Annotated in this window: 55 protein-coding genes and 2 pseudogenes (2 of these 57 cut by a window edge); 24 read left to right on the top strand and 33 right to left on the bottom strand. The window is 68.0% G+C overall.

The window, feature by feature from the left end:
• Both DAT37_RS40235 and DAT37_RS40230 read right to left on the bottom strand, forming a co-directional pair.
• On the bottom strand, nt 1–313 hold the start of the coding sequence (locus DAT37_RS40235) for a dienelactone hydrolase family protein (protein ID WP_109530198.1). It extends 449 nt beyond the left edge of the window; 313 of the gene's 762 nt are visible here — the first part of the coding sequence; the start codon lies at nt 311–313; its stop codon lies off the left edge, out of view.
• A 76-nt stretch (nt 314–389) separates the two neighbouring features.
• The gene (locus tag DAT37_RS40230) at nt 390–1,106 is read right to left on the bottom strand and encodes a GntR family transcriptional regulator (RefSeq protein ID WP_109530197.1); all 717 of its coding nucleotides are present in this window, start codon (nt 1,104–1,106) and stop codon (nt 390–392) included.
• Nucleotides 1,107–1,206: 100 nt separating this feature from the next.
• Here DAT37_RS40230 and DAT37_RS40225 point away from each other — a divergent pair, with 100 nt between their 5' ends.
• From DAT37_RS40225 to DAT37_RS40200, 6 genes are all read left to right on the top strand, one after another.
• Nucleotides 1,207–2,742 carry an ABC transporter ATP-binding protein gene (locus DAT37_RS40225; protein WP_232840290.1) on the top strand — a complete coding sequence of 512 codons (1,536 nt, stop codon included), beginning with the start codon at nt 1,207–1,209 and terminating at the stop codon, nt 2,740–2,742.
• Complete coding sequence (locus DAT37_RS40220; RefSeq protein WP_109530196.1) at nt 2,739–3,836, top strand: ABC transporter permease subunit; 1,098 nt, start codon at nt 2,739–2,741, stop codon at nt 3,834–3,836. The genes DAT37_RS40225 and DAT37_RS40220 overlap by 4 nt, the downstream gene beginning before the upstream one ends.
• A gap of 22 nt (nt 3,837–3,858) precedes the next feature.
• Nucleotides 3,859–4,782: an ABC transporter permease gene (locus DAT37_RS40215; RefSeq protein WP_109530195.1), complete on the top strand. Its 924-nt coding sequence runs from the start codon at nt 3,859–3,861 to the stop codon at nt 4,780–4,782.
• Entirely contained in the window at nt 4,779–5,750 is a 972-nt protein-coding gene (locus DAT37_RS40210) for an ornithine cyclodeaminase family protein (RefSeq protein WP_109530194.1), read from the top strand. Before DAT37_RS40215 ends, DAT37_RS40210 begins: the two co-directional genes overlap by 4 nt.
• Nucleotide 5,751: 1 nt before the next feature.
• Nucleotides 5,752–7,038 (top strand): amidohydrolase, encoded by a 1,287-nt coding sequence (locus DAT37_RS40205; RefSeq protein WP_232840289.1) that lies wholly within the window; start codon nt 5,752–5,754, stop codon nt 7,036–7,038.
• 76 nt (nt 7,039–7,114) lie between these two features.
• Entirely contained in the window at nt 7,115–8,095 is a 981-nt protein-coding gene (locus DAT37_RS40200) for a BMP family ABC transporter substrate-binding protein (protein WP_109530193.1), read from the top strand.
• An 85-nt stretch (nt 8,096–8,180) separates the two neighbouring features.
• Here the strand turns inward: DAT37_RS40200 and nuoN are convergent, their stop codons facing one another.
• The 15 genes and pseudogenes from nuoN to DAT37_RS40130 all read right to left on the bottom strand — a co-directional run bounded on the left by nuoN (nt 8,181) and on the right by DAT37_RS40130 (nt 25,024).
• The gene (gene nuoN, locus DAT37_RS40195; RefSeq protein WP_109530192.1) at nt 8,181–9,818 is read right to left on the bottom strand and encodes an NADH-quinone oxidoreductase subunit NuoN; all 1,638 of its coding nucleotides are present in this window, start codon (nt 9,816–9,818) and stop codon (nt 8,181–8,183) included.
• 77 nt (nt 9,819–9,895) lie between these two features.
• A complete protein-coding gene (locus DAT37_RS40190; protein WP_109530191.1) occupies nt 9,896–11,539 on the bottom strand; it encodes an NADH-quinone oxidoreductase subunit M in 1,644 nt (547 codons plus the stop codon).
• On the bottom strand, nt 11,536–13,422 hold the full coding sequence (gene nuoL / locus DAT37_RS40185; RefSeq protein WP_109530190.1) for an NADH-quinone oxidoreductase subunit L: 1,887 nt from the start codon (nt 13,420–13,422) through the stop codon (nt 11,536–11,538). Before nuoL ends, DAT37_RS40190 begins: the two co-directional genes overlap by 4 nt.
• 1 nt (nt 13,423) lies before the next feature.
• Complete coding sequence (gene nuoK / locus DAT37_RS40180) at nt 13,424–13,723, bottom strand: NADH-quinone oxidoreductase subunit NuoK (RefSeq protein WP_063048808.1); 300 nt, start codon at nt 13,721–13,723, stop codon at nt 13,424–13,426.
• On the bottom strand, nt 13,720–14,550 hold the full coding sequence (locus DAT37_RS40175) for an NADH-quinone oxidoreductase subunit J (RefSeq protein WP_109530189.1): 831 nt from the start codon (nt 14,548–14,550) through the stop codon (nt 13,720–13,722). Before DAT37_RS40175 ends, nuoK begins: the two co-directional genes overlap by 4 nt.
• Complete coding sequence (nuoI, locus tag DAT37_RS46590; RefSeq protein WP_408637494.1) at nt 14,547–15,119, bottom strand: NADH-quinone oxidoreductase subunit NuoI; 573 nt, start codon at nt 15,117–15,119, stop codon at nt 14,547–14,549. Before nuoI ends, DAT37_RS40175 begins: the two co-directional genes overlap by 4 nt.
• A 15-nt stretch (nt 15,120–15,134) precedes the next feature.
• Nucleotides 15,135–16,430: pseudogene (gene nuoH / locus DAT37_RS40170) on the bottom strand (NADH-quinone oxidoreductase subunit NuoH); the annotation flags it as partial.
• Nucleotides 16,423–18,906, bottom strand: a complete 2,484-nt coding sequence (locus tag DAT37_RS40165; RefSeq protein ID WP_109530187.1) for an NADH-quinone oxidoreductase subunit G — start codon at nt 18,904–18,906, stop codon at nt 16,423–16,425. The pseudogene nuoH and the gene DAT37_RS40165, both read right to left, overlap by 8 nt.
• Nucleotides 18,903–20,252 (bottom strand): NADH-quinone oxidoreductase subunit NuoF, encoded by a 1,350-nt coding sequence (gene nuoF / locus DAT37_RS40160; protein ID WP_109530186.1) that lies wholly within the window; start codon nt 20,250–20,252, stop codon nt 18,903–18,905. The genes DAT37_RS40165 and nuoF overlap by 4 nt, the downstream gene beginning before the upstream one ends.
• The gene (nuoE, locus tag DAT37_RS40155) at nt 20,249–20,968 is read right to left on the bottom strand and encodes an NADH-quinone oxidoreductase subunit NuoE (RefSeq protein ID WP_109530185.1); all 720 of its coding nucleotides are present in this window, start codon (nt 20,966–20,968) and stop codon (nt 20,249–20,251) included. The genes nuoF and nuoE overlap by 4 nt, the downstream gene beginning before the upstream one ends.
• Nucleotides 20,965–22,296 carry an NADH dehydrogenase (quinone) subunit D gene (gene nuoD, locus DAT37_RS40150; protein ID WP_408637490.1) on the bottom strand — a complete coding sequence of 444 codons (1,332 nt, stop codon included), beginning with the start codon at nt 22,294–22,296 and terminating at the stop codon, nt 20,965–20,967. The genes nuoE and nuoD overlap by 4 nt, the downstream gene beginning before the upstream one ends.
• Nucleotides 22,296–23,072: an NADH-quinone oxidoreductase subunit C gene (locus DAT37_RS40145; protein ID WP_109530184.1), complete on the bottom strand. Its 777-nt coding sequence runs from the start codon at nt 23,070–23,072 to the stop codon at nt 22,296–22,298. The genes nuoD and DAT37_RS40145 overlap by 1 nt, the downstream gene beginning before the upstream one ends.
• Entirely contained in the window at nt 23,069–23,623 is a 555-nt protein-coding gene (locus DAT37_RS40140; protein ID WP_109530183.1) for a NuoB/complex I 20 kDa subunit family protein, read from the bottom strand. Before DAT37_RS40140 ends, DAT37_RS40145 begins: the two co-directional genes overlap by 4 nt.
• Nucleotides 23,624–23,680: 57 nt before the next feature.
• Nucleotides 23,681–24,055 (bottom strand): NADH-quinone oxidoreductase subunit A, encoded by a 375-nt coding sequence (locus tag DAT37_RS40135; RefSeq protein ID WP_408637493.1) that lies wholly within the window; start codon nt 24,053–24,055, stop codon nt 23,681–23,683.
• A gap of 519 nt (nt 24,056–24,574) precedes the next feature.
• A complete protein-coding gene (locus DAT37_RS40130; protein ID WP_109530361.1) occupies nt 24,575–25,024 on the bottom strand; it encodes an Rv3143 family two-component system response regulator in 450 nt (149 codons plus the stop codon).
• A gap of 88 nt (nt 25,025–25,112) precedes the next feature.
• Between DAT37_RS40130 and DAT37_RS40125 the strand changes: the two genes are divergently transcribed.
• The 3 genes from DAT37_RS40125 to DAT37_RS40115 are packed head-to-tail and all read left to right on the top strand — an operon-like array spanning nt 25,113 to nt 28,397.
• Nucleotides 25,113–26,654 (top strand): hypothetical protein, encoded by a 1,542-nt coding sequence (locus DAT37_RS40125; RefSeq protein ID WP_109530181.1) that lies wholly within the window; start codon nt 25,113–25,115, stop codon nt 26,652–26,654.
• Between the two features lie 3 nt (nt 26,655–26,657).
• Entirely contained in the window at nt 26,658–27,101 is a 444-nt protein-coding gene (locus DAT37_RS40120) for a hypothetical protein (protein WP_109530180.1), read from the top strand.
• Between the two features lie 54 nt (nt 27,102–27,155).
• Nucleotides 27,156–28,397, top strand: a complete 1,242-nt coding sequence (locus DAT37_RS40115; protein WP_157978947.1) for an FHA domain-containing protein — start codon at nt 27,156–27,158, stop codon at nt 28,395–28,397.
• Nucleotides 28,398–28,406: 9 nt separating this feature from the next.
• On the opposite strand, the gene DAT37_RS44620 is transcribed toward DAT37_RS40115, so the two are convergent.
• Entirely contained in the window at nt 28,407–28,790 is a 384-nt protein-coding gene (locus DAT37_RS44620) for an SDR family oxidoreductase (RefSeq protein WP_157978946.1), read from the bottom strand.
• Between DAT37_RS44620 and DAT37_RS44615 the strand changes: the two are divergent.
• Nucleotides 28,789–29,566: pseudogene (locus tag DAT37_RS44615) on the top strand (MmyB family transcriptional regulator). The gene DAT37_RS44620 and the pseudogene DAT37_RS44615 overlap by 2 nt on opposite strands.
• A gap of 48 nt (nt 29,567–29,614) precedes the next feature.
• Here the strand turns inward: DAT37_RS44615 and DAT37_RS40095 are convergent.
• Nucleotides 29,615–30,484, bottom strand: coding sequence for a LysR family transcriptional regulator (locus DAT37_RS40095; RefSeq protein WP_232840288.1), 870 nt, complete (start codon nt 30,482–30,484; stop codon nt 29,615–29,617).
• Nucleotides 30,485–30,624: 140 nt separating this feature from the next.
• Between DAT37_RS40095 and DAT37_RS40090 the strand changes: the two genes are divergently transcribed.
• The 6 genes from DAT37_RS40090 (at nt 30,625) to DAT37_RS40065 (ending at nt 36,770) form a co-directional block, all read left to right on the top strand.
• Nucleotides 30,625–32,067: a form I ribulose bisphosphate carboxylase large subunit gene (locus tag DAT37_RS40090; RefSeq protein WP_109530174.1), complete on the top strand. Its 1,443-nt coding sequence runs from the start codon at nt 30,625–30,627 to the stop codon at nt 32,065–32,067.
• A gap of 11 nt (nt 32,068–32,078) precedes the next feature.
• Entirely contained in the window at nt 32,079–32,501 is a 423-nt protein-coding gene (locus DAT37_RS40085) for a ribulose bisphosphate carboxylase small subunit (protein WP_109530173.1), read from the top strand.
• Complete coding sequence (locus DAT37_RS40080; RefSeq protein ID WP_109530172.1) at nt 32,491–33,513, top strand: AAA family ATPase; 1,023 nt, start codon at nt 32,491–32,493, stop codon at nt 33,511–33,513. Before DAT37_RS40085 ends, DAT37_RS40080 begins: the two co-directional genes overlap by 11 nt.
• A 15-nt stretch (nt 33,514–33,528) precedes the next feature.
• The gene (locus tag DAT37_RS40075) at nt 33,529–34,608 is read left to right on the top strand and encodes a class 1 fructose-bisphosphatase (protein ID WP_109530171.1); all 1,080 of its coding nucleotides are present in this window, start codon (nt 33,529–33,531) and stop codon (nt 34,606–34,608) included.
• A gap of 40 nt (nt 34,609–34,648) precedes the next feature.
• A complete protein-coding gene (locus DAT37_RS40070; protein WP_109530170.1) occupies nt 34,649–35,527 on the top strand; it encodes a phosphoribulokinase in 879 nt (292 codons plus the stop codon).
• Between the two features lie 76 nt (nt 35,528–35,603).
• Entirely contained in the window at nt 35,604–36,770 is a 1,167-nt protein-coding gene (locus tag DAT37_RS40065) for a thiolase family protein (protein ID WP_109530169.1), read from the top strand.
• An 8-nt stretch (nt 36,771–36,778) separates the two neighbouring features.
• Here DAT37_RS40065 and dinB read toward each other — a convergent pair whose 3' ends face one another.
• A complete protein-coding gene (gene dinB, locus DAT37_RS40060) occupies nt 36,779–38,068 on the bottom strand; it encodes a DNA polymerase IV (protein ID WP_109530168.1) in 1,290 nt (429 codons plus the stop codon).
• A gap of 128 nt (nt 38,069–38,196) precedes the next feature.
• Between dinB and DAT37_RS40055 the strand changes: the two genes are divergently transcribed.
• The 4 genes from DAT37_RS40055 to DAT37_RS40040 all read left to right on the top strand — a co-directional run bounded on the left by DAT37_RS40055 (nt 38,197) and on the right by DAT37_RS40040 (nt 42,139).
• Nucleotides 38,197–38,577: a BlaI/MecI/CopY family transcriptional regulator gene (locus DAT37_RS40055; protein WP_109530167.1), complete on the top strand. Its 381-nt coding sequence runs from the start codon at nt 38,197–38,199 to the stop codon at nt 38,575–38,577.
• Nucleotides 38,574–39,524 carry a M56 family metallopeptidase gene (locus tag DAT37_RS40050; RefSeq protein WP_109530166.1) on the top strand — a complete coding sequence of 317 codons (951 nt, stop codon included), beginning with the start codon at nt 38,574–38,576 and terminating at the stop codon, nt 39,522–39,524. The genes DAT37_RS40055 and DAT37_RS40050 overlap by 4 nt, the downstream gene beginning before the upstream one ends.
• 27 nt (nt 39,525–39,551) lie before the next feature.
• Complete coding sequence (locus DAT37_RS40045) at nt 39,552–40,661, top strand: winged helix DNA-binding domain-containing protein (RefSeq protein WP_109530165.1); 1,110 nt, start codon at nt 39,552–39,554, stop codon at nt 40,659–40,661.
• A gap of 125 nt (nt 40,662–40,786) precedes the next feature.
• Entirely contained in the window at nt 40,787–42,139 is a 1,353-nt protein-coding gene (locus DAT37_RS40040; protein ID WP_157978943.1) for an MATE family efflux transporter, read from the top strand.
• A 65-nt stretch (nt 42,140–42,204) separates the two neighbouring features.
• Here DAT37_RS40040 and DAT37_RS40035 read toward each other — a convergent pair whose 3' ends face one another.
• Both DAT37_RS40035 and DAT37_RS40030 read right to left on the bottom strand, forming a co-directional pair.
• Nucleotides 42,205–43,617 carry an MFS transporter gene (locus tag DAT37_RS40035; RefSeq protein ID WP_408637489.1) on the bottom strand — a complete coding sequence of 471 codons (1,413 nt, stop codon included), beginning with the start codon at nt 43,615–43,617 and terminating at the stop codon, nt 42,205–42,207.
• A gap of 14 nt (nt 43,618–43,631) precedes the next feature.
• Nucleotides 43,632–44,435 (bottom strand): acyl-CoA thioesterase, encoded by an 804-nt coding sequence (locus tag DAT37_RS40030; RefSeq protein WP_109530162.1) that lies wholly within the window; start codon nt 44,433–44,435, stop codon nt 43,632–43,634.
• Nucleotides 44,436–44,489: 54 nt separating this feature from the next.
• Here DAT37_RS40030 and DAT37_RS40025 point away from each other — a divergent pair, with 54 nt between their 5' ends.
• Genes DAT37_RS40025 through DAT37_RS40015 form a run of 3 tightly spaced genes read left to right on the top strand, consistent with a single transcriptional unit; the run spans nt 44,490 to nt 45,963 of the window.
• Complete coding sequence (locus DAT37_RS40025; RefSeq protein ID WP_109530161.1) at nt 44,490–44,984, top strand: winged helix-turn-helix transcriptional regulator; 495 nt, start codon at nt 44,490–44,492, stop codon at nt 44,982–44,984.
• A gap of 9 nt (nt 44,985–44,993) precedes the next feature.
• Nucleotides 44,994–45,419 carry an NUDIX hydrolase gene (locus tag DAT37_RS40020; protein WP_109530160.1) on the top strand — a complete coding sequence of 142 codons (426 nt, stop codon included), beginning with the start codon at nt 44,994–44,996 and terminating at the stop codon, nt 45,417–45,419.
• A 46-nt stretch (nt 45,420–45,465) separates the two neighbouring features.
• On the top strand, nt 45,466–45,963 hold the full coding sequence (locus tag DAT37_RS40015) for a hypothetical protein (RefSeq protein ID WP_109530159.1): 498 nt from the start codon (nt 45,466–45,468) through the stop codon (nt 45,961–45,963).
• 85 nt (nt 45,964–46,048) lie between these two features.
• On the opposite strand, the gene DAT37_RS40010 is transcribed toward DAT37_RS40015, so the two are convergent.
• The 11 genes from DAT37_RS40010 to DAT37_RS39960 form a co-directional block, all read right to left on the bottom strand.
• On the bottom strand, nt 46,049–46,663 hold the full coding sequence (locus DAT37_RS40010; RefSeq protein WP_109530158.1) for a GTP-binding protein: 615 nt from the start codon (nt 46,661–46,663) through the stop codon (nt 46,049–46,051).
• Entirely contained in the window at nt 46,644–47,018 is a 375-nt protein-coding gene (locus tag DAT37_RS40005) for a DUF742 domain-containing protein (RefSeq protein WP_109530157.1), read from the bottom strand. Before DAT37_RS40005 ends, DAT37_RS40010 begins: the two co-directional genes overlap by 20 nt.
• Nucleotides 47,015–47,410, bottom strand: coding sequence for a roadblock/LC7 domain-containing protein (locus tag DAT37_RS40000; RefSeq protein WP_109530156.1), 396 nt, complete (start codon nt 47,408–47,410; stop codon nt 47,015–47,017). The genes DAT37_RS40005 and DAT37_RS40000 overlap by 4 nt, the downstream gene beginning before the upstream one ends.
• Nucleotides 47,388–49,811, bottom strand: a complete 2,424-nt coding sequence (locus tag DAT37_RS39995) for a sensor histidine kinase (protein ID WP_232840287.1) — start codon at nt 49,809–49,811, stop codon at nt 47,388–47,390. The genes DAT37_RS40000 and DAT37_RS39995 overlap by 23 nt, the downstream gene beginning before the upstream one ends.
• Before the next feature lie 624 nt (nt 49,812–50,435).
• Nucleotides 50,436–50,840, bottom strand: coding sequence for a DUF779 domain-containing protein (locus DAT37_RS39990; RefSeq protein WP_109530360.1), 405 nt, complete (start codon nt 50,838–50,840; stop codon nt 50,436–50,438).
• 20 nt (nt 50,841–50,860) lie between these two features.
• Nucleotides 50,861–52,378: an acetaldehyde dehydrogenase ExaC gene (exaC, locus tag DAT37_RS39985; RefSeq protein WP_109530154.1), complete on the bottom strand. Its 1,518-nt coding sequence runs from the start codon at nt 52,376–52,378 to the stop codon at nt 50,861–50,863.
• Between the two features lie 84 nt (nt 52,379–52,462).
• Entirely contained in the window at nt 52,463–53,683 is a 1,221-nt protein-coding gene (locus DAT37_RS39980) for a sigma-54-dependent transcriptional regulator family protein (protein ID WP_109530153.1), read from the bottom strand.
• Between the two features lie 198 nt (nt 53,684–53,881).
• The gene (locus DAT37_RS39975; RefSeq protein ID WP_109530152.1) at nt 53,882–54,196 is read right to left on the bottom strand and encodes a hypothetical protein; all 315 of its coding nucleotides are present in this window, start codon (nt 54,194–54,196) and stop codon (nt 53,882–53,884) included.
• Nucleotides 54,197–54,320: 124 nt separating this feature from the next.
• Nucleotides 54,321–55,463 (bottom strand): alkaline phosphatase family protein, encoded by a 1,143-nt coding sequence (locus tag DAT37_RS39970; protein ID WP_109530151.1) that lies wholly within the window; start codon nt 55,461–55,463, stop codon nt 54,321–54,323.
• A 50-nt stretch (nt 55,464–55,513) separates the two neighbouring features.
• Nucleotides 55,514–55,825, bottom strand: coding sequence for a nuclear transport factor 2 family protein (locus DAT37_RS39965; RefSeq protein WP_109530359.1), 312 nt, complete (start codon nt 55,823–55,825; stop codon nt 55,514–55,516).
• A gap of 99 nt (nt 55,826–55,924) precedes the next feature.
• Nucleotides 55,925–56,545, bottom strand: coding sequence for a TetR/AcrR family transcriptional regulator (locus tag DAT37_RS39960; RefSeq protein WP_232840286.1), 621 nt, complete (start codon nt 56,543–56,545; stop codon nt 55,925–55,927).
• A 129-nt stretch (nt 56,546–56,674) separates the two neighbouring features.
• Here DAT37_RS39960 and DAT37_RS39955 point away from each other — a divergent pair, with 129 nt between their 5' ends.
• Nucleotides 56,675–56,965, top strand: the beginning of a protein-coding gene (locus DAT37_RS39955) for an SDR family oxidoreductase (protein WP_109530150.1). The gene runs 783 nt beyond the window's last position; 291 of the gene's 1,074 nt are visible here — the first part of the coding sequence; its start codon is at nt 56,675–56,677; its stop codon lies beyond the right edge, outside the window.

Genomic DNA, 56,965 nt, shown 5'->3' with positions numbered 1-56,965 from the left:
GTTCCGGTGTGAGCTCGCGGATCATCGGGAAGACCCGCTGGAAGATGTCCGGCCGCTGAACCGGGTCGATGAAGTCCGGCAGTTCGATCACCGGCGCGGGCCCGTGCCGGTAGTAGGCGTTCGGCAGCAGGACGGTGTAGCCGTGCGCGGCGAGACGATCGGCCAAGGCCCGCAGGCTCTCCCGCACGCCGAAACCGTCCTGGACGACCAGCACTCCCGGATGGGCGACGCCATCGTCGGGATAGGTGACATACGCGTCGGCGACACCGTCGGGTGTCGGTATGGCGATCGATTCACCGTGGGTGAGGGGCATTGTCGAATCCTTCTGTCGTGAGCGATGTCTCGTGATCGACACGAAGCAGGCGGCGCCCGCGCGATCGTGCGCGGGGTCAGGATTCCACCCGCCTGCGGCGGCGGCCGCGGGCGATGAGTTCGGGGTCGAAATCGGGGTCGGACCATTTCTCGGCGAGGGTGATGCTGAGTTCGCGGCCCGCCGCGATGTGGGCGAAGGCGGAGGTGGCCGCCTCGTCGGCGGCGCCGGAGGAGATATGGCCGTAGAGCTCTTCGTGTTCGGAGCACTGTTCGACCGGGTCGCGGGACGCGGTGAGGCGGAACAGCCATTCGGTGCGTGCGGCGAGCGGTCCCATCACGTTGCTGAGCAACGGGTTCGCGGCCATGGCGATGATCTCGGCGTGGAAAGCGGCGTTGGCGGCGGCGATGCGGCGCAGATCGCCGGAGACGGTGGCGGTTCGGGCCTCGGCCATGCGGTGGGTCAGCGGGGCGAGGCTGTCGGGGGTGGCGCGTTCGGCGGCCAGGCGCGCGGCCAAGGATTCGAGAACTTCGCGGATATCGAACAGATCGCGGACATCGGCGGGGGAGAAGGTCGCGACCAGCGCGCCCTTGGCCGGGACCAGGAGCACCAGTCCCTCCGCGGCCAGCATCCGCAGCGCCTCGCGCAGCGGGATCCGTGAAACGTCCAGTTCAGCGGCCAGATCGCGTTCCACCAGACGGGCGCCGGGGCGCAGTTGGACTTCGACGATCCGACGTTTGAGGGTCTGGTACGCGTGATCGCGCAGCGAGGCGGGGGCAGTCACGAGATCCCACATTAACCGCACCTCCGACGGGTTTTCCCAGACGAAACATCGCGGGAACGCGCGCGCCACACACAACCGCGAAGTTAACGGTATACCAATAAGGAGGTGGACCGTGGCGGTGGCTCTGGAGATGACCGGCGTCGGAAAGACCTACGGTGCGGTGCGCGCGCTGACCGACGTCGACCTGAGCGTGCACACCGGCGAAGTGCACTGTGTCCTCGGCGAGAACGGCGCGGGCAAATCCACCCTGTGCAACCTCGTCTACGGCGGCGCGACCCTCGACGAAGGTCGGATGCGCCTGTTCGGCGACGACTACCGGCCCCGCCGTCCCGCCGACGCGCTGCGCCACGGAATCGCCATGGTGCACCAGCATTTCAGCCTCGTGCCCGAGTTGACCGTCGCGGAGAACCTCGCCCTGGGCGAAGGATCGTGGCTGCGGGTGCCGCGCCGCGAACTGCTCGAACGCGCCGCCGCGCTCGGCGAGGAATTCCGGTTGCCCGTCGACCTGACCGCCCGCGCGGGCACCCTGTCGGTAGGCGAACGCCAACGCGTCGAGATCGTGAAATGCCTGATGCGCGACCCACGTCTGGTGCTGCTCGACGAGCCGACCGCGGTACTCGGTCCCGCCGAGATCGCCGCCCTGCTCGACACCTGCCGCCGCATCGCCGAATCGGGCCGCGCGGTCGTGCTGGTCACCCACAAACTCGGCGAGATCGAGCAGGTCGGCGACCGGGCCACGGTGCTGCGCGGCGGCCGCGTCACCGGCGCGGGCCCACTGTCGGATTTCGGCAGGGACGAACTGGTCGAATTGATGATCGGACGCGCCGCGGGCGAACTCGACCAGGCGCTGACCACCGGTGTCGCCGCCGCGCGCACCACGAGAGCGCCGATCACCGCCGAACCGGTGCTGCGGGTGCGGAACCTGCGATCGGCCCGCCCCGCGGGCGGGGCCGCCCTGGACGGACTCGACCTCGACCTGCGCCCAGGGGAGATCACCGGCATCGCGGGTGTGGAAGGCAACGGCCAGACCGAACTCGTCGCGGTACTCAGCGGAGCATTGCGGCCCGAATCGGGCACCGTCGACATCGGCGGCGCCGACCTCACCCACGCCCCGCCCGCGCGCCGCACGGCCGCCGGACTCGGCGTGATCCCCGAGGACCGCCACCACGAGGGCTGCGTCCCCGCGATGAGCGTCGCCGACAACCTCTACCTCGGCAGACTCGCCGACTTCCGACGACGCGGCCTGCTCGACCGCAAGGCCATGAACACCGCCGCCGCGCGCGTCATCGACGACCACGACATCAAAGCCTCCGGTCCCCGAGCGCCGATGAGCACACTGTCCGGCGGCAACCAGCAGAAGGTGGTGGTGGCCAGAGAACTCGCCATCGACCCCCTGCGCTGTCTGGTCGCCGCGCACCCGACCCGCGGACTCGACCTCGGTGCCGTCGACGCGGTGCTGCAACGACTGCGCGCCGCGGCCGAATCGGGGGCCGCCGTGCTCGTCGTGTCGCACGAAGTCGCCGAACTCCTCAGCGTCTGCGACCGCGTCCTGGTCGCCTACCGGGGACAACTGCGCGGACCGGTCGACCCCGCCGATCCCCGTGCCACCGAACAGATCGCCCACCTCATGCTCGGAACGGCCTCATGATCTCCTTCACCCAGCGACCCGATATCGCGGCCGCGCCGGGAACACGCACCCGATCCGGCGGACTGCGCCGCGACCTCGTCGTCTACGGCGGCGCGGTCCTGATCACCCTGCTCGTCGGACTCGCCCTCGTCCTGATCAGCGGCGCCGACCCGGTCACGGCCGTCGACGCGCTCGCCGACGGCATGTTCGGCTCACCGTACGGATTCGGCAGCGCGCTCAACGCGGCCGCCGTGCTCGCCCTGATCGGCACCGGATTCACCATCGCCCACCGCGCCGGACTGGTGAACGTCGGCGCCGAAGGCCAACTGGCACTCGGTGGTATCGCCGCCGCGGCTGTCGGGGTGCACCTGCCCGCAGCCATGCCGACCGTTCCCGCGGTGGCCGCGGTCCTGGTGGCCGGATTCCTCGCCGGAGGCGCGTGGGCCGGGATCGCGGCGCTGCTGACGGTGTGGCGCGGGACCAGCGAGGTCATCACGACCCTGCTGCTCAATTTCGTCGGACTCGGACTGGTGACACTGGTCGTGCACGAGGAAGGACTGCTGCGTCAGCCGGTGACCTCCGCCGACACCCTGCCGCAGTCACCGCCGTTGGTCCCCGGCGCACGGCTGCCGCTGCTCGGACTCCAGGCCTCACCGGCCACCATCGCCGTCGTGCTCGCCGTCGTCGCGGCCGTGGTCGCCGCGATCGTGCTGCGCCGCACCGCGATCGGCACCCACCTGGCCGCGGTGGGACTGTCCGAACCGGCCGCGTCCCGTCTGGGTCTGCCGGTCGCGCGGCTCAGATTCGGTTCCCTCGCGGTCGCGGGCGGACTCGCCGGTATCGCCGGAGCCGCTCTGGTGGCGACGGTGCCGTTCGTGCTCGCCGAACATTTCACCTCCGGCTACGGGTTCGCGGGACTCGTCGTCGGACTGCTCGCACGCGGCTCGCTCACCGCCGTCTGCGGGATAGCGCTGGCCTTCGGACTGCTCGCCTCCGGCGGCATCAATCTGCAACTGGCCGCCGGAGTTCCGGCGTCGTCGGTGCAGATCGTGCAGAGCGTGCTGATCATCCTGATCGCCGGCGCGGTGATCTTCCGACGGGCAGGCGCCCGATGACCATCGGAGAGGACGTGGCGCGATGAGCGCGACCGGAGAACTGCTCGACGGCGGTGTGCGGCTGGCGATCCCCCTGATCTTGGCCTCCGCGGGCGAACTCGTCAGCGAACGCGCGGGGGTGCTCAACCTCAGCGTCGAAGCCATGATGCTGACCAGCGCCTTCGCCGGCGCCGTCGGCGCCCACAGCAGCGGCAGCGCCGCCGTGGGCGTGCTGTGCGCGCTGGTGGCCGGGGTACTGGTCGCGGTGTTGCAGGCGGTGCTGAGCGTGACGTTGCGCGCCGACCAGATCGTCACCGGAATCGCGGCCAACGCGCTCGCCCTCGGCGCCACCACCTACGGCTCGCGGCTGTACTTCACCGGCGGGCGCACCGTCCCCGGGTTCGACCGGCTCGAAATCCCGGTACTGCACGACATTCCGCTGCTCGGCCCGGCACTGTTCGGACAGACCCTGCTCGGCTACCTCGGAATCGCGGTGGCGCTCGCCGTCGCGGTGCTGTTCAGCCATCGCACCGGCATCGGGCTCGCGATCTCCGCGATCGGCGCCGACCCGACGACCGCGGACCGTTCCGGACTGCCCGTCGCCGCGATCCGCTTCGGCGCGGTCCTGCTCGCGGGCGCGACAGCGAGCCTGGCCGGAGCCCATCTCGCGCTGGCCGACGTGCACGCCTTCACCGACAACCTCACCGCCGGTGCGGGATACCTGGCCGTGGTCGCCGTCATCGCGGGCCGGTGGCGTGCCTGGCCGACCATGCTCGCCTGCCTGTTCTTCGGCATCGCGCAGGCGATGCAATTCGCGGCGCCGTCCTTCGGCCTGCATCTGCCGACGGCCGTGCTGGTGATGTCGCCGTATCTGCTCGCCGTACTCGCGGTCAGCGGACTCGTCGGCGCCAGCCGCGCACCCGTCGCACTCACCCGCCCCTTCCTCCGAGAGGCCAAGGCCCGATGACGCTGATCCTCACCCGCTCCGACGTGCTCGCGATGATCGCGCTGCCCGAGGTCACCGCGGCGGTCCGTCGAGCTCACGCCGATCTCGCCCGAGGCGTCGCGGTCTCACCCGCACCGCCCGCGATGCGGCTGCCCGGTTCGGAATCGACCTTCCTGGCCATGGTCGCCGCGTCACGTCCGGCGGGGCTGGCCGCGGTCAAACTGCTCGCCGACATCCCGGGCAACCGTGACCGGGGACTGCCGCCGCAACGGTCCACGATCCTGGCGGTCGCCACCGACGACGGCTCGTGCGAGGCGCTGATCGACGGCGGCGCGGTCACCCGCGTGCGCACCGCCGCCGCCTCCGCCGTCGCCACCGCCGAACTCGCCCGGCCCGACAGTCGCGTGCTCGGATTCATCGGCGCGGGCGCGCTCGCCCACACCCATCTGGAAGCCCTACGGCCGATACTCGACATCGATCGTGTCCTGGTCTGGAGCCGCACCGAGGCCACCGCGCGCACATTCGCCGAGAGCACCGGCGCCGAGGTGGCGAATTCGGCCGAGGACGTGGTCCGCGCGGCCGACGTGCTGTGCACCCTGACCCCCGCGAAGGAGCCGGTGGTGCGCGGCGCCTGGTTCCCGCCCGGGCTGCACGTCAACGCGGTCGGCGCGCCGCCGCGCCCCGACCACCGCGAAATCGACACCGAGGGAATCCGGCGGGCCCGCGTGGTGGTCGACAGCAGGCTCACCGCGCTGCACGAATCGGGCGACGTCCTGATCCCGTTGGGGGAGGGCGCGATCGAGGCCGACCATTTCGGTGACGAGATCGGCGAAGTGGTCGTCGGCGCGAAACCCGGACGCAGCGCACCCGAGCAGATCACCCTCTACAACTCCCTCGGGATCGGATTGCAGGACCTCGCGGCCGCGCGGCTGTTGATCGACGCGGCCCGGCGGCGGGGGATCGGCACCGAGATCGAGATGGCGAGCTGAGATGGATCTGCTGCTGTGCGACGCGCGGATGTGGGGCGCGGAGAAGCCCGTCGATCTCCGCGTCGTTGACGGTCGGCTGGTCGAGATCGCCACGCACGCAGATGCCGACGCGTCGCGATCGGTCGCGCCTGCTCGCGCGTCCGAGCACCGAGACTCGGACTTCCCTGATCATGCCGACCGCGGCTCGGCACCGGGAGCCGTCGGGCACGGCGCGCGAGCCGCGTCGACGTATCGCACCATCGACCTCGCGGGCGCGCTGGTGTTGCCCGGTCTCGTCGACGCCCACTGCCACCTCGACAAAACCCTGTGGGGCGGTCCGTGGGTGCCCAATACGGCCGGTAACGCCCTGCGCGACAAGATCGCCTACGTCCAGCGGCGACGGGCCGAATTCGGGGTCCCCGACGCCGAGCGCATCACCGCGTTGCTGACCGCGATGCTCGCCGCCGGCACCACCCGCGTACGCACGCACACCGATATCTGCCCCGAACTCGGATTGGACGGGTTCACCGCACTCGCCACCGCCGTCGACCGTCTGGAAGGGCGGATCACGGTGCAGCAGGTGGCATTCCCGCAGTTCGGGATGCTCACCAATCCCGGCACCGTCGAACTGATGGACCGGGCGTTGCGCACCGGAGCCGCGCAGGTGGTCGGCGGCATCGACCCCGCCGGTGTCGACCGCGACCCCGTGCGCCACCTCGACACCGTCTTCGGACTCGCCCTGGAACACGACGTCCCGATCGACGTGCACCTGCACGACCGGGGCACCCTCGGCGCGTGGCAGTTCGAGTCGATCATCGAACGCACCCTGGCCACCGGCATGAACGGCCGCGTCACCATCGGGCACGGTTACGCCCTCGGTGACGTCGACGCGGCGCGGCGAGCCGACCTGATCGCGGGGTCGGCCGAAGCCGGGATCAGCCTCGCGACCTGCGCCGCCCACGACGATCCGGTCGCGCCCCTGCGTGAGATGCACGTCGCTGGCGCGAATCTCGCGCTGGGCAACGACGGGATCCGGGACCTGTGGTCGCCCTACGGCGACGGCGACATGATGCACCGCGCGCACCGGCTGGCCGAGCGGGCACAGTGCTACGCCGACGAGGACATCGAACTGGCCCTGCGCGCGGCCACCTTCGGCGGCGCGACCGCCCTCGGTCTCACCGACTACGGCCTCGCCCCGGGCCTCCGTGCCGACCTGGTCGCGGTCGAGGCCGACACGGCCGCCGAAGCGGTGATCGCCCGCGCGTCCCGGACCTTGGTGCTGTGCGACGGAGAGGTGGTCGCGGCGTGATACCTGCGTGAAATCCCCTGGAAATCGACCACTCCTACCTTAATGGCATACCACTAACTGTCTAGAAGGAAATTCCATGAAGAAATTCGCTGTCGTCGCCGCACTCGTATCCGTGGCGGCCTGCGCATTGACGGCCTGCGGCAGCGCCGACGACACCGGAGGCGGAAAACTGAAGGTCGGCGTCATGTTCCCCGGATCGCTCTCCGACGACGGATTCATGCAATCCGGCTACGAGGGATACCAGCGCATCGAGAACGAACTCGCCGACAAGGTGTCGCTCACCAAGGTCGAACAGGTCGCCACCGCCGACTACCAACAGGTCCTCACCCGCCTGGCCACCGGCGCGAACCTCGTCGTCTCCTTCGGCGGCCAAACAGACTCGGTCCTGCGCCAGGTCGCCCCCGCCTTCCCGAACGTGAAATTCGTCGAGATCGGCGGCCCCGCCGACGCCGCGCCGATGTCCAACCTCGCCTACTACGACCCGGTCCAGGCCGACGGCGGATTCCTCGCGGGCGCCTACGCCGCCCTGGTCACCAAAACCGGCAAGGTCGGATTCGTCGGCGGCATGGAACTGCCCGCGATCGTCAAGACGGCCAAGGCATTCGAACAGGGCGCCGCGCACGTCAAACCCGACGTCACCGTCCTGCCACCGCAGTACGTCGGCGATTTCAACGACGTCGCCAAAGCGCGTCAGGCCGCCCAGGCCCAGGTCGGCGCGGGCGCGGGCGCGTTCGGTCAACAACTCAACCTCGGACGCCAAGGGCTGGCCCAAGCAGCCAAGGAAGGACAGGCCGTCGTCGTCGGCGGCCCGCTGGTCAAAGCCTGCGGCTCCGAAGCCGGATTCGCCGGATACGTCAAGAGCGACACCGGCGCCGAACTCGAATTCGCCGTCGACGCCGTCCTGAACGACACCTTCGCCGCCGAACAGGTCCGCTTCGGCATCGCCTCGGCCACCGGAGCCACCGACTTCGTCCTGTGCGACGCCGCACCGGAGACGGTGGCCACCATGGACAAGGTCAAGGCCGATCTGGCATCCGGAGTGATCGTCATCCAGTAGGGTCACGCCGGTACGCAACACTCACGACTGCCACCCTCTCAGGCCCGCAGCCGTGAGTGTTGCGTACTCCGGCGTTCAGCGGCGATCAGCGGACGAAAGTCGACGCCCGCTCGGCCAGATCGAGCAGCGGCTGGGGCAGGATGCCCAGAACCAGGGTGGCGGCGGCGGTTCCGGCGACCACCATGGAGGTCAGCACCGGGGTCACGACCCGGGGAGCGTCCGCGGGGGGATCGGTGAAGAACATGAGGACGATGACGCGGACGTAGAAGAAGGCCGCGATCGCGCTGCACAGCACACCGACGATCACCAGATAGATCGCGTCGGCCGAGGCCGCGGCACCGAATACCGCGAACTTGGCGACGAAACCACTGGTGAGCGGCAGACCCGCGAACGAGAGCAGGAACAGCGCGAACAGCGACGCCAGGAGCGGACTCGTGCGCCCGAGACCCGCCCACTGCGCCAAGCCGGTCGCCTCGCCGCCGTCGGCGCCGCGGACCAGCGAGACCGCGGCGAACGCGCCGATCGTGCTGAGCCCGTAGGCCATGAGATAGAACAGCACCGCGCTGACGCTCGCTTCGTCGGCCGCGGCCAGGCCGGTGAGAATGAAACCCGCGTGGGCGACCGACGAATACGCGAGCATGCGCTTCATATCGGTCTGGGTGATCGCCATGACCGCGCCCGCCACCATCGTGGCGATCGCGACGGCGGCCAGGATCGGCCGCCAGTCCTCACGCAACTGCGGCACCGCGACTTGCAGCACACGCAACAACGCACCGACTGCCGCGATCTTGGTCGCTGCGGCCATGAACGCGGTGATCGGTGTCGGCGCGCCCTGGTACACATCGGGCACCCAGGACTGGAAAGGCACCGCGCCGATCTTGAACAGCAGACCGACCGCCAGCATGGCGGTGCCGAGCAGTGCGAGCACGGCGTCGTCGGAGGGCTTCCCGGCGATCGCGGCCGCGATGCCCGGCAATTCGACAGTGCCCGCCTGGCCGTAGAGCAGGGCGACGCCGTAGAGGAAGAACGCCGAGGAGAACGCACCGAGCAGGAAGTACTTCAGCGCGGATTCCTGGGAGAGCAACCGATTCCGGCGCGCGAGCCCGCACAACAGGTACAGCGGCAGCGACAGCACCTCGAGGGCGACGAACATCGTCAGCAGATCATTGGAGGCGGGAAAGAGCAGCAGACCGCCGATGGCCAGCATGGTCAGCGGGAACACCTCGGTGGTGGCCGCCCCCGCCCGGTCGGCCGCCGCTTCGTCGGCGCTGCCCGGCACCGCCGCGGCCTGCGCGGTGAAGGCATCGCTGCGGTGACCGCCACGTTCGGCTGTCGCGGCGGCACGACTCCAGGTACCCGGCCCCGATCGCGCGACTGCCCGGCCTTCGATGCCACGTTCGGCGATCAGCAGCAGACCCAGGATCGACACCACCAGGATCGTGCCCTGCAACAGCAGTGTCACCCCGTCGATCGCGACCGCGCCCGACACCGCCGTCTCCGAGGTGCCCGCCAACAACACGACCGCCGCCAGCGCCGCCGCCAACGCGGCGACTCCGAGCACCACCTGGATGCCGTAGCGGAAGCGGCGCGGCGCGAACGCCTCCACCAGCACACCGGCCACCGCCGCGCCGAAGACGATCAGCATGGGGGACAGGGTGCTGTATTCGATACTCGGCGCGGGCACGGTGGCGGCGAGCACGGTTCCGTAATCCTGGGAAGTCACTTATGCCGTCCTTGTCAGGGAGACCCGGGTCGCGAGGTTGATCAGCCCGGCGACGAGCAGCAGAAAACACAACGGCCTCACCGGTGCCCACCTCCCGGCCGATCCGCCGCGCCCGCCTCGGGCAGCGCGGGCACGGACGGTTCCGGATCGTGTTTCCCGATGGTGGTGAGGGTCTGCCCCACCGCGGGATCGATGAAGTCCAGTACCGGTTTCGGGTAGACGCCGAGGAAGATGAGCGCGGCGATCAGCGGGGCCACCACGATCATCTCCCGCGGCACCAGATCGGAGAGGTGCTCGTTGCCCTTCGTCACCGGACCGGTCATCATCCGCTGGTAGAGCCACAGCACATACAGCGCGGCGAGCACCAGCGCGATGGTGGCCACCACCGCCGCCGCCTGATAGCGGCTGAAAGTGCCGATCAACACCAGGAATTCGCTGACGAACGGCGCCAGGCCCGGCAGCGACAGGGTGGCCAGACCGGCGATGAAGAAGGTACCGGCCAGCACCGGCGCGACCTTCTGGACACCGCCGTATTCGGCGATGACCCGCGTGCCGCGGCGCGACACCAGGAATCCGGCGATCAGGAACAGCGCCGCCGTGGAGATGCCGTGGTTGACCATGTACAGCGTCGCCCCGGTCTGGCCCTGGCTGGTCATGGCGAAGATGCCGAGGATGATGAACCCGAAATGCGAGATCGAGGTGTAGGCGATCAACCGCATCACATCGGTCTGACCGATGGCGAGCAGCGCGCCGTACACGATGCCGATCACCGCCAGCGTGATCACCAGCGGCGCATAGGTACTCGACGCCTCGGGAAACAGCAGCAGGCAGTAGCGCAGCATGCCGAAGGTGCCGACCTTGTCGACCACCGCCATCATCAGCACCGCGCTCGACGGTGTCGCGGCCACCGCCGCGTCGGGCAGCCAGGTGTGCAACGGCCACAGCGGCGCCTTCACCGCGAAGGCGAACATGAAACCGAGGAACAGCGCGTTCAACACCGCCGGCGCCGCGCCGAGCTGCCCGGAGTTGGCGGCGGCGATCACGTCGCGCAGATCGAAGGTGCCACCGCCGCCCGCCCCGAGACCCTCACGCGCGGTGACCACATACAGTCCGATCACCGCGGCGAGCATGATCAAACCGCCGAACAGGTTGTACAGCAGGAATTTCACGGCCGCGCGCGAACGCTGCTGCCGTGCCGAGGCGTCGGCGGTGCGCGCGCCGAAACCGCCGATGAGGAAATACATCGGGATGAGCATCGCCTCGAAGAACACGTAGAACAGCAGGATGTCCAGCGACACGAACGAGACCAGCACCATCGCCTCGACGAGCAGGGTCAGGGCCACGTAGATGTGCGCGTGCCGGGTCGGCGCCGCGTCCTCGGGCGCGCCGCCGAAAACCCGATCGTCGTGCCAGCCCGCCAGAATCAGCAGCGGCACGAGCCCGGCGGTGAGCAGTACGAGAACCATGGCGATGCCGTCGATTCCGACGGTATAGCCCGCTCCGAACGCCGGAATCCATTCGCGTGCTTCGACGAACTGGAACTGCTCACCGCCGGGCTCGAAGAGCACCGCGACCACGATGCCGACGGCGAGTACCGCGACCGAGAAGCACAGCGCGACCGCGCGGGCGAGGGTGCGCCGCGCGGCGGGCATCGCCAGGGTCACCGCCGCACCGATGACGGGCAGAACCCACAGCGTCGTCAACCAAGGAAAGTCACTCACCAGAGCCTCACTGCCAACAGGGCCGCGGCGACCAGGGCCGCACCGGTGAACATGGACAGGGCGTAGGACCGCACGAATCCGGTCTGGACCCGGCGGACGCGTGCCGAGAGTCCGCCGATCGTCGCGGCGGTGCCGTTGACGACGCCGTCGATTCCGCGAGTGTCGAGAAATACCAGCGACCGCGTCAGATGCTGTCCCGGCCGCATGAACGCGCCCTCGTTGATCGCGTCGCCGTAGAGATCGCGGCGCGCCGCGACGGTCAACGGGGTCACCGGTTCCGGCGCGGTCTCGGGCACCCGGCGTCGCGCGTACTGCAAGTAGGCGACTCCGACACCGACCGCGACCACGATCAACGCCAGCGCGGTGACCACGGCCGCGGGCACCGTCGGTTCACCGTGATGGGCGCCGACGACCGGTTCCAGCCAGTTCTGCAACGAGGAACCGAGCACGAACAGCAGACCCGAGGCCACCGAGCCGACAGCGAGCAGGATCATCGGCCCGGTCATCACGACGGGGGATTCGTGCGGGTGGGTGTCGGGTTTCCAGCGACGCTCACCGAAGAACGTCATCAACATCACCCGCGTCATGTAGAAGGCGGTCAGGCCCGCGCCGAGCAAGGTGATCGCACCGAGCGCCAGTCCGTTGACCCCACCCTGGTCGAACGCGGTCTCGATGATCTTGTCCTTGGAGAAGAACCCCGCGAACGGCGGCACCCCGATGATGGCCAGATAGCCGAGTCCGAAAGTGGCGTAGGTGATCGGCAGCAGGGTGCGCAATCCGCCGTAGCGGCGCATATCGGTTTCGTCGTCCATCGCGTGCATGACCGAACCCGCGCCGAGGAACAGCCCCGCCTTGAAGAACCCGTGGGTGAGCAGATGCATGATCGCGAAGGCGTATCCGGCGGGTCCGAGTCCCGCGGCCAGCACCATGTATCCGATCTGGCTCATGGTCGAGGCGGCGAGCGCTTTCTTGATGTCGTCCTTGGCGCAGCCGATGATCGCGCCGAACAGCAACGTCACCGCGCCGACCAGCACCACCGCGAGCCGGGCGTTGGGCGCCAGGTCGAAGATGGCGTTGGAGCGGGTGATCAGGTAGACGCCCGCGGTGACCATGGTCGCCGCGTGGATGAGCGCGGAGACCGGTGTCGGGCCCTCCATCGCGTCCCCGAGCCAGGATTGCAGCGGCACCTGCGCGGATTTGCCGCAGGCGGCGAGCAGGAGCAGCAAGCCGATCGCGGTCAGCGTCCCCTCGCTCGCGCCGGGCGCCGCGTCGAAGACGGGCCCGAAACCGACGGAGCCGAACGTGGCGAACATGACCATCATCGCCAGTGCCAAACCCATGTCACCGACCCGGTTGACCACGAAGGCCTTCTTGGCCGCCGTTGCCGCCGAGGGCTTCTCGCTCCAGAAACCGATCAGCAGGTAGGAGGCGAGCCCGACGCCTTCCCAGCCCAGGTACAGGACCAGGTAGTTGTTCGCCAGGACCAGCAGCAGCATGGCCGCCAGGAACAAGTTGAGGTAGGCGAAGAACCGCCGGCGCGCCGGATCCTGGGCCATATAGCCGACCGAGTAGATGTGGATCAGGGTTCCCACGCCGGTGATGAGCAGCGCGAAACAGATGGACAGCTGGTCCATCTGGAGTCCGAAGTCGACCCGGAGACCGGCCACCGGCACCCATTGGAACAGGTCGAGATGGATCGCGCGGTCCTCGCCGTCGCGGCCGAGCATGCCGAAGAACGCCCACACCGCGACCCCGAACGAGGCCAGCGCGGTCGCGCACGCGAGCAGATGACCCCATCGTCGCCCGTAGCGCCCGATCAGCAGCAGGAAGACGGCGCCCGCCAGCGGCAGGGCGGGCAGCAGCCAGAGCGTTGCCGTATCCACGTCAGAACTTCAGCAGATTGGCGTCGTCGACCGAGGTCGAGCGGCGGGCGCGGAAGATGGTCATGATGATGGCGAGTCCGACGACGACTTCGGCCGCGGCGACCACCATCGTGAAGAACGCGAACACCTGCCCGTCCAGGTCGGCGTGCATCCTGGCGAAGGTGACGAATGCGAGATTCACGGCGTTGAGCATCAATTCGATGCACATGAAGACCACGATGGCGTTGCGTCGCAGCAGCACGCCCGCCGCCCCGATGGTGAACAGCAGGGCGGACAGGAACAGGTAGTTCTCGGGATTCACCGGTTGCCTTCCTCGTCAGTGGACTCTCGAGGGGGTGTAGCGGGGGTGCCGACCGAGAGGACCGCGGCCTCGGTCGACGCCCGGTTCCTGCGGTGGCGCAGGATGCTGCTCACCGACAGCTCCTCGAACGAACCGTCCGGCAGCCTGGCCGGAATGTCGACCGCGTTGTGGCGGGCGTACACGCCGGGGGTCGGCAGCGGAGTGGCTCGCTTGTCGCGGTCGCGGAAGCGGCGGCGCGACATCTCGCGCTGATCGGGCTGCGGTTCGAACCGTTCCCGGTGCGCGAGCACCATCGCCCCGATGGTGGCGGTGATCAGCAGCGCCCCGGTGAGTTCGAAGGCCCACACGTAGCGCACAAAGATCAGCTCGGCCAGTTCGGCGATGACATCACGCCCGGGGAAACCGGTGGCGGGGAAGGCGATATCGGAATCGCGTACCCCGGTGGCGATTCCGCTGATCAGCAGGATGCCGAAGCCGAGTCCGACCGCGGCGGCGGCCAGGCGCTGCCCGCGCAGCGTCTCCTTCAGCGATTCGGTCGAGTCGACACCGACGAGCATCAGCACGAACAGGAACAGCATCATCACCGCGCCGGTGTAGACGACGATCTGCACGACGCCGAGGAACAGCGCGTCCTGGGCGATGTAGAACGCGGCCAGGGTGAGCATGGTGGCGGCAAGGCACAGCGCCGAATGCACCGCCTTGGTGGAGAACACCATGCCGAGCGCGCCGACCACGGCCACCGGGGCCAGGATCCAGAACAGGACAGCCTCGTCGGTCGAAGTCCTGGCGAGCGGTTCCGCGGCGAGCAGCAGTGTCGTGGCGGTCATCGCGCACCTCCTTCCGCACCGACGGTCGCGGGCGGCGCGGTCGCGCCGGGACCGTGGCCGCCGGGAATATCGCCGCGGTAGTAATCGCCCTCGGTGGTGCCCGGATGCATCGCGTGCGGGACCGGGGACATTCCCGGTTCCATCGGGGCGAGCAACTGTTGCTTCTCGTAGATCAGGTCGGCCCGGTTGTCGTCGGTGAGTTCGTACTCGTTGGTCATCGTCAACGCCCTGGTCGGGCACGCTTCGATACACAGACCGCAGCCGATGCAACGCAGGTAGTTGATCTGGTAGACCCGCCCGTAGCGTTCACCCGGCGAGAAGCGTTCCGCCTCGGTGTTGTCCGCGCCCTCGACGAAGATCGCGTCGGCGGGACATGCCCACGCGCACAGTTCGCAGCCGATGCATTTCTCCAGTCCGTCCGCGTACCGGTTCAGCTGATGGCGTCCGTGATACCGAGCCGCGGTCGGCACTTTCTGTTCCGGATAGGACTCGGTATTGGGCTTCCTGAACATGGTTCGCGCGGTGACGGCGAAACCGGCCAGCGGTTCGAACAGGCCCGCCTCGTGGATGTCGCTTCCGTGCGCGCGGGCGGGCAGCGGCGGGGTCGGGAATCCCAAGAAGACACCGGACACACCGGATCCGGTCGGTTCCGGATCGGGTTCGGGCACCGGTTTTCCGACCGCCCGGCCCGCGCGCAGGAACCGCCACACCATGAGCGCGGTGATGACGAGTCCGCTGACGACCAGCGCCGGGGTCTGGATGTGGACGCCCTCGATGTCGAGCACCCGGATCCCCGCCACGACCATCACCCACAGCAGCGACACCGGAATCAGCAGTTTCCATCCCAGCGCCATGAACTGGTCGTAGCGCAGCCGGGGCAGGGTGCCGCGCAACCAGATGAAGACGAACAGGAACGTCCACACCTTGAGGGTGAACCAGAGCAGTCCCCACCAGCCGGAGTTCGCGCCCGACCACATGTTGACCGGCCACGGTGCGTGCCAGCCGCCGAGGAACAGCGTGGTGGCCAGCGCCGACACCGTGACCATGTTGATGTACTCGGCGAGCATGAACATGGCGAATTTGAGCGAGGAGTACTCGGTGTGGAATCCGCCGACGAGTTCGCCTTCGGCCTCGGGCAGGTCGAAGGGCGCCCTGTTGGTCTCGCCGACCATCGACACGCAGTAGATCAGGAACGAGGGCAGCAACAGGAAGACGAACCAGGTGCCGTACTGCGCGGACACGATGCCGGAGGTGGCCATGGTGCCCGCGTGCAGGAAGACCGCGGCGAAGCACAGCGCCATCGCGATCTCGTAGGAGATCACCTGCGCGGTGGAGCGCAGGCCGCCCAGCAGCGGGTAGGTGGACCCGGAAGCCCAGCCCGCCAACACGATTCCGTACACCCCGATCGAGGTGATGGCCAGGATGTAGAGCACCGCGACCGGAAGGTCGGTCAGCTGCAACGCCGTCGCGTGCCCGGCGATGGAGACCTCACCGCCGAACGGGATGACCGCGAAGGCCATGTAGGCGGGGGTGATCGCGATGATCGGCGCCAGGATGTAGATGGGTTTGTCGACGATGGCCGGGATGATGTCCTCTTTGAGGGCCATCTTCACGCCGTCGGCGACCGCCTGTAGCGATCCGCCCGGCCCGACCCGGTTCGGCCCGAGCCGCATCTGCATGCGCGCCACGATCTTTCGCTCGGCCACCACCGCGATCATCGGGGTGAGCAGCAGGAACGCGAAGATCGCCAGGGATTTGGCGATGATCAGCCACAGGGGGTCGTGGCCGAACAGGGCCAGCGAGTCGGGGCCGTAGCCCGCGGCATCCGTCACCACCGAGGGTCCGGTGGGAGCCGTCGCGAACAGCGCGGGATCACTCATGACGGTGCTCCTTCATCCTCTCGTCGGCGCGCCGGATCGCGACGACGCCGCCGGGACCGGTGGCGAGTTGCTCGTAGACGGAGCTGCCGGGCGAGTTCATCGGCAACCAGACCACCCGGTCGGGCATCTCGGTGATCTTCAGCGGCAGGGTGACGAGGCCGCGGTCGGTGCCGACGGTGATCGCGTCGTTGTCGGCCGCGCCGATCTCGGCGGCGGTCGCCGCGGACAGTCGCACCACCGGCGGTCGGGCGACACCGGCCAGATTCGGTTCGCCGTCCTGCATTCGGCCCTGATCGAGCAGCATCCGCCACGAGGCGAGTACCGCCTCGCCCTGTTCGGGGTGCGGCACCGGATCCGCGCCGTATTCCGGCGGCGGGACGGGCAGTCCGTCCCAGGCGCCGAGGCGGACGAGTTCGGCGCGCGCGGAGGCGGCGTCGGGCAGGCGCAGCGGCACCGACATCTCCTCGGAGATGGCGTGCAGCACACGATGATCCGACAATTGCGCGGCGCGGCGCAGCACCGTCGAATCGCCGAGCGCGGCGTCGAATCGGCGCGGCCTGCCCTCCCAGGTGCGGAAGGTGCCCGCCTTCTCCATCGCGGTCGCGACCGGGAACACGACATCGGCGCGGTCGGTGACCGGGCTGTGCCGCAGTTCCAGACTGACCACGAACCGGGCCGCGTCGATGGCCGACAGTGCCGCGCTCGGATCGGGCAGGTCGGCGATGTCGACGCCGCCGATCACCAACGCGCCCAGGAACGGAGCGGCATCGAGGATCGCGGCGGTGTCGCGGCCCGGGGTCGCAGGCAGGTCGTCGACCTGCCAGAAGTTGCGAACCTGTTGGCGCGCGGCCGGATCGGTCACCGGGCGACCGCCGGGCAGCAGTCCGGGCATGGCGCCCGCTTCGACCGCGCCGCGTTCACCGGCGCGCCGCGGCACCCAGACCAGGTCCGCGCCGGTCTCCTCGGCCAGTCGCGCCGCGGCCGAGAACGCGCCCGGTACCGCCGCCATCCGTTCGCCGATCAGGATCACCGCGCCCGGTTCGCGCAATGCCCTCGCCGCCGCGCTCAGTCGCTGCGGATCGGTGCCCGCGAGCAGGGCGTCGCGGGTGCGCAATGCCTCGAGCACGTGGGTTTCCGTGCCGGGGACGCAGGTGAGCAGCGATCCCGACATCCGTTCGAGTCCGCGCGTGGCGAAGGGCGCGATGCCGTAGACCCGCAGGCCGCGGGTGCGGGCGGATTTGCGCAACCGCAGGAAGACGATCGGGGATTCCTCTTCCGGTTCGAATCCGGCGAGCAGCACCATCGGCGCGCGGTCGAGGCTGTCGTAGTCGACGGTGACGCCCTGACCGGCCACCCGCGAGGCGAGGAATTCGGCTTCCTCGACGGAATGGGCGCGGGCGCGGAAGTCGACATCGTTGGTGCCCAACGCGATTCGAGCGAATTTCGCGTAGGCGTAGGCGTCTTCCTCGGTGACGCGCCCGCCGACGAGCACCCCCGCGTTACCGTGGGCGGCGGCCAGACCCTGGGCCGCGGCGGTCAGTGCCTCGGACCAGGACGCCGGATGCAGACCGCCGTCCCAGCCGCGCACCAGGGGTGTGGTGAGACGGTCGCGTTCGGTGGCGTAGGCGAAGGCCCAGCGGCCTTTGTCGCAATTCCACTCCTCGTTGATCTGCGGATCGTCACCGGCCAAGCGCCGCAGCACTTTTCCGCGCCGGTGATCGGTGCGCTGCGCACAGCCCGACGCGCAGTGTTCGCACACGCTCGGACTGGACACCAGGTCGAAGGGCCTGGCGCGGAATCGGTAACTGGCGCCGGTGAGCGCGCCGACCGGGCAGATCTGGACGGTGTTGCCGGAGAAGTAGGAATCGAAGGGTTCGGCTTGCGCGGTGCCGACCTGTTCGAGGGCTCCGCGATCCATCAGTTCGATGAACGGGTCGCCCGCCACCTGCTGGGCGAAGCGGGTGCACCGGGCGCACAGCACGCAGCGTTCCCGGTCGAGCAGCACGGCGGTGGACAGCGGAATCGGTTTGGGATAGGTGCGTTTGACGCCTTCGAACCGGGTTTCGGGCCGACCCGAGGACATCGCCTGGTTCTGTAGCGGACATTCGCCGCCCTTGTCGCAGACCGGGCAGTCCAGCGGATGATTGATGAGCAGCAACTCCATCACGCCCTCCTGCGCCCGCTCGGCGACCGGCGAGGTGAGCTGGGTGTGGATCACCATGCCCTCGCTGACCGTCTGGGTGCAGGAGGCGACGGGTTTGCGCTGCCCCTCCACCTCGACCAGGCATTGGCGGCAGGCCCCCACCGGGTCGAGTAGCGGATGGTCGCAGAAGCGCGGGATCTGGATGCCGACGAGTTCGGCCGCCCGGATCACCAGCGTGCCCGCGGGCACGCTGACCGAGGCGCCGTCGATGACGACGGTGACCAGGTCGGCCGGAACCACCCCGCTGGTTCCGGCGTTCACGGTAGCTGTCATCGCACCCCTTCTTCCTGACCGAGCGCTCGGTGGCTGTGCGCGGAGTCGGCCCATACGGTGGACCGCGCCGGGTCGAACGGGCATCCGCCCAGCCGCAGGTGGTCCAGGTATTCCTCGCGGAAGTACTTCAGCGAGGACAGGATCGGGCTGGCGGCGCCGTCACCGAGGGCGCAGAACGACTTGCCGTTGATGCTGTCGCTGATATCGAGCAGTTTGCGCAGATCCGATTCGGTGCCTCGGCCCTGCTCGACGCGCTTCAGCAGCTGCACGAGCCAGTAGGTGCCCTCGCGGCACGGCGTGCATTTCCCGCACGATTCGTGCGCGTAGAACTCGGTCCAGCGCAGGACCGCGCGCACCACGCAGGTGGTGTCGTCGAAGATCTGCAATGCCTTGGTGCCCAACATGGATCCCGCGCCCGCGACACCCTCGTAGTCGAGCGCCACATCCAGGTGTTCGTCGGTGAACAGCGGGGTGGACGAACCGCCAGGGGTCCAGAATTTCACGCGATGCCCGGCGCGCACGCCGCCCGCGTAGTCGAGCAGTTCGCGCAGGGTGATGCCGAGCGGCGCCTCGTACTGGCCCGGCCTGGCCACGTGCCCGGACAGGGAGTAGATGGTGAAGCCGGGAGATTTCTCGCTGCCCATGGATCGGAACCAGTCGGTGCCGCGCTGGATGATCGGCGGCACGCTGGCGATGGATTCGACGTTGTTCACCACGGTCGGGCAGGCGTACAGGCCCGCGACGGCGGGGAAGGGCGGACGCAGCCGAGGCTGGCCGCGGCGTCCCTCCAGCGAATCGAGCAGTGCTGTCTCCTCACCGCAGATGTAGGCGCCCGCGCCCGCGTGCACGATGAGTTCGAGGTCGAAACCGGAGCCGAGGATGTCGCGGCCGAGCAGTCCGGCCTGGTACGCCTGCGCGACGGCCGCGTGCAGCCTGCGCAGCACCGGGACGACCTCACCGCGCAGGTAGATGAACGCGGTGTTCGCGCGGATCGCGTACGCCGCGATGACGACGCCCTCGATGAGGGTGTGCGGGCTGGCCATCATCAGCGGAATGTCTTTGCAGGTGCCGGGTTCGGACTCGTCGGCGTTGACGACCAGGTAGTGCGGTTTGCCGGTGCCGCCCTGGCCGGGGCCCTGCGGGATGAAACCCCATTTCAGCCCAGTCGGGAATCCCGCGCCGCCGCGGCCGCGCAGGCCCGCGTCCTTGACGGTCTGGATGACCTGGTCCGGTTCCATGCCCAGCGCGGTGCGCAACGCCTGGTATCCGCTGTTGCGGCGGTAGGTGTCGATGGTCCACGAATTGGGGTCGTCCCAGTGTTCGGTGAGGACGGGGGTCAGGATCATCGGGTGCCCTCCGACGTGCCGGAATTCGGTGGGGGGGCTTGCATGTTCTGTTCCCGCGCGACGCGCAGTCCGGCCAGTGTCGCTTCGCCCGCCGCGCCGTCGAGTACGCCGGGACGCTCGTCCGGGAATCCGGCGAGGATGCGCGCGGTCTCCTTGAAGGTGCACAGCGGCGCGCCTCGGGTCGGGCGTACGCGTTGACCGGCGCGCAGCGCGTCCATCAGCGCGCGCGCCGATTCCGGGGTCTGGTTGTCGAAGAATTCCCAGTTGATCATCATCACCGGCGCGAAATCGCAGGCGGCGTTGCATTCGACGTGTTCGAGGGTGATCGCGCCGTCCTCGGTGGTCTCACCGTGTTCGATGCCGAGATGTTCTTCGAGCGCGGCGAGGATGGCGTCACCGCCGAGTACCGCGCACAGCGTGTTGGTGCAGACGCCGACGTGGTATTCGCCGGTGGGGTTGTGCCGGTACATGGAGTAGAAGGTCGCGACGGCGGTGACCTCCGCGCCGGTCAATCCCAGTTGTTCGGCACAGAATTCGATACCGGTTCCGGTGACATAGCCCTCCTCGGCCTGCACCAGGTGCAGCAGTGGGAGCAGCGCCGAGCGCGGGTGCGGGTAGCGGGCGATGATCGCCTCGGCGTCGGCGCCGAGGCGATCGTGCACGTACGGGGGATACGGTTCGGGCCTGGTCGTGAGTTTGAGCAGGATCTCGGTCATCGGTCGACACCACCCATCACCGGGTCGATGCTGGCGACGGCGGCGATGACGTCGGCGAGCATGCCGCCTTCGCACATCGCCGCCACCGCTTGCAGATTCGTGAACGAGGGGTCGCGATAGTGCACCCGAAACGGGCGGGTGCCGCCGTCGCTGACCATATGGACGCCGAGTTCGCCGCGCGGCGACTCCACCGCCGTGTACACCTGTCCCGCCGGGACTCGGATACCTTCGGTGACCAGCTTGAAATGGTGGATGAGACCCTCCATGGACGTGCCCATGATGCGGCCGATGTGGCGCGGGGAATTACCGAGCCCGTCCGGGCCGAGTTCGAGATCGGCGGGCCAGGCGATCTTCTTGTCGTCCACCATGACCGGCCCCGACGGCAGGGCGTCGAGGCATTGTTCGACGATCTTGAGCGATTCCTTCATCTCCTCCACGCGGATCCAGTAGCGGCCGTAGCAGTCGCAGCCGGTGGTGGTGGGGATGTCGAATTCGTAGTTCTCGTAACCGCAGTAGGGCTGGGATTTGCGCAGATCGTGCGGAAGGCCGGTGGCGCGCAACACCGGACCGGTGATGCCCAGTGCCATGCAGCCGGTGAGATCGAGGTAGCCGACGTCCTGTGTCCGCGCTTTCCAGATGGGGTTCTGGCTGAGCAGTTGTTCCATGTCGCGCAACCGCTTCGGCATGAGGGCCAGCAGTTCACGAACCTTGGTGACGCCGTCGTCGGGCAGATCCTGCGCGAGCCCGCCCGGGCGGACGTAGGCGTGGTTCATGCGCAAACCGGTGATCGTCTCGAAGACGTCGAGGATCAGCTCGCGTTCGCGGAAGCCGAACAGCATCGGCGTCAGCGCGCCCATCTCCATGCCGCCGGTGGCCAGGGCCACCAGATGCGAGGAGATGCGGTTGAGTTCCATGAGCATGACCCGGATGACGGTGGCGCGCTCGGGAATCTGCTCGGTGATGTCGAGCAGTTTCTCGACGCCGAGGCAGTAGGCGGTCTCGTTGAAGAACGGGGACAGGTAGTCCATCCGGGTGACGAAGGTGACGCCCTGCGTCCAGTTGCGGAATTCGAGATTCTTCTCGATGCCGGTGTGCAGATAGCCGATGCCGCATCTGGCCTCGGTGACGGTCTCGCCCTCGATTTCCAGGATCAGTCGCAGCACGCCGTGCGTCGACGGATGCTGTGGACCCATGTTGACGACGATGCGTTCTTCGCCCGCCCCGTCGATGATCTCGGTGACCTGGTCCCAGTCCTGGCCGGCGACGGTGACCACGGTCGGTTCGGACCCGGCGTCGCGCGCACCGGGCCTGGTATCGATGTCGTTCACTAGCTGTACGCCCTCCGCTCGTCGGGCGGCGGGATGCGCGCGCCCTTGTATTCGACCGGGATCCCGCCGAGCGGGTAGTCCTTGCGCTGGGGGTGGCCACGCCAGTCGTCCGGCATCGTGATCCGGGTCAGCGAGGGGTGGCCGTCGAAGAGGATGCCGAAGAAGTCGTAGGTCTCCCGTTCGTGCCAATCGGTGGTGGGATAGACCTCGTACAGCGACGGGATGTGCGGGTCGGCGTCGGGAGCCGACACCTCCACGCGCAGCCTGCGGTTGTGGGTGATCGACATCAGCGGATACACCGCGTGCAATTCGCGCCCGGCGTCGTCGGGGTAGTGCACGCCGCTGACGCCCAGGCACAGTTCGAATCGCAACGCGGGGTCGTCGCGCAGCGCGCGGGCCACCCGGACCAGGTGTTCGCGCCGCACGTGCAGGGTGAATTCGCCGCGGAAGACCACGATCTTCTCGATCGCGGTCTCCAGCGGGATGTTCGCGGCCGCGAGGGCGGCGCGCAGCGAATCCACCACCTCGTCGAAGTAGCCGCCGAACGGGGCGGGGGTACTGCCGGGCAGGGTGACCGGCCGGACGAGGCGCCCGTAGCCGGAAGTGTCACCGGTGCCGGAGATGCCGAACATGCCGCGCCGCACACCGATGACCTCGTCGCCCTCGGGTGTCGGGTCCTGCGGGGGCAGGGTGCCTTCCGGCCCCGCGGTGGCGGCGGCATCGGTGTCGGCGTGGGTCGATCGGATCTCGGTGTTGTCGGGGGTGTCGAAGGTCATCGCAGCAGACCTTCCATCCGGATGGTCGGCGTCGAGGCCAGCGCCGCCTGTTCGGCCGCCCGCACCGCGTCCTCCCGATTCACCCCGAGCGGCATCTCCTGGATCTTCGCGTGCAGCGCGAGGATCGCGTTGAGCAGCATCTCCGGGCGCGGCGGGCAACCGGGCAGGTAGATGTCGACCGGGACGACGTGATCGACGCCCTGCACGATGGCGTAGTTGTTGAACATGCCGCCGGAGGAGGCGCAGACGCCCATGGCGAGCACCCATTTCGGCTCGGTCATCTGGTCGTAGACCTGACGCAGTACCGGTGCCATCTTCTGGCTGACCCGCCCGGCCACGATCATCAGATCGGCCTGGCGCGGTGAGGCGCGGAACGCCTCCATGCCGAAGCGGGCGATATCGAATCGGCCCGCGCCGGTCGCCATCATCTCGATGGCGCAGCAGGCGAGGCCGAAGGTCGCGGGCCACAGCGAACCCTTGCGGAGGTATCCGGCGAAATCTTCCACTGTGCTGAGCAGGAATCCGCTCGGCAGTTTTTCTTCGAGACCCATATCCGACTACTTCTCACTCTCGAAACGTGGGGCTGGGGGAACCGGGATTCGGCGAGGTCAGTCCCAGCTGAGCCCGCCGCGGCGCCATTCGTAGGCGTAGGCGACGGACACGTTGAAGATGAACAACGCCATCGCGGCGAAACCGAAGAGACCGAGTGCGTCGAAGTGGACGGCCCACGGGTAGAGGAACACGATCTCGATGTCGAAGATGATGAACAGCATCGCGGTGAGGTAGTACTTCACCGGAAAGCGTTGTCCAGTAATGTTTCCCGGCCCGCCCGCCATGGCGTGCGGGGTGGGTTCGATACCGCACTCGTAGGGCTCGAGCTTGGCCCGGTTGTAACGTTTGGGGCCGATCAGCGACGCCATCAGGACCGAGAAGATCCCGAACGCGGCGGCGATCGCGCCGAGGACGAGTGTGGGGAACTCCATGTTCACGACTGCGTGTGCCCTCCTTGCGAGCGGGCCCCGGTTTCGTGAGCTGGGGCTCGGTGACGGCTGGTGACAGCTTCCGAGGCGGCTGACGTCGTTGTCCGCCCGGCCAGACTCGCCCCATGGCCTCGCTCCCGCGGCACGAGCCGGACGAATCCTGGCCTCGAATTCATACCGGTCTCGCAACTGTGTGAGCTACGGCACAGACTACAACCGACGCCGGACGTCGCGATCTTCTTTCGGCGGGATGTTTGATCGCATTCGGAACTGCGATTCATGACTGAAACGGGGGTAATCGCCCGCGACCGTCACGTGACGGACCGGTGTCAGGGTTCGGGTCGGCCGGTTACCGGCGAGTATTCGGGCTGCCGACGGGCGCGGTCATACCGGCCTCGGCCATCGTGGCGTGGCGTCGACCCGAGAACAGAAGGCAGCCGGCGATTCGTGACGATCACTCATCGGTCATGGCCGAGCGCGCGAGCAGACGCGCGCGGCGCGGTGATAGTCGGAGGGAATCGATCAGGCGGCGATACGGCTCAGCAACAGCGCGACGACGGCTTCGGTCAGCCGAATCGGGTCGATCGGATGCGCCACCGAGGCCTCGGCGCGCGACCAGTTCGCCAGCCAGGCGTCGTCCGGACGGCCGGTGAGCACCAGCACGGGCGGGCATTCGGCGATCTCGTCCTTGAGCTGCTTGGCGATACCGAGTCCACCGGCGGGCGTCGACTCACCGTCGAGGATCGCCAGATCGATGCCGCCCGCGTCCATCCGCTCGATCACCACCGGGGCGGTGGCGACCTCGAGGTACTCCAGGATCGGAAGATCGGGATGTGGATGCTTGCCCAAGGCCAGCATCACCTGACGACGAGTGTCGGCGTCGTTGCTGTAGACCAGCACCCGCAGCGGGGTGGAACGATTCGAATCGGCCACGCACGGATGGTACGTCCGCGGGGGCACGGCCCGTGGCATGTTGGCGCAGAACGATTCGCGCGTCGGCTCCCGCACTGCAAGACCATCACCCGGTGGACGACAAGAATCTGTCGGTAGAGTCCGGGAAATGCGGGGAGATATCACGACCGGTCTCGTCGAAACCGACGTGTGGACCGACGAAATGCTCGGGGCCGCCGGAATTCCGGTGATCGACATACCTTTCGTCACGGTGGGCAGCGGGATCGGTTCCTTCGTCACCTACGACACCTTGCGGATATACGGGGTCCCGGCGGCGGCGATGGCGGTACTCGGCCCGCAACGTCATCCGTGGTCGTCCTACGAGTATCTGACCAGGGTGTCCCAGATCCCCCGCAGCGAGCGGCTGCGCAGTGATTCGGCTTCGACGCCGGACAATATCTGGGGCTTCCCCTCCTATGCCGTGCGCGAGGCGTTCGCGGACAAGAAGTTCGGACCGCTGTGGAACGTGCTGGTCGAACCGATCTTCGCCAACTACTACACCCCGAGGGCCGGACAGGCCTTCGCCGGGATGGAGCGGGAGTTCCATCGCATCGGATACGCGAACTCGTTGCGCAACGGGCAGGTTCGCATGGTGCGCAAACGTCACGGCGGCGGCTACTTCACCATCCTCACCCCGCCCGCGGGCACGACGCCGACCAAACGGATCGCCTTCCGCAGCACCTACGTGCATATCGCGGTCGGCTACCCGGGCCTGAAACTGCTGCCGGATCTCCAGGAATACCGGGAACGCCATCGTGACCCGACCCGGGTGGTCAACGCCTACGAACCGCACGAACACGTCTATCAGGCACTGCAACGCCGACCGGGCACGGTACTGATCAGGGGCAGCGGCATCGTCGCGAGCCGGGTGCTGCAACGCCTCGTCGACGACCGCGACAAATTCCACCTCGACACCAGGATCGTGCACCTGTTCCGCACCTATGTGGCGGGCGCGCACGGCAAGAACCTGTTCAACCGCCGCAAGGGCGGCGACGGTTGGGCCTACCAAGGTTTCAACTATCCGAAATCGGTGTGGGGCGGGCAGCTCAAACAGAAGGTGCGCGGACTGCAAGGTGAGCAGCGCGCGCAGGCATACCGGGAATTCGCGGGCACCAACACCCCGATCCGGCGGCTGTGGCAGCGGCAGTTGCGGCGCGGGCGCGTCCAGGGCTGGTACCAGGTGATGGCGGGAACGATGCGCGCGCCGCGTCCGGCACACGGCAATCAGGGCGTGATCGCGACCATCGTCCCCGATCCGACCGCGCCGCTGCCGTTTCCGCCACCGACGCAACCCTTCGACGTGACCGTCGACTACGTCATCGACTGCACGGGCCTCGAGGCCGATATCCGTGAACACCGACTGCTCGCGGATCTGCTCGATCACACCGGCGCGGGCCGTAATCCGGTCGGACGACTCGATGTCGACACCACCTTCGAACTCATCGGCACCCGCAGCGGCAACGGACGCGTCTACGCCTCCGGCAGCGCGACACTGGGCGGACCGTTCGTCGGCGTCGACACCTTCCTCGGATTGCAGATCGCCGCGCAGGAGATCACCGACGACCTGGCCGCGGTCGGTTTCTGCCCCAGGATGGGGCCGATCCGGTCGACGCGGCAGTGGTGGCTCTGGATGACCGACAAGAAGATCTGACCGATGCTTCCCACACTCAACGGACGTCTCCAGACCCGCCTGCTGGTACTCGGCGCGGTCGGATTCCTCGTCGCCCTGCTGATCACCCCGCTACTTCCCACCGGCTCGCTGAGCCTGGGCCGGGCCTACCGGGTGACCCTGTCGGTCTTGCTCGCCACCATCCTCGTCGGCCTGCTGTGGGAGTTGCTGTACCACTTCCTTCAGCAATTCCGCTGGGAGAAGGACTGGCCGACGATGTTCGGGCTGCTCACCGTCGTCAACGAAGGGCTGCTGATCTGGGTGCTGCTGCGCGGCACGACGGTGATCGTGCCACCGCAGTTGCGGCCGTCGGCGACGGCGTTCGTGATCCAGTTCGCGATCACCTGGTTACTCTTTTGGATACTCGTCAACGGGCCGATACGGTTGGTTTTCCATCGGTGGCGATACAACGGAGGCAGATTTCTGTAGGTGCGCCACGGCGACGGATATTCCGCCGCCGGAGCCTGAACAGGGAGGGTGGCCGTGCCGGATCCGCAGGTCGAGGTGCTGGCCGGAACACATCTGGTGGCCCGCAGCGACGGTGTGCTGATCGTGGTCGCCAACCGTGACGACGTCGTGCCCACCCCCGAATCGGCCGTCGGCTCGACACTGCTCGCGATCCAGGGATTGATCGCCGACGCCGCGCGCCAGGAGCAGCCGCGCAGCGGTCGCACGTTCGCGCGACTGGCGACGACGTGGCTGATGGGGCAGGACGACGAGAGCGCCGTCGAATTCGGGGTCGTCACCCCTTCCGACACCGGGATCGCGGTCTTCCTGCACGGCGCGGTCACCGCGGTACTGATGAGCGGTGATCAGCACCGGGAGGTGCTGCGCGGTCGGGACGCGGGATTCACCGTCGACCGCGTCGTGATCCCCGCACCCGACATCGGCGCCGGGATCTTCGTCGACGAGGGCGACCAGTCCGTCGACCTGCCCCGCGCACGCGGTGTGTGCACATTGGCAGCGGGTGCCGTTCCGGGATCGGGCGCCGTGCTCTGGTACGGCGAACCCGCCGCGCGACCGAGCCGGGCCCGCATGCCCGCGACACCCGATGTCGCGCCACCGCCCGACGACGAATTCGACATGACACTCGCGCCCGGGGTGCCGGAGACCAGACAGACCCCGCCCGTGCCGGTCCGGGACCGACTACGCAAGACCGATCCACCGCCCGCCCCGCGCCGCGAAGCCGAAACACCCTTGTCCGACCCGCGCCGAGCGCGAACCGCACCGAGGAATCCGCCCACCGCGGGCGAGGTGATCGTGGCGGGCTACCGCTGCGCACGCAGGCACCACAACGATCCGCGGGTCTCGTTCTGCACGGTGTGCGGCATCCGGATGGATCAGCTCACCTGCGTTCTGACCGACGGCGTCCGTCCACCGCTCGGTCTGCTGATGCTCGACGACGCCACCTCGATCATCCTCGACGGCGACTGCGTACTCGGTCGCGAGCCCGAGCCGTCCGACGCGGCCCGCCGTGGTGCGAAACCGGTACGGCTCGATGACATATCCGGCGGGATGTCACGAACCCACGCCGAGATCCGCCTGGTCGACTGGGATGTCACCGTGGTCGATTGCGCCTCGGCCAACGGCACCCACATCCGGCAGCCCGGATATCAGGAATGGCAGCGCGCGATCCCCGGTCACCCGATCGTCCTGCAACCCGGCGCGCAGATCCAACTCGGCGGCCGCACCCTGACCTTCGATTCCCAACGCGGCCAGCTGTAGTGCAGGCGGTCACCGGGCCTGGTCGACGGGAAGCACGGACAACTGTGACACACACACATGTGCGGGCCGGGTGACGGCGTAGACGATCGCGTCCGCGACATCGTCGGGATCGAGCAGCCGCATCCGCTCGTGAGCTGTGGCCAGTTGTTCCCGTATTCGGGGGTTGCTGGTGTGCGAGGCGAGTTCGGTATGGACACCACCGGGTTTGAGGTCGGTGACGCGTAACGTGCGCGCTGCCAGTTCGGTGCGCAGCGCGGCCGAAAGGTAGCTGATCGCCGCTTTGGTCGCGCTGTAGACGGCGAAGCCCGGCACGCTGTAGTCGGCGCCGGTGCCGGAGGCCGCGCCGGTCACGACCGCTACCCGATCCGTCACCGCCGTCATACGAGTTGTCATGTGGCTCAGTGTCGGAGCGTGCCCGACACTCGACAATGCGTCGGTTCTGCCTGGGTCGAATCGGGCCACCCTGTCCCGGACGATTTCTGAGATGCTGTGCCGATGGCCTCCGAACCAGGTTCTGTCGACCCTGGCGGCTGCCCTCGGACTCGACGAGGTCGAGACAGAACACTTGCAGCGCCTCGCGCGCGGGCACCGCCGGAACACGAGTACCCCGGCACGACACCATGTTCGATCGGAGGTCGCGGCCATTCTCGGCCGATTCGACGATCTGCCCGCATTGGTCCTGGGGCGCTCGCTGGAAGCCCTGGCCTGGACGCCGGTCGCCGCGACATTGCTGGGATTACGTGCCGACCGCGAACGCAATATGGCCCGCAGGCTGTTCTTGTGTCCCGACACGCGCCGGCTGTACCCGGACTGGGCCACGGTCGCCGCCGAGACCGTCGCGCATCTGCGGCGGATCGCCGTGCAGCATCCCCTCGATCCGGCGACGACGGGCCTTGTGGTCGAACTGTCGTGCGCGTCGCGCGGAGCTCTGGTCACGCCACGAGGTCAGCGGTGTGCGGCCCGTCGGTAAACGTTTCGACCATCCGCTGGTCGGCCGGTTCGAGTTGCGTACCGAGGTGCTCACTCTGCCCGAGGACCAGCAGACGATCGCCGTCTACGACGCGCTTCCCGGCACCCCGGGCGTGGCCGCGTTGGCGCGGCTACGAGCACTCGCCGCCTCGGCGCACGGGCGCTCGGACGGACCGGCGCTGCACAGGCCGAGTCGGTGAATGCCCCGTGGGGTGACTGGACGGCCCGGTGCTGGAAGAGACAGCCGATCAGCCCGGTTCGAAGGCGGCGGGCCCCACTTCGGCCGGGTCGAGGATGTGGGAGATGAACAGGCGGGTGGTCGGGGTCGGGGTGCGGGTGGTGATGGCGTGCCAGGGGCGGTCCAGCGGAGTGCCGTCGATCGGGATGATCCGGAGCGCACCGGATTCCAGATCGGCTTCGATGGCGTCGCTGTGGATGAGGGTCACGCCGAGGCCTTCGCGGGCGGCGGCGAGGACGGCGCCGTGCGAGCCGAGGGTGAGCGTGGGCGGGGAGATCTGGAGTTGGTCGAGCAGGCCGAGGGTGGCGTCGCGGGTGCCGGAGCCGCGCCCGCGCAGCAGCCAGGTGGTGCGCAACGGGTCGGCACGGTGGTCGGGCGCGCCGACGACGACGAGTCGACTGGGGCGGCGGGCGCGGGTGACCAGTCCGGCGTCGCGTGGCGGGCGCCCGGCGATGACGAGATCGGTTTCGTGGTGGTGCAGTTCGAGGAACAGCACGTCGCGGGGGTTCACCGAGAGACTGAGTTCGATGTCGGGGTAGCGGTTGCGGAACGCCGCGAGCGGGCGCAGCAGCACGTATTCGCCCGCGGTGGCGACGACACCGATGCGTAGACGCCCGGTCTCGGCGTGCCGCACGGCTGCCTGCGCCTCGTTCATGAGGCCCAGGATGCTGCGGCAGTACTCGGCGTAGATCCGTCCGGCTTCGGTGAGGGTGATGCCACGTCCGGCTTTGGCGATCAGCTTCGCGCCGAGCTGTTTCTCGATGTGGGCGACCGCGGCCGACACTGCGGCTTCGGTGATGTGGAGCTGGGTGGCGGCGCGACGGATGCTGCTGTGGCGAGCGACCACCAGGAATGTTTCCATCCGAGTCGTGCTCACCATACCCATACTCGACGGTAACAAACTCTCCGAAATGGTTGAGCTTTATCAGGAACAATCAAATTGTCCGTGATCGGACCTGCCGTCATCCTGGAAATCCCAAGGCGCACAACAGCCCCCGGTGTTCTATTCCAGGAGGAACGATGGCCGAAGAATCCGAACACGATCGCTGGGATCCGGGCGTACGATCCTACGCCTCGATGGGGTACTGGGCACCGGACTACGAACCGTCGGCGACCGACGTACTCGCCGTGTTCCGGGTGACCCCGCAGCGCGGGGTGGATCCGATCGAGGCCGCGGCGGCGGTGGCGGGCGAATCGTCCACGGCGACATGGACGGTGGTGTGGACCGACCGGCTCACCGCCCACTCGCAGTACCAAGCCAAGTGTTACCGGGTCGACGAGGTGCCGGGCAGGCCGGGGGAGTACTTCGCCTACATCGCCTACGATCTGGACCTGTTCGAGGAAGGATCGATCACCAATCTGACCTCGTCGGTGATCGGCAATGTCTTCGGCTTCAAACCGCTGCTCGCGCTGCGGCTGGAGGACATGCGGATCCCGGTCGCCTACGTGAAGACCTTCCAGGGCCCACCGCACGGCACCGTCATGGAGCGGGAGTACCTCAACAAATACGGCAGGCCGCTGCTGGGCGCGACGGTCAAACCGAAACTGGGTCTGTCCGCGCGCAACTACGGCCGCGTCGTCTACGAGGCGTGCAAGGGCGGACTCGATTTCACCAAGGACGACGAGAACATCAACTCCCAGCCGTTCATGCGCTGGCGCGACCGGTATCTGTTCGCGATGGAGGGCGTCAACCGGGCGATGGCCGAGACCGGTGAGATCAAGGGCCACTACCTCAATGTCACCGCCGCGACCATGGAGGACATGTACGAGCGGGCCGAATTCGCCAAGGAGCTCGGCAGCGTCGTCATCATGATGGACCTCACCGTCGGCTACACCGCGATGCAATCGATGTCGCATTGGGCCAGGCGCAACGGGGTGCTGCTGCATCTGCACCGGGCAGGCCATTCCACGTTCACGCGTCAGAAGACCCACGGCGTGAGCTTCCGGGTACTGGCCAAATGGTGTCGCCTGATCGGGGTGGATCATCTGCACGCGGGCACGGTGGTCGGCAAACTGGAGGGCGATCCGGCGACCACGCGCGGTTTCTACGACACGCTGCGCGACAACCACATTCCCACCGACCTCGGCAACGGCATCTTCTTCGACCAGGACTGGGCGAGTCTGCCGGGGGTGATGCCGGTGGCCTCCGGCGGCATCCACGCCGGTCAGATGCATCAGTTGCTCGACCTGTTCGGCGACGACGTGATCCTGCAATTCGGCGGCGGCACCATCGGGCACCCGCTGGGTATCGCGGCGGGCGCCGAGGCGAATCGGGTGGCGCTGGAAGCGGTGGTGAAGGCGCGCAACGAGGGCCGCGATCTGTTGAAGGAAGGGCCCGAGGTGTTGCGGCAGGCGGCGCAGTGGTGCCGCCCGCTCGACGTCGCGCTCGCGACCTGGGGTGATGTCACCTTCGATTACACCTCCACCGACGCACCCGACGCGGTGCCGACCGCGAGCCTCTGAGGAGCCATCCCATGTATCTGCGTCACGGAACCTTCTCCTACCTGCCGGATCTCACCGACGCCGAGATATCGGCCCAGGTGCGATACGCGCTGCTCAACAGCTGGCCGGTCTCGATCGAGTACACCGACGATCCGCATCCGCGCAACGCCTACTGGGAGATGTGGGGACTGCCGCTGTTCGATCTCGACGAACCGGACGGGGTACTGGCCGAGATCGACGCCTGCCGCGCCACGTTCCCGCGTCACTACGTGCGGGTGCTGGCCTACGACGCCCGTTACGGCAGACAGACCACCGCGCTGAGTTTCCTGGTGCAGCGCCCGTCCGACGAACCGGGATTCCTGCTCGTCCGCACCGAGGGGGCGGACCGGCGCCAGCAGTACGGCCTGCACTCCTATGCCACCGGCACTCGTCAGGGACAGCGGTATGGCGGCTGAGGGCAACGGATTCCGCCTGCACCGGCCGGGTGGCGACGCCCGGCCGGTGCGCCCGCAGGTCGAGGAGACGCCACCGGTTCTCGACGACGACGCGCTGCTCGATCTGTCGGCCGACGCCGCGGGCGCCGACGTCGCCGACACACTGAGCAGACTCGACGCCGAACTGATCGGGCTGGCCAATATCAAACTGCGGGTGCGCGAGATCGCGGCGCTGCTGCTGATCGACCGCGCGAGGCAGCGTTTCGGACTGACCGCCTCGCGCCCGACCATGCACATGAGTTTCACCGGCGGTCCCGGCACCGGCAAGACGACCGTCGCGTTGCGTATGGCGCAGATGTTGCACGCGCTCGGCCATATCCGAAAACCGGCGGTGCACAGCGTGACCAGGGACGATCTGGTCGGCCAGTTCATCGGACACACCGCGCCCAAGACCAAGGAGGCGATCGCGCGGGCCGCCGGAGGTGTGCTGTTCATCGACGAGGCCTACTACCTGTTCCGGCCCGACAACGAACGCGACTACGGCCAGGAGGTGATCGAGATCCTGTTGCAGGAGATGGAGAACGAACGCGCGGGCCTGGTGGTGATCTTCGCCGGCTATCCGGATCGGATGGAACGGTTCTTCTCCGCCAATCCCGGCCTGTCCTCCCGGGTCGCGCACCATCTCGAATTCGCCGACTACACCCACGCGGAATTGCTTGCCATCGCCGAACTCATGGTGGTCGGCGAGAATTTCCGCTTCGACGACGCCGCATACGCGGCGTTCTCGGACTATCTGTCACGTCGGATGACCCGACCGCGTTTCTCCAACGCGCGCAGCGTGCGCAACGCGATCGACCGGTGCCGGTTGCGGCAGGCCAAACGGCTGCTCGAGCTGCGCAGGCCGCTCTCGCGCGGTGATCTGATGACGCTGACCGACCGGGATGTGCTGGCCAGCAGCGTTTTTGTCGACGACGCAGCCGCCGACGACACCGACACACCGGACAGCCACGCCACGAGGGTCGCGCCCGCGTGAGGAGAGCCAGGGATCATGCCAGAAGGACTCAAAACCCTCACCCGCTACACGATCGAGGAGGAACATCGCCATCCCGGTTCCTCCGGTGAGTTCTCCGCCCTGGTGAACGTGCTCGCGACCGCGACCAAGATCATCGCGAATCAGGTCACCCGCGGTGCGATCGTCGGATCGCTCGGCGCGGCGGGACCGGGAACCCCGCCGCCGACGCCGCACCGTGAACTCGATGCCGTCGCCAACGACATCATGGTGTCGCAAACCCAATGGACCGGCCATCTCTCGGCGTTGCTGTCCGAGCAGATGGCCGGGGTGCATCCGGTGCCGGGCACCCATCGGCGCGGAAAGTATCTGCTCGCGTTCGATCCGCTGGACGGATCGAGCAATATCGACGTGAATCTTCCCGTCGGCACCATCTTCAGCGTGTTGCGCGCGCCCGCTCCCGACGGTGGCGAACCGTCGGACGCGGATTTCCTGCGTCCGGGCGCCGAACAGGTCTGTGCCGGATTCACCCTCTACGGACCGGCGACGATGCTGGTGCTCACCACCGGGAGCGGCGTCGACGGGTTCACCCTCGATCGCGAGATCGGCGCGTTCGTCCTGACCCACCCGCGTATGCGGATCCCCGACGACACCTCCGGTTTCGCGATCAACGCCGCCAACGACCGGTTCTGGGAACGTCCGGTGCGGCGCTACGTGCACGAATGCCTCGACGGCGCGCAGGGGCCGCGCGGGCGGTATTTCAATATGCGCTGGGTGGCGTCGCTGGTCGCCGACACCTTCCACATCCTCACCCGCGGCGGGGTGTATCTGTACCCGTCCGACAATCGGCCGCAGGCGGGCGGGGGTCGGGTCGCGCTGCTCTACGGCGCGAACCCCGTCGCGTTCATCGTCGAGCAGGCGGGCGGCGCGGCGACCACCGGCACCGAACGGGTGCTGGAGGTGGTCCCGGATTCGGTACATCAGCGGGTGCCGCTGATCTTCGGTTCCCGCAACGAGGTCGAACGGATCGAGCGGTATCACCGCGAACCCGACGAAGGACCGAGTTTCGACCGGTCACTGTTCGGCAGCCGCTCGCTGTTCCGGCCGGCGGGGCGGTGACGTCGGCCAATTCCCTTGTCCGGCAATCGAGGAGGTGCCCATGTCGGTCAAACATCCCGTCGTCGCGATCACCGGTTCATCCGGTGCGGGGACGACCAGCGTCACCCGGACGTTCCAGGAGATCTTTCGCAGGGAGGAGATCAACGCGGCCATCGTGGAGGGCGATTCGTTCCACCGCTACGACCGCAACGAGATGAAAGTGGCGATGGCCGAGGCCGAACAGCGTGACAACAGGACGTTCTCGCATTTCGGTGAGGAGGCGAATCTGCTGAAGGAATTGGAGAACCTGTTCCGGGACTACGGCGAGACCGGTGTGGGTTCGGTGCGGAAGTATCTGCACGACGAATCGGAGGCGAAACCCTATGGGCTGCCCGCGGGCACGTTCACGCCCTGGGAGGATCTGGCGCCGGGCAGCGATCTGCTGTTCTACGAAGGGTTGCACGGAGCCGCCGTCACCGAGACCGTCGACGTGGCGCGGCACGCGGATCTGCTGGTCGGTGTGGTGCCGATCGTGAATCTCGAGTGGACCCAGAAGGTGATCAGGGACAAGACCGAACGCGGCTACTCCAGCGAAGCGGTCATCGACACCATCCTGCGGCGGATGCCCGACTACGTGAAGTACATCTGTCCGCAGTTCTCCCACACCTACGTCAATTTCCAGCGGGTGCCGACCGTCGACACCTCCAATCCCTTCATCGCCCGATCGATTCCGACCGCCGACGAGAGTTTCGTGGTCATCCGGTTCGCCGACCCGAAGGTGATCGATTTCCCCTATCTGCTGTCGATGTTGCACGACTCGTTCATGTCGCGGCCGAACTGCATCGTGGTACCCGGCGGGAAGATGGATCTGGCGATGCAACTCATCTTCACACCGCTGATCCTGCGCCTGATGGACAAGCGGCCCCAGCGTTCCCGCTGAGCCGAGCTCGGGCGTACAGTTGGCCTAAGTTAATCACCATTCGCATGGTGATCATCGGCATGAAGAAGGAGCTCCCATGATTTCCGCGGTCATCGTCGACGCCGTTCGCACGCCATCGGGTAAAGGCAAAGCCGGTGGTGGGCTCTCGGAGGTGCATCCCGCCACGCTGCTGTCCTCGGTGCTCGGCGCGCTGATCGAACGCAACGACCTCGATCCGGCGCTGGTCGACGATGTGATCGGCGGTTGCGTCACCCAGAGTGGTGAGCAGGCGCTCAATATCTCGCGAACCGCGGTGCTCGCGGCCGGATTCCCGGATTCGGTTCCGGCGACCACCGTGGACCGGCAGTGCGGTTCGAGCCAGCAGGCCGCGCATTTCGCGGCCCAGGGTGTGCTCGCGGGCGCCTACGACATCGCCATCGCCTGCGGTGTCGAATCGATGAGCCGCGCGCCGATGTTCTCCAACGCACAGGACAAGGACCCCAACCGCGCGCCGCTGGCGCACCGCTTCCCGGACGGCCTGATCGGCCAGGGCGTCGCGGCCGAGATCATCGCGGCGCGTTGGAAACTGGACCGGGGCACGCTCGACGCGTTCGCCGCCCGTTCGCATCGCCTCGCCGCGGAAACCGCGGTGGCGGGCGGATTCGACAACGAACTCGTGGCCGCAGGAACCCTGACAGCCGACGAGACGATTCGCCCGTCCACGACCGGGGAGGGGCTCGCCGGTCTTCGTCCGGCCTTCGCCGACGACGCGTTGCAGGCGCGGTTCCCCGAGATCGAATGGTCGATCACCCCGGGTAACTCCTCCCCGCTCACCGATGGCGCCTCGGCGGTGCTGATCATGAGCGAGGAGAAGGCGAATGAACTCGGCCTGCGTCCCCGCGCGCGCTTCCACTCCTTCGCCGTCACCGGCGACGATCCGCTGCTGATGCTCACCGCCGTCATCCCGGCCACCCGCAAGGCCCTGGCCAAGGGCGGACTGTCGATCGAGGATATCGACGCCTACGAAGTGAACGAGGCTTTCGCTCCGGTCCCGCTGGTGTGGCAGCACGATCTCGAGGCCGATCCGGCCAAGGTCAACCCGCGCGGCGGCGCGATCGCCCTCGGCCATCCCCTCGGCGCGTCCGGCACCCGCATCCTCGCCACGATGCTCAACCACCTGGAGCAGACCGGCGGCCGCTACGGCTTGCAGACCATGTGCGAGGCGGGCGGATTGGCCAACGCCACGATCATCGAACGGCTCTGACCGCCGGTTCAGTCCGGCAGCAGCGGCACCGACAGACCCTCGCCGCGAGTGATCAGCGCGGCGCGGGTGACGGCGGCCGACCCGAAGCGGCGACGCAGATCGTCCAGGGTCGCGTCCAGGGTGGCGGTGGCGCGCGGTTCCAGCGGCAGGGTGAGCTGCACGGCATCGGCGTCGTCCAGGTTGGTCAGGGCCAGACCGACCAGGGTGAGGCCGCGCTCCTGGATCATCGGCATCGAGGCGGCGAGCAGGACGCGGGCCGCGCGCAGGATGGTCTCGGTGTGATCGGAGGCCTCGGGCATGGTGTGTGAACGGGTCACGCGGCTGAAATCGTCGAAGCGCATGCGCAGCACCACCGTTCGACACACCCGTCCGGCATCGCGCAACCTGCGCCCGAGACGATCGGTGAGCCCGTGCAGGTAGGCCTCGATCTCCTCGGGTTCGCGCGAACGTCGTCCGAGGGCGCGCTGGGCGCCGATGGACCGGCGACGTTTGCCGGTTTCGACGCGGCGCGGATCGCGCGCCATCGACAGGGCGAACAGGTGCCGCGCGGCGGCGGGACCGAGAATCGGACGCAATCCGGCTTCGCCGTGCTGGGCGAGCTGACCTATGCGGGTGATACCGCGGTCGCGCAATTTCGCGGCGGTGACCTCACCGACACCCCACAATCGCTCGACCGCGAGCGGGTGCAGGAAATCCAGTTCGCCCTCCGGCGGCACCAGCCGAAGTCCGTCGGGTTTGGCGACCGCGCTGGCCACCTTGGCCAGGAATTTGGTGCGCGCGATGCCGACCGAGATCGGGAGCCCGACCTGTTCGCGCACGGCGACGCGCAGGGCGTGCGCGATATCGACGGGTTCACCCGCGATCCGGCGGAGTCCGCCGACATCGAGGAACGCCTCATCGATGGAGATGCCCTCCACCACCGGCGTGGTGTCGCGGAAGACCTCGAACACCGCTTTGCTGGCCTCGGCGTAGGCCGACATACGCGGCGGCACGACGACGGCGTCCGGGCACAGGCGAAGGGCGCGCGCGCCGTTCATCGGCGTCCGCACGCCGCGGGCCTTCGCCTCGTAACTGGCGGCGAGCACGACCCCGCCGCCGACGATTACGGGACGCCCGCGTAGCCGTGGATCGTCGCGCTGTTCGACCGAGGCGTAGAAGGAGTCCAGATCGGCGTGCAGAATCGACGCTTCGGCCCGTGCGACGATCCTGGTCCGCCCGGATCGCGCCGAGTCCGGCCCCGAGGACGGCGTGCCACCCGGCTCGGCGGCGGGTTCGCGGCGATGATCGGACACGAACATATGTTCGCATGGCGCGGTGACAGGTGGGAGGCGGACCACAAAATCTACGATTCCGCTACGTAGCAATACCGCCTGACCGGTACGCTGAATCGCCAGAAAGTGCGACCAGTGGTGAGGGAGTCGGTTCGGTGCGTGGATTCGGAGATCTGGAAGCGGTCATCATGGACCGCATCTGGGATCGAGACGCGGAGACCACGACGGTCCGCGAGATTTTCGAGGAACTGTCGAATGAACGCGATATCGCCTACACGACCGTCATGTCCACCATGGACAACCTGCATCGCAAGGGCTGGCTGGCGCGTGAACGCGCGGGCAAGGCGTACCGGTACTGGCCGACGCTCACCCGCGAGGAACACAGCGCCAGGCTGATGCTGGAGGCGCTGGGATCGGGCGGACGTTCGGATCTGGTGCTCAGCCATTTCGTCGACAGGATCAGCGATGACGAATCGGCCGGGTTACGGGCCGCGCTGCGCAGACTGACCTCGCGCAAGACCCCCGAGGCGCCGTGAACCTCGCCCTGGGCCTGCTGCTCTACGGCACCGCGGTCGCGCTGTTCGGTCCGCCGATCCTGCGCCGACTCACCCGGCGCGGCGTGGCGCCGCGCCTCGGGGTGACCGCGTGGCTGGTCGCCATCGGCGGCGCGTTGGGCTCGTGGGCGCTGGCGGCAGGGGTGCTCGTCGTCGAATTCGCCGCCATCTGGCGCCACCCGAGCGAAGCCCTGCGGGCGTGCTACGCGGTGCTCTCGACGCCCGCGCACCCGCATACCGCCACCGCGGCGAAAGTGGTGACCTTCGCGGTGTCGGCACTGGTCATCGCCGGTGTGACGGCGATCGTCGCGCACGTGGCGACGGTGGCGGTGCGGCTGCGCAGACATACCCACCGACACGGCAGGGCCGTGCGCATGGTCGGCCGAAGGATGCCGGACCTGGGCGCGGTGGTGCTGGATTCGCCGGAACCGCAGGCCTACTGCGTCGCGGGTCGCCCGGACACCATCGTCGTCACCACCGCGGCCGTCGACGCGCTGACCGGCGAACAACTGGCCGCGGTACTGGCCCACGAGCGCGCTCACCTGCGCGGCCGTCACGCCGCGCTGACCGGAATACTGCGCAGCACCGCCGCCGCGCTGCCCGGGGTGCGGGTCGTCACCGAAGGCTCGGTCGAGATCGGCCGTCTGCTGGAGATGTGCGCCGACGACCGCGCCGCGCACTCCCACGGTCCCGCCTCGCTGCTCGGCGGACTGCTCGCCCTGCTCGACGCGGGCGCGCCCGCCCCGGCCGGAGCATTGCACGCGGCCGGAACGGCGGTGCTCGCGCGCGCCGAACGTCTCGTCGCACCGGTCGGCGTGGTGGCGCGGGCGCGCAATCGCACCGCGCTGCTCGGGGTGATCGCCACCACGGTGATCGGATTGTCGGAGATCACCGTCGGCGTGCTCTTCTGTAGTGCGCTGATGAACTGAGCGGAACCGAGTGGAGGGAAGACCGGGGTGCGGGTCGGCTGGGATCAGGTCTTCGCGTGGCGGCTGCGACGTCAGTATGTGAGCGAACCTGCGACATCGTCGGTGCCGGAGATCGTCGGCAGGCTGTGCGGAGTTCAGGCGCAGGTGACCTCGTCCGCGGAAACCGCCGTCGCGTTGCGCAGTCGTAGCCCCGAGTCGGGCGCGCTGACCCGTGAACTGGCGGCGGGCACCGTGGTGAAGACCTGGTCGATGCGTGGCACCCTGCACGCGCTCACCCCGGCCGCGGCCTCGGCGTTGCTCCCACTCATCGCCTCGGCGCGCACCTGGGAGAAACCGGTCTGGCAGCGCAATTTCGGCGCGACCCCCGCCGAGGTGATCGCACTCACCGAAGCCGTGTCGACGCATCTGGCGGACACGGTGCTCACCCGTGAGGAACTGGTCGACGCGCTGCTCACCGACAAGGCGTTCCATCGGATGGGCGAACAGTTGCGGTCGGGGTGGGGCGCACTGCTCAAACCGCTGGCCTGGCAGGGCGCGCTGTGTCACGGTCCGGCACGGGGCAATCGGGCGACGTTCACCAGCCCTTCCCATCTCGTCGCCGAATGGCAGGGTCTGCTCGATCCCGACGTGGCCGCCCCGGTCGCCGTCACCGCCTACCTCGACGCCTACGGCCCGGCGACACCGCAATCCTTCGACGCCTGGCTCAGCCGCAACAGCCTGCGCAAGACCACCGTGCGCCGCTGGTTCGCCGACCTCGGCGACGCGCTCACCGAAGTCGACATCGACGGCCGCAGCGCTTACATCACGACCGAACACGCCGAGGAGTTGGCCGCGACGAAGGCGAAACGCTCGGTGCATCTGCTGGGCGCGTTCGACCAGTACGTCCTGGGCCCCGGCACGTCCGATACCGCGCTGCTGCCCGCCGCGCACCGGGCGAAGGTCAGCCGCGCCGCCGGATGGATCGCGCCCCTGGTCCTGGTCGACGGTCACATCGCCGGTACCTGGGAGATCGAGGACACCCGGTTGACCGTGTCACCGTTCGACGGCGCGAAGATTCCCGCGAAACACCTCGACACCGCGGTCGTCCGGCTCGCGACAGCCCTCGGTCTCGAGAACCTCACGGTACGAACCGGCTGACCTGTTCGGCGCCGCTGCGAACCCGATAGCGAACAGGCCGCGCCGTTCGCGCGGGGCAGCGGGAGTCGTTGCGGAGGAACGCATTAGAGTCTCGTCATGACGGAGTACACGCCGGAATCCGGTCGTTGACCGATACACGCCCACCGCTGGTGCCCGATCTCGGTTTCGGTGGGCGGATGCGGCAGGTCGCCGCGATCGCCGTGCCGATCGTCCTCACCTCGGCCACGACCGTCGTGGTGGGTGCGACCGACACGGCTCTGCTCGGGCATCACTCGAGCGAAGCGCTCGGTGTCGCCGCGCTGGTGATTCCGCTGTGGATCTTCTCCACCGCGCTCGTCATGCCGTGGGGCTCGGCCACCCAGGTGTTCGTCGCCCGCTGGCACGGCGCGCGCGACGAGGTATCCATCCGGGTACTGGCCAGGGCCGGGCTGGTGCGCGCGGTGGTCATCGGCGCGGGTTTCGCGGTACTCGGTGCGATGGTCACACCGGTGATCCTCGCGTGGACGGCGCCGGTCGGTCTCGATCGCGGCGAGGCGACGGCCATGATGTGGGTTCTGTTGTGCGCGTTGCCGTTCACGGCGGCGACGGGCCACCTCCGCGGTCTGCTCGCGGGTGTGGGGGATACCGGTGCCGCGGCGCGGGTCGCGTTGTTGGTGGCCGTGCTGAACCTGTCGGTGTCCTCGGTGCTGATCTTCGGAGCCGACCTCGGGGCCGTCGGGTCGGGAATCGGATCGAGTATCGCGATCGCGGTCGGCGCCGCCGTGCTGTACACCCGTGCTCGTTCGGTCTTCGGGCGTGGCAGACGGAGTCGAGGCGGCACGGATCGGGCGATGCTGCGTTCCTGGGTCGCGGTCGCGGTGCCGGACGTCGTCTTCGGCGTGGTCAGCTACGGCTCGGAGGTCGCGGTGACGGCGGTGGCGGCGAGTCTGGGCACGGTGAGCCTGGCGGCGCATCGGATGATGAGCATCTCGATCTCACTGGTGTGGATGTTCGTCTACGGGACGGCCGCGGCGATGGCGATACTCATCGGCCAGCGGATCGGCGCCGATGACCGGGGCGGCCGCCTGGCGTTCGTGCGCGCCGGAACGGCGCTGATGCTGAGCTGCGCCGGCACGACGGCGGTGCTGCTCGCGGTGGCCGCGAAACCGTTCTTCGGCATCTTCACCACCGATTCCGCCATGATCGCGGCGGCGGCGGCCGTGGTGTGGTCACTGCCGGTGCTGGCGCCGATCATGGCGATCGGGACGGTGTATGCCGCGCAATTGCGTGCCGCGGCCGACACCAGAGGCGTCATGTACGCGTCGTTGTTCTCGACCCTGTGCGTCACCCTGCCGGTGGTGTGGATACTCACCGAGGTCTGCCATCTCGGACTCGTCGGCGTCTACTACGGGCTGATCGCGGGCTGGGTCGCGCGCACCGCCGCCACCTATCTGCGCTACCGGCAGACCACAGCGGGCGAAGTCGACTGTCCGGCATGACGACCGCGCGCCGGGAGCCCACGCCGACCGAACCCGATCGCGGTGGTCTCCCGACGGGGGGCGATTCAGGCGACCTCCGGGTCCGGCTGGGCGGCGATCACACGCGGCTTACGGGTACCGAGTCCGATCAATCCCGCCAGTACCGCGATCGCCGCCGTCACATACCAGGTGCGCTGGAAGGCCTCGAGGGTTTCGTGCGGGCCGACGGGGGAGCCGAGCGTGGCGACGACCACCGCGACACCGACGGCAAGGCCGATCTGGCGTGCCGCGCTCAGCACCGCCGAGCCGGTGGCGAAACGCTGCGGAGGCAGACCCGCCGTGCCCGCGGCGAACGCGGTGGGCAGGGTGAGCCCGACACCGAGACCGGTGACGAGCATGCCGCCGAGTATTCCGCCCGCGTAATCCGGTTCGAGCGTGATCGCGGACGCCCACCACAGCAGTCCGGCCGCGAAAGCCGCTCCGCCCGCCGCGACGACCGGTCCCGCGCCGACCCTGGCGATGAGCCGTCCGGCCAGGATCGCGACGATCGGCACGACCAGTGGTCCGGGCGCGATGGCGAGACCGGTGCGCAGCGCCGACCACTCCCAGACGTTCTGGGCCCACAGCACGATCGACAGCAGCATGCCCGCGAACGCCACCTGGAAGAACACCCCGTTGGTCGCCATCAGCGTGAAATTCGGCGCACGTAGCAACGCCGGATCGAGTATCGGGCTGTGGTGGCGCGCCGAGGAGACGACGAATCCGACACCGAAGACCACCGCCGCCGCGAACGCGAGCAACACTCCCGGCGACGTCCAGCCCCAGTCGTGGCCTTTGACCAGCGCCAGGATCATCGTCGCGATCGCGCCGATCAGCAGCAGCGCGCCGACCATATCCGGCAGCGGCCCGCCGTCACCGCGCGAATCGGGCAGTTTACGCAGACCGAGCACGATCGCGGCCAGCCCGATCGGCACGTTCACCAGAAATACCCAGCGCCAATCGATCTCGACGAGCAGTCCGCCGATCACCGGGCCGAGCGCGGCGCCGAGGCCGCCGAAGGCGACCCACAGCCTGACCGCGGTCGCCCGCGACGCGGCGGGTGTCGTCGCGAGCACCAGACCGAGCGAGGACGGGGTGAGCATGGCCGCGCCGACCGCCTGTGCCACCCGGAACCCGACCAGCGACGGCACATTCCACGCCAGCGCGCACAGACCCGAGCCGAGGACGAAAAGGCCGAGGCCGAGCAGGAATACGGTGCGGTTGCTTCCCCTGTCGCCGAGTCGACCGGCCGGAACCAGCAGCGCGGCGAAGACGATGGCGTAGGCGTTGAGCACCCACGAGAGGCCGGACAGGTCGGCCGCGCCGAGATCGCGGGCCATGTCGGGCAGCGCGACGTTGACGATGAACAGATCCAGGCTCGACAGCAGTACGCCGATCGAGACAATGGCAAGGACCACCCGGTGGTCGGTCGCCGGGCGCGACGCGACGGAAGTCCGCACCGTCATATCCCGGCTCACCCCAGCACTCGACGGCTCTGACGGGCGCTGGCGAGCAGGCGACCGCGTTCATCCCAGATATCGGTGTCGTCCACCGACCATCCGCCGCCGGTGCCGGAATTGGCGGCGTGCACCAGGACCGTCGGTGTGGCGGGCTCGGCGAAATCGGTGTGCAGGTACAGCGACAGCGCGACGGTCGGCACGGCGAGCGGCGCGGTCAGTGTGGGGAAGATCGCGGGCGGCAGCGCGTCGGCGAGGATCGCCAGTGCGGCGGCGTCAGTCGTCATCGCGGGCGTCAGCGCGATCCAGGCCGTCATCCACGCGTCGTCCGCGCCGGTCAGCGGCAGCGGCCCGGCGGCGGGCCTGATATCGAAATGCGCGCCGACCGCGACGATCTCCGCCGGTATCCGGAACCGCTGGCACGCTTCGGCTTGCGGTACCCGCGGCGCCGCGCGGCCGGGACGGTCGGGAACCCGGGTCGTGCCGGTCCTGCCGAAGGTGATCGAGGCCGACGCCACCGACGCACCCCGCTGCTCGGCGAGCACCTCGACGATGTGGGTACTGCGACCCAGCGGTCGGGAGACCGCGCGGAAGGTCAGTGCGCCGTCGTCGGGGCGGCCGAGAAAGCGCAGATCGAGGGTGCGCACGGGGAGGTCGAGGCCGCAGGCTCGGCGCGCGACCTCGATCGTCAGCGCGGCGATCACGCCACCGTGCGGTCCGGTCCATCCGCGCCAGGTCTCGTCCACGTGGGCCCGCCAGCGCTGATCGCCCGCCTCGGCGAGTTCGAACACCGCCGCGGGCGACGTAGTGAGTTGCATCATGCGACGAACTGTAGGGTAGTGAGTTCCTTCAAGCAACCGACTACTCTCGGGTCTATGCGAAGGACGAGCTTCGAGGACATGAACTGCTCCCTTGCCCAATGCCTGGAGGTGGTGGGCGAGTGGTGGACGCTGCTGATCGTGCGCGACGCGCTCTTCGGGGTCACCCGCTTCGACGACTTCCGCGCCCGGCTCGGCATCGCGCGCAATGTCCTCACCCAGCGTCTGGAACATCTTGTCGCCGAGGGCATCATGATCAAGAAGCCCTACCAGTCGAATCCGGTCCGCTACGACTATCGGCTCACACCGAAGGGACGCTCGCTGTGGCTGGTCGTCACCGCCATGCGTCAATGGGGCGACGAGTGGGCGGCCCCGGACGGCCCCCCGGTGGAAACGCTGCACGTGACCTGCGGTCACACCGCGCGGATCGAACCGATGTGTTCGGAATGCGGTGAGCGGGTGCACGGGCGCGAACTGCGGGCGGTCCACGGTCCCGGAGCCAAGGGCGACCAGCTGATTCCCGCCGCCGCGCCGGCGAAACCGTCGCGATAGGCTGCGCCGATGGCGGAGCAACACGTGTCACGGCTGATCGATACCGTGGCCTGGGTGCGTATCGAGGACGGCCGAATCCTGTGCGCGCGTCCGCGCGGCAAGGACATCTTCTACATTCCCGGCGGCAAACGCGAAGGCGCGGAAACCGATCTACAGACACTGCTGCGCGAGATCGATGAGGAACTCACCGTCACGCTGCGCCCGGAGACCGTCATCCACGTCGGCACCTACGAGGCGGCGACACACGACTCCACCGACCCCGGCGACAACGTCGTGGTACGGATGAGTTGCTACACCGCCGAGTACTCCGGAACCCTGGCCGCGAGCAGCGAGATCGAAGAGGTCGCGTGGTTCACCTACGCCGATCGCGCGCTGGTGCCCCCGGTCGACCGATTGCTCTTCGACGATCTGTCCGCGGCGGGCAGCCTGTCCTAGACCGGCGCGGCTCACGACATCGGGGCAAGCACGCTACGGTCGTTCCATGAAGTCGGTTCGCTACCTGTCGCGCTGGGCCGCGTACGGTCTGGCGGCGCTACCGATCTCACTGGCCCGGGTTCCGGTGCGATTGCGGGTGCCGCGGCGTCTGCTCGGGGCGCGGATCACCCCGCGCGGACTCAACTGGACACGGGTTCGTCTGCACAGCACTCTCGGCGCGGCCGCGGGGCTCGTCGCGTGGTTGGCCGCGCTACTGGCGACCGTCGCCCTGGTGCGGGGCGTGGCCTATCCGCTCGTCGCCGCACACGATCACGAGAATTCCTGGGGCGGACCGACACTGGGCGGAGCCTGGGCGGTGCACGCCGCGCTCGGCATCGGCCTGCTGCCGCTGTGGGGCGTGCTGCTGGCGGGACTCGGCGCCGTCCAGGTCGGACTCGCCAACCGCTTGCTCGGCCGGACCGGACCGTGGTGGCCGGTGCCGGTGTCACTGGCGCTCGCGGCGGGCGGTGTGTTGCTGTTCGTTTCGTGGCTGCACCAGATCTGACCCGGAACACGACGAAACGCACGAGCTCACCGATATCGGCGAGCTCGTGCGCACGTAGGTCGAGGCCTCACGAAAGGTGAGGGACTCAGGTCGAGACGGGTTCGCGTCCCGCGAGCTCGATCAGATGCTGCAGCAGCACGAGGAGCACGTTCTTGGTCGACTCCCGGTTACGGGCGTCGCACAACAACACCGGGGTGCGCGGATCGATGTCGAGCGCGTCGCGCACCTCGTCGATCGTGTAGCGCGGAGCACCGTCGAAGCAGTTGACGCCCACGATGAACGGGAGTCCCCTGCGCTCGAAGAAGTCGACCGCGGCGAAGGAATTGCTCAATCGCCGAGTGTCGGCCAGTACGACCGCACCGAGTGCGCCACGGGCCAATTCGTCCCACAGGAACCAGAATCGGTCCTGGCCCGGGGTACCGAAGAGGTACAGAACGAGATCCCGGTCGATGGTGATTCGACCGAAATCCAGCGCCACCGTTGTGGTGTGCTTCTGTTCTACTCCGGACAGGTCGTCGACCCCGCTGCTCACCTCGGTGATGAGTTCTTCGGTGCGCAGTGGGGCGATCTCGCTGATCGCGGAGACCATAGTCGTTTTGCCGACGCCGAAGCCGCCGGCAATGAGGATCTTGACCGATGCTGCCAAGTGTGGAGCCGGTCCCGGATTCTGCCGGGACGGGTCATAGTTTTCGGATGCCATCCAGAACCGCTCGCAATACGTTGAGATCACTGGTTCCGGTCTCCGAAACCAATGGGGACCGGAAAATCAATTGGCCCTCGCCGATGAGGTCACCGACGAGGATCTTGGTCACTGCCAAGGGGAGTTTCAGAGTAGCGGCTACCTCGGCAACCGCTTGGGGCACATGGCACAACCGAATGATCTGCGCGTACTCGGGTTCGGTACGACGCAGGATCGGCGCATGGTCGGCGAGCATCACCAGGGTGAGGATGTCGAGTTCATACCCGGCGCCCATGGTGCGGCCCCGCGTCACGGCGTACGGCCGGACCAGAGGGCCGGCCGCGTCATCGAACCATTGGTCCCCCGGGCGTGTCATGTCAGACGCGCGGGGGTGGACAGATAGGTGCCGACGCGTTGAACCGTGACGTTCATTTCATACGCGACCATGCCGAGGTTGGCGGTTTCGGATGCCTGCAACGCGAGGCAGGCGTTCGCGCCCGCCGACGTCACGAACAGCACGGCGTGATCGAGTTCGATCACCGCTTGACGCACGCCGCCGCCCTCGAATCGGGCGCCGGCGCTGCGCGCCAATCCGTACAGCGTGCAGGACATCGCAGCGAAATGTTCGGCATCGTCACGGCTCATTCTGGTCGAGCGGCCGAGTAGCAGGCCGTCCGTGGACAACACCACGGCGTGGCGCACCCCGGCAAGCCGGTCCACCAGGTCGTCCAGTAGCCAGTTGAGATCACCGGTTTTGGGAGCGGTCATCGCCTTCCTGTTCCTGATCGTCGGCGAGCTGCGCACGGCGGCCCTGCCGTGTTCCATTCTCGATGGCAGACATCAAATCTCGTGCCTGTTCGGCGGAACGTTCACGTTCCACCACCTGATGGGTGGCGGTGGGGGTCGGATCTTTCGCCAGCTCGGGGTTGAGACTGGCCTGCCTGTTACGGCGCGGCAGTGCCGGCCTTCCGTCCGGTCCGAGTGGTTGAGCCTGCGGCTGCGCGTGCTGTTCCTGCGGAGCCTGCGGTTGTACCTGCGGCGCGTACGGCTGGGACTGCGACAGGTACGACGGCGCTGCCTGCGGTGCGTAGGGCTGCTGCACCTGCGGAGGCTGTTCGACCGGTGGCGGTGGCGCCTGCGGTGGCGCCTGCGGCGTGTAGGACTGCGGCACATACGAAGGCGGCACGTAGGACGGCGGCGCGGCGGGCTCCGGTGCCTGCACGGGGGCGGGCGGCGGCGCGGGCAGCGCGACGGGTGGAGCCGCCGTGAGTACCGCGGATTCCGATTCCACCGGTCGACCCGCGGAATCCGCGGCGGAGGTGATGTGACGCTGCCTGCGCGGATCGAGTTGGCCCGCGGACGGCGTGCTCAATCCCGGAGCTCCGCCCGATGCCAGCAGCGTGGTCGGAAGCAGGACGATCGCGCGGATACCGCCGTAGTCGGATTCCGACAGGCGCACCGAGACGTCGTTGCGCAGCGCCAGCTGCGCGACCACGAACAGACCGAGCCGGGAATCCGCCGACAGCGTGGCGACACCGAAATCCGGCGGGTTGCGCAGCATGTCGTTGACCCTGGTCAGCTCCGCCTCGGGCATACCCATGCCCTGGTCGCTGATCTCGAGGACGACGCCCTTGCCGACCACGTTGCCCGCGATCTCGACCTTGGACTGCGGCGGCGAGAACGTGGTGGCGTTGTCGACGAGTTCGGCCAGCAGGTGGATGAGGTCGGCCACGACGGTGCCGACGATATGCGCCTCGGGCAGCCGCGCCACGCGAACCCGCGCGTAGTCGAGGGTTTCACCGACCGAGGATCGCACCAGGTCCATCAGCGGAACGGGGTTGCGCCACTGCCTGCCCGGCTGGCCGCCGCCGAGGATGATCAGGTTCTCGGCGTTACGACGTTCGCGAGTGGCGAGATGGTCGAGCCGGAACAGGGTTTCCAGCAGCGCGGGATCCTCCTGCTGGTTCTCGGCCTCGTCGAGGATCTCCAACTGCCGGTGCACCACGATCTGGCTGCGGTGGGCGATGTTGAGGAAGACCAGTTTCACGCCCTCGCGGGTCCGTGCCTCGTTGACGGCGCCTTCGACCGCGGCATTGTGGGCCTGTTCGAATGCCGTGGCCACTTCGCCGATTTCGTCGGTGCCGAAATCGAGGTTGCCCGATTCGGTCGCCGGATCGACCGTTTCGCCGTTGCGCAGCCTGCGCAGCAGGTCGGGCAGACGCTCGTTGGCCAGGGTCAGCGTCTCGTTGCGCAGTCGCTTGAGCCTGCGGATGACCCGGTTGGCCAGCAGCAGCGCGATGACGAAAGCCAGGATGCTGACGAGAAGTACGCCCGCGCCCGCCCACGCCGAGTTCGACGCGTTGTTCTTGCCGACTTCCACGGCGAGGCCGTGCGCGTTGTGGAACTGGACGTTGTAGACGTCGAGGATCTCGTTGTTGAGCTGTGTGGCCGCCGCCTGCCACTCCGGCGTCGACATCGGAAGTGGCGGCAGGCTGGTGGTCCTGGCGCCACTGGCCACGGCCGCGCTGCGCTGCACGAGCGCGTTCTCCATGAGCGTCACCTGTTGCCAGGCCGGGCTCTGCATGAGTTTCTGCAGACGCTCGCGCTGGCTGAAATCGCTGTCGGAGGCCAGATTGGCGATCTGGGTGTGGTAAAGACCCATCTCGTACTGGAAATCTTCGAGCGGAACCGCGAAAGGTTCCTCGCTCAACGCGATCGCCGCGCCGACGGCGCTGGCGCGGGAGAGCGATTCGCTCGTGTAGAGCACCGCCCTGGAGTCGGACAGCAGGCTCGAGATCTCGGCGTCCGGGGCGCTGCCCATGGTCAATCGGGTACCGCTGGTGACGATATTGCCCAATTGGTTGTACATGCGATAGACGTCCAGGGCGGACATCACACCGGCGTCGATGCCGACTCGCGCCTTGGCGATGTTCTCGAGCAGGCCCGTGTTCGCCTCGTAGTCGCCTTCGGACTGGACCTCGACGAGGCCGAGTTCGACCAGCGCGGCCGAAGCTTTGAACAGGGTGCGGATCGAGGAGTCGAGTTGTGAGCGCGCCGCCGCGAGGGCCGGTGTCACGGACCCGTCGCCGGCGAAGCGGGCGATCGTGAGCTGTCGCTCCAGCTGGAGGGCGCGTACGAAATCGATAGAGGGAACAGACGTTGCCTGCATCGCGGCCGCCCACTCCTCCGCGTGCCTGCCTCGTTCGACGAGGTAGCCGGAGGCACCCACACCAATAACAAGCAGAACCAAGCTCGGGACCAACGCGATCGCGAGTATTCGGGCACGGACACCGGGCCTCGCATTGAACATTGCAACAAAATAACCCACGTCGGCCGTAATTGCTGCATGGTTTCAACCGATTCGATTCGAATTGACAACGCGCGCAAGGATATGTAGTGGGGCCGCTGGAAGCGATCGGCGGAAGAGGGACGTTTCCTGTGCCGAGAGGTTACCGATAGGTAGATGGTAAGGACGTTCTCATCGGATGCGGGATTTTCGCAGCACCTCGCGCCGCGGGCCTCATCCGGCGATCCGGTAAAGGCGCACGTAAAACGTTCGCCGAAACGGCCGCTCGACAGTGTACTCGCCGGTAACACCGGCGTTGGACGGCGGGTGCCGAAGGTTGCTGTGGCGCAAGCGCGCCCGGGCACGGATCTGCGCATCGAATACTACTCGTGGGTAACACGAGTATTCGCCGAGCCCCCGGGGCCGGCCGACTCGGTCTGCGTCGAGCCGGCCGGCGCGGCGGACGGCGAATCCGGAAACGCAGCGATCCGGAAACACCGCCGGGTTTCAGGTGAGCCGTTCGGCTCCGGTCGGCGGCGGCGGGCCGGCGTCGAGAACCGCTCGCTCCTCGTCGGTCAGCAATCGGGAGCGCACGATGAATCGCACGCCTTCCGGTGCTTCCAGAGAGAATCCGCTACCCCTGCCCTCGACGACATCCACGGTGAGATGGGTGTGTTTCCACCGCTCGAACTGATCGCCGCCCATCCAGAATTCGGTATGCCACGGGAGACGTCCGAGCAGTATGTCGGCACCGCCGACCCGGAATTCTCTGGTCGGAAAGCACATCGGCGAGCTGCCGTCACAGCACCCACCGGACAGGTGGAACAAGACCGGCCCGTGCTGTTCGATCAGGCGCCGCAACATGATTTGCGCCGCTTCGGTCAGTTGTACGCGATGGACTCGTTTGTGCATCAGCAGGATCCGATTCCGCATCAGAAGAATCCGAGTTCGGTGGGGGAATAGCTGACGAGAAGATTCTTCGTGTGCTGGTAATGGTCCAACATCATCTTGTGGTTCTCGCGACCGACTCCCGATTTCTTGTACCCGCCGAACGCGGCGTGCGCCGGGTAGGCGTGGTAGCAGTTGGTCCAGACCCGGCCCGCCTTGATCGCCCGTCCCATGCGATAGGCGGTGTCGGCATGCCGCGTCCACACTCCGGCGCCGAGGCCGTAGAGGGTGTCGTTGGCGATCCGGACGGCCTGATCGACGGTGTCGAAACGCGTCACCGAGACCACCGGTCCGAAGATCTCCTCCTGGAAGATACGCATCGTATTGGTGCCCTCCAGGATCGTCGGGGCGATGTAGTACCCGCCCGGCAGGCCGTCGACCTCGCGTGCTTCCCCTCCGGTGAGCACGCGCGCGCCTTCCTGCCTGCCGATATCGATGTAGGACAGTATTTTCTCGTATTGGTCGTTGCTCGCCTGTGCTCCGATCATGGTGGTGTCGTCGAGCGGATGGCCGCCCTTGATGGCCCTGGTCCGATCGATGCAGCGGGCCAGGAACTCGTCGTAGATCGAGGAGTGGATCAGGGCCCGTGACGGGCAGGTGCACACCTCGCCCTGGTTGAGGGCGAACATGACGAATCCTTCGACGGCCTTGCCGAGAAAGTCGTCGTCGCGCGCCATCACATCGGGCAGGAAGATGTTGGGGCTCTTGCCACCGAGCTCCAGGCTCACCGGAACGATGTTCTCGCTGGCGTATTGCAGGATCAGGCGTCCGGTGGTCGTTTCCCCGGTGAAAGCGATCTTCGCGATCCGTGGGCTCGACGCCAGCGGTTTGCCCGCCTCCACGCCGAAACCGTTGACCACGTTCAGCACCCCGGGTGGCAGCAGATCGGCGATCAGTTCGACGACGAGCAGGATCGATGCCGGTGTCTGTTCCGCGGGTTTGAGTACGACGCAATTACCGGCGGCCAGCGCAGGCGCGAGTTTCCACGCCGCCATCAGAATCGGGAAATTCCAGGGAATGATCTGCCCGACGACGCCGAGGGGTTCGTAAAAGTGATAGGCGACGGTATCGGCGTCGATTTCTGAGATTCCACCCTCCTGGGCGCGGATGACGCCCGCGAAATAACGGAAGTGGTCGACGGCGAGCGGGAGATCCGCGGCGAGTGTCTCCCGGACGGGTTTGCCGTTGTCCCACGTCTCGGCGACGGCGAGCGGTTCGAGGCTGTTCTCGATCCGGTCGGCGATCTTGTTCAGAATGATCGCGCGTTGGGTGGCCGAGGTGGCCGCCCAGGAATCGGTGGCCCGGTGCGCGGACTCCAACGCCATGTCGATGTCGGCGGCGGTGGAACGGGCCACCGCACAGAAGGTCGCGCCGTCGACCGGTGAGGGATTGTCGAAGTATCGCCCCTCCACCGGGGCCGCCCAGTCGCCGCCGATGAAATTGTCGTAGCGGGCGGCGAAGCCGACGATGGCCGCGTCCGACCCCGGCTCGGCATAGATCATGGCGCTCGCTCCTTACGGAATTCGCTGATGAGGCCACTATCACCCGCGAAGGTTGGTGCGAGGTTGGCGAGGAATCCGGGGCGGTCAACCGCGCAGCGCGGTATGCAGTCTGGCCGCCACCAGCGCCCGGCGGGCGTCGTCGGGACCGAGCAGTCGCAGCGCGTGCTCGTGCACCTCGACATCGCCCGGCGCCTTCTCGCCGAATGCCACGACGTGGTCGGCCCGATCGCTTGCCAGCACCGCGTTGCGCAGCCCGACGTCGAGATGGTCGCGCCACTCGGCGACGCCCGGTGTGTCCGAGCCGGGCAGCAGCGGTCCGCGGTAGAGCCAGACCGCCGCGCCGGTGTCGCCGGATTCGATCGCGGCCAGCAGGTCCACCGCGTCGCACGACATCGGTCCGGTCAGCGCGTAGCGCCGGTTGGCGATCTCGCCGCCGGTGGCGCGGCGCAGGTGGGAGACATCGGCTTTGAGCGTGCTCGCCGACACCGGCCGATCGCCGTAGACGGCGGCGTGCAATTGCTCGGGGGCATACCCCTGGGGTTCGAGCGCGAGCAGGGCGAGGATCTCCAGCTGACGGGGCGGCAGCGGGACCGGCCTGCCGTCGCGCAGCAACCGTGCGGTGCCGAGACATTCGAGCCGAATTCCCGGTTCGGGTGCGGGCCCCGCGGTGCGCAGCAGGGTTTCGGCCGCGACGACCAGGGCGCGCACCGAGGTCATCATGGCCGGATGGGATCGCTCCCAGCGACTGGACAGGTCGAGGACGCCCAGCTGGCGACCGTCCGGTCCGTGGACCGGCGCGGAGTAGCACACCCAGCCGTGCAGGGCCGCCACCAGGTGTTCGGCCGAGAACACCGTCACCGGGCGGTCGGTCTTCAGCGCGAGCGACAAACCGTTGGTGCCCATCTGCGTTTCGTTCCAGCAGCCGCCCGGCGCGAAATTCACCGATTCGCCCTGTTTCCTGATGGCCCTGTCCCCGCCGGTCCACACGATGGTGCCGTCGTTGTCGGTGACGGCGGCGACGAATCCGGCGTCCTCGGCGATACCGCGCAGTTGATCACCGAGCTGGGTGATGGGCGCGCGCAATGGGGAGCGCGCCCATCGGTCCGAGACGTCGTCCAGTCCCGGCGCGACCGTGCGGCCCGGATCGACCGTCCGCAGGGATCGCTGCCAGGACTGTGCGACCTCGGTGCGCAGCAGCGGGGTGCGCGGGGTCGATTCGGCCGCGGTGTGCGACGCGGTCGCCCACCGGACCCATTCCCTTTCCAGTTCCGCCCGTTGTCGGTGGAGGGTGCTGTGCGGTGCCACCTCGCGAACCCCATCGTCAGTGCTGTCCGGTCGACACCCGTCTGCCGCGCATCCGCCCCGAGGGGCGACCTCCGGCACGTTCGCTGAGCCGACTCACGAATTCGTGCACCCATCATTGCGTACGCACGGACGTCGTGGAAGGTTTCGTGCGGCGAGCGCGCCGTGACATCGTGATCAGCGGCCTTGACGTCGACAGTCCTACTTCACGACGAAAATTCCTGCCACATCGGCGTTCTTGATCGGCGTCTGGGCATTGCGCTGGCCTGCGCACATCACATCGACGGTCACGATGGTCGCGTCGACCACGGTGCCGGAGGGCTCCTGTTCGGTACCTGTCTGCTGTTTGACGAATTTGGTGATCGTCATCCGCTTGGTGTCGGCATCCTGGGTGACGTATTCGCTGCACGGGGTGTCGCCCCCCTGATTGAGTGCCCGTTCGATATCGGTACACCCGGTGAGCAGCAGCGCCGTCGCCGCCATCGTGAATCCGGTTCGTGCCACCGTGGCGTTCATTGTCGAGCTCCTCTGTTCCTCTGGCATCGTCGAGCGGTGGGCCGCCGCGATTGCCACGAGAGTATGGGCACACGATGCTCGCGTGCACGCGCGGGCGACGGCGGCGACCCCGATCCGCGCGGTCTCAGCGGGCGAAAGTGCGCAGCGGCACGTTCAGTTCGGCGGGGGTGAGTGAGCCGTGATGTCCGATCAGCGCCGACTGCAACGGTTCCGCGCCGGATCGCACGACCGCGCGCAGACCGCGCGCGGCGACCACGAGATCGCCTATCCGGTCGGCGATCTCGGATGTGACGACCGGACCGAACCAGCCACGACCGATGACGTCCTCGCGCGTGCCGACCTCGAAGTCCGCGCCCAGGCAGCCCATCCAGGCATCGGCGACATCGGCGGCGGCGCCGTCGGCGGTGTAGACGTGCCGGGCCCGAGGCTCGCCGCCGAGTTGCACTACACCGTCACGCATTTCGGCGACGGTGTCGAAATCGACGGTCGATTCCAGCTCGACCATGCCGTGATCGGCCGTCACCAGCAGGGCGGCGTCGGGAGGCAGATGTGCCGCGATGGTCTGGACGAGACGGTCGACGTGGGCGAGTTCGTACGACCACGCGTCCGAGGACGGTCCTCGCACGTGGCCGGTCGTGTCGAGATCGCCGTGGTAGGCGTAGACCAGCGCGCGATCACTCGCGCGCAGTGCGGTGACGACGCCGTCGACCAGATCGCCGAACGACAGGCTCGGCCGGAATGCGCAGCCGCGCAACACCGCCCGGGTCAGACCGGATGTCGCCTGGTAGCCGGGGGCGACCTGGGTGACGGCGATGCCGTCGGCGGCAGCCCGTTCGAAAACGGTGGCCGTCGGCTGGAATCGCTCCGGGACGAGTTCTCGCGAGAGGTCGACCGTCGGGCCTTCGCCGTTGAGCCGCCAGCGCAGTGAATTGACCAGTCGGTCGTGTCCGGGTACGCGCATGAGATAGCCGACGATGCCGTGGCTGCCGGGCGGTACTCCCACGCCGAGCGAGGCGATACTCGTCGCGGTGGTGCTGGGGAATCCGGCCGTGAGAGTGACGGGCTCGCCGCCGCTCAGGAATGGCGCGGCCGCGGCGCGCTGTGTCAGCGCCTCGGCCCCGAGACCGTCGATCAGCAGGACGCACACGCGTCGCGCGGTCAGGCCGAGGCCGAGGCGGTCCACCTCACCGGGCACCCCGAGGCAGGCGAGTACGGAAGGGAACAGATCTGACAGGGAACCCGAACCGTAGCGGGGCGCGTCGAACACGGTATTCAGCCTGCCAAGACCGACGCGTCCCGAGCAAGGGATAGGGGATATCAGGCCTGCCCGGTTTCGAACCGGAAGATCTTGTCGTCGCGGACCATGAATCGCCAGTTGGTCCGCATCGACCCCCAGCGCGTGTTGGTGTAGTCGGCCACCAGTTCGGTACCGCCGTCGACGACGTCCTCGATTCGCATGCGGCCGTTGCTGTCGAAGACTTCCGAGTCGGTCCACTGGGCGAGATTGCGTTCGACGCCGTCGTCGGACATGGTGGCGTCCTCGGTGAGCAGGCCGTAGAAGCGATCGCGGTCGTGTTCGTTGAGTGCGGTCACGAACTTCTCGACCACCGGATTCAGCGGTGCGGTCATCTCGGTCATCCTCTCGTGATCGGTGTGCGAGTAACGAGAAGCAAACATCCCGCATCCCACTCTAGGGTCAGTCGGGCTCGCGCGTGGGCCGCGACGCGGTCAGCGCGGGCCGGAGATCAGATCGGTGAGCGTGCGGAGGATGTCGTCGACCAGTTCGGGAGCGGTGGTGCCGAGTTCGGCGCTGCGCTTCTCCAGGTGTCCGTCGGTCCAGAGCGAGGCGAGGCCGTGTCCGATTCCCCACCAGGTCAGGCCGAGTATCTCGGCTTTGGCGGCCGGTAGCAATCCGGCGGCGACCGAGTCGGCGATGGCGTCGGTGAGGAGCGCGAACGCGGCATCGGCCGCGACGATCGTGTCCGGATGTTTTTCCGGCTGGGACAGTTCGGGGCGGAACATGAGGCGGAAGTGTGCCGGATGTTCGCGGGCGAACCGCACATAGGCGGCGGCCAATGCCGCGAGCGTGTCCATCGGATCGCCGGTCGCGGCGGCGCGGGTCGCGGTGAGTTCGGCGGCGAGCAGTTCGAATCCCTGGGTGGACAGCGCGGCCAGCAGTGCCGCGCGGTCGGCGAAGTGATGGTAGGGCGCGCCCGTGCTGACGCCCGCTTCCCGGGCGACCCGGCGCAGACTCACCGCGGCGATGCCCTCGGTGTCGATCAGGCGCAGGCAGGCGTCCATCAACGTGTCGCGCAGTGCGCCGTGGTGGTAGCTGGTCCGCTTCACCATCCGAGCGTATGCGAACGCTGTCGGGACGACCCCGGGAGAACGCTGGACAGATAATCTATGCGGTGCTTAGATTATCTGAGCGGCGCTCAGTTCAAGTGTCGCACCGACACCTCCGAAATGGACAGGCATATGAGCACACGGGTACTCGTCACCGGCGCGACGGGATTCGTCGCGGGCCATTGCATCGCCGAACTGCTCGAACACGGCTATGCCGTGCGGGCCACGGTTCGCGACCTCGGCAAGGTCGACCGACGCGCACATCTGATCACCTTGGCCGAACGTCTCGGCGGCGAACTGGAATTCGTCGCCGCCGACCTCGATCACGACACCGGCTGGGCCGACGCCGTCGCGGGCTGCGACTACGTCGTGCACGTGGCCTCACCGTTCCCGACCGCGCCACCGGCCGACGACGACGACCTC

Origin of the sequence: Nocardia aurea (assembly GCF_003123685.1) — a bacterium.
GTDB classification, from domain to species: Bacteria; Actinomycetota; Actinomycetes; order Mycobacteriales; family Mycobacteriaceae; genus Nocardia; species Nocardia aurea.
The sequence above is the reverse complement of the archived record's forward strand: the minus strand, read 5'-3'. Positions and strand labels throughout refer to the sequence as shown.

Excerpts from the sequence above, each read along its gene's own strand:
- DAT37_RS40230 (WP_109530197.1), bottom strand. The coding sequence starts at position 1,106 with ATGTGGGATCTCGTGACTGCCCCCGCCTCGCTGCGCGATCACGCGTAC.
- DAT37_RS40220 (WP_109530196.1), top strand. The coding sequence starts at position 2,739 with ATGATCTCCTTCACCCAGCGACCCGATATCGCGGCCGCGCCGGGAACA.
- DAT37_RS40215 (WP_109530195.1), top strand. The coding sequence starts at position 3,859 with ATGAGCGCGACCGGAGAACTGCTCGACGGCGGTGTGCGGCTGGCGATC.
- DAT37_RS40210 (WP_109530194.1), top strand. The coding sequence starts at position 4,779 with ATGACGCTGATCCTCACCCGCTCCGACGTGCTCGCGATGATCGCGCTG.
- DAT37_RS40205 (WP_232840289.1), top strand. The coding sequence starts at position 5,752 with ATGGATCTGCTGCTGTGCGACGCGCGGATGTGGGGCGCGGAGAAGCCC.
- DAT37_RS40200 (WP_109530193.1), top strand. The coding sequence starts at position 7,115 with ATGAAGAAATTCGCTGTCGTCGCCGCACTCGTATCCGTGGCGGCCTGC.
- DAT37_RS40175 (WP_109530189.1), bottom strand. The coding sequence starts at position 14,550 with ATGACCGCCACGACACTGCTGCTCGCCGCGGAACCGCTCGCCAGGACT.
- DAT37_RS40165 (WP_109530187.1), bottom strand. The coding sequence starts at position 18,906 with ATGACAGCTACCGTGAACGCCGGAACCAGCGGGGTGGTTCCGGCCGAC.
- nuoF (WP_109530186.1), bottom strand. The coding sequence starts at position 20,252 with ATGATCCTGACCCCCGTCCTCACCGAACACTGGGACGACCCCAATTCG.
- nuoE (WP_109530185.1), bottom strand. The coding sequence starts at position 20,968 with ATGACCGAGATCCTGCTCAAACTCACGACCAGGCCCGAACCGTATCCC.
- DAT37_RS40145 (WP_109530184.1), bottom strand. The coding sequence starts at position 23,072 with ATGACCTTCGACACCCCCGACAACACCGAGATCCGATCGACCCACGCC.
- DAT37_RS40140 (WP_109530183.1), bottom strand. The coding sequence starts at position 23,623 with ATGGGTCTCGAAGAAAAACTGCCGAGCGGATTCCTGCTCAGCACAGTG.
- DAT37_RS40135 (WP_408637493.1), bottom strand. The coding sequence starts at position 24,055 with ATGGAGTTCCCCACACTCGTCCTCGGCGCGATCGCCGCCGCGTTCGGG.
- DAT37_RS40130 (WP_109530361.1), bottom strand. The coding sequence starts at position 25,024 with ATGCCACGGGCCGTGCCCCCGCGGACGTACCATCCGTGCGTGGCCGAT.
- DAT37_RS40125 (WP_109530181.1), top strand. The coding sequence starts at position 25,113 with ATGCGGGGAGATATCACGACCGGTCTCGTCGAAACCGACGTGTGGACC.
- DAT37_RS40120 (WP_109530180.1), top strand. The coding sequence starts at position 26,658 with ATGCTTCCCACACTCAACGGACGTCTCCAGACCCGCCTGCTGGTACTC.
- DAT37_RS44620 (WP_157978946.1), bottom strand. The coding sequence starts at position 28,790 with ATGACAACTCGTATGACGGCGGTGACGGATCGGGTAGCGGTCGTGACC.
- DAT37_RS40095 (WP_232840288.1), bottom strand. The coding sequence starts at position 30,484 with ATGGTGAGCACGACTCGGATGGAAACATTCCTGGTGGTCGCTCGCCAC.
- DAT37_RS40090 (WP_109530174.1), top strand. The coding sequence starts at position 30,625 with ATGGCCGAAGAATCCGAACACGATCGCTGGGATCCGGGCGTACGATCC.
- DAT37_RS40085 (WP_109530173.1), top strand. The coding sequence starts at position 32,079 with ATGTATCTGCGTCACGGAACCTTCTCCTACCTGCCGGATCTCACCGAC.
- DAT37_RS40080 (WP_109530172.1), top strand. The coding sequence starts at position 32,491 with ATGGCGGCTGAGGGCAACGGATTCCGCCTGCACCGGCCGGGTGGCGAC.
- DAT37_RS40075 (WP_109530171.1), top strand. The coding sequence starts at position 33,529 with ATGCCAGAAGGACTCAAAACCCTCACCCGCTACACGATCGAGGAGGAA.
- DAT37_RS40070 (WP_109530170.1), top strand. The coding sequence starts at position 34,649 with ATGTCGGTCAAACATCCCGTCGTCGCGATCACCGGTTCATCCGGTGCG.
- DAT37_RS40065 (WP_109530169.1), top strand. The coding sequence starts at position 35,604 with ATGATTTCCGCGGTCATCGTCGACGCCGTTCGCACGCCATCGGGTAAA.
- dinB (WP_109530168.1), bottom strand. The coding sequence starts at position 38,068 with ATGTTCGTGTCCGATCATCGCCGCGAACCCGCCGCCGAGCCGGGTGGC.
- DAT37_RS40030 (WP_109530162.1), bottom strand. The coding sequence starts at position 44,435 with ATGATGCAACTCACTACGTCGCCCGCGGCGGTGTTCGAACTCGCCGAG.
- DAT37_RS40025 (WP_109530161.1), top strand. The coding sequence starts at position 44,490 with ATGCGAAGGACGAGCTTCGAGGACATGAACTGCTCCCTTGCCCAATGC.
- DAT37_RS40020 (WP_109530160.1), top strand. The coding sequence starts at position 44,994 with ATGGCGGAGCAACACGTGTCACGGCTGATCGATACCGTGGCCTGGGTG.
- DAT37_RS40015 (WP_109530159.1), top strand. The coding sequence starts at position 45,466 with ATGAAGTCGGTTCGCTACCTGTCGCGCTGGGCCGCGTACGGTCTGGCG.
- DAT37_RS40010 (WP_109530158.1), bottom strand. The coding sequence starts at position 46,663 with ATGGCATCCGAAAACTATGACCCGTCCCGGCAGAATCCGGGACCGGCT.
- DAT37_RS40005 (WP_109530157.1), bottom strand. The coding sequence starts at position 47,018 with ATGACACGCCCGGGGGACCAATGGTTCGATGACGCGGCCGGCCCTCTG.
- DAT37_RS40000 (WP_109530156.1), bottom strand. The coding sequence starts at position 47,410 with ATGACCGCTCCCAAAACCGGTGATCTCAACTGGCTACTGGACGACCTG.
- DAT37_RS39995 (WP_232840287.1), bottom strand. The coding sequence starts at position 49,811 with ATGCAGGCAACGTCTGTTCCCTCTATCGATTTCGTACGCGCCCTCCAG.
- DAT37_RS39990 (WP_109530360.1), bottom strand. The coding sequence starts at position 50,840 with ATGCACAAACGAGTCCATCGCGTACAACTGACCGAAGCGGCGCAAATC.
- exaC (WP_109530154.1), bottom strand. The coding sequence starts at position 52,378 with ATGATCTATGCCGAGCCGGGGTCGGACGCGGCCATCGTCGGCTTCGCC.
- DAT37_RS39975 (WP_109530152.1), bottom strand. The coding sequence starts at position 54,196 with ATGAACGCCACGGTGGCACGAACCGGATTCACGATGGCGGCGACGGCG.
- DAT37_RS39965 (WP_109530359.1), bottom strand. The coding sequence starts at position 55,825 with ATGACCGCACCGCTGAATCCGGTGGTCGAGAAGTTCGTGACCGCACTC.
- DAT37_RS39960 (WP_232840286.1), bottom strand. The coding sequence starts at position 56,545 with ATGGTGAAGCGGACCAGCTACCACCACGGCGCACTGCGCGACACGTTG.